Below are 56,252 nucleotides of genomic sequence, written 5' to 3' on the forward strand. Positions count from 1 at the left end.
TTTTTTAGAAATACACAACAAACGTGTTTAAACTTTTTTAAGGAACTTGGAGATAAACCCTAATAAGAGCATTCCAATCCAAGTTACATCAAGATACTCATATCTCATTATCAAACCTTTATATCCGTCAAGCCAACCATTTGCTTGTTCAATCTTAAACCTATTTTTGTACAATTCTTCATCAAATAAACATCTGGTTGCTTTCCTTTATTAAAGCTAAATCTTTTTTCTACACTTAAAAAGAGAATAATCCAATTATTTATTGTATCTTTGCCCAAAGCTGCTGAATTTTGGTGTTCTTTTTTTCTCAAACACACAAAATTACTAATTTTTGGGAACTTTTACTTCTCTAAAAAGTTTAAACAGCTTCAATGTAAAAAGGATAAAAGATATATTGAAAAAGGTAAGGATGACAAGTTTAGAAAAGATGTAGATGATTTGATTGCTGCAATGGAAAAAGTTGAAAAATTCAGGAAAGATGTTTCTACGGTAATGATAAAAGCTGTTGGCTGTGCAGGTTGGTTTTGGAAAGAATATAAGATTAATGACGTTATAACAGGAATTGATGAGAGGACAATTAGAAAGGTTACCAAAATAATCAATGGAGGAGATAATGAATTAGATGACAGAATTAAATATACTAAACTTTTTGCAAAAATATTAAATTATGAAAACTGTACTAATCATAAGTAGCTTATTTTTACTATTTGCTTGTACTAATCAAGGAGCAGATAAAAATCAGCACACAAAAGAACTAAAAAAGAACACAATCTTTAAAGGGTTTGAATTGCATCAATACAAAAATATTGACTGTTTAACAATTTATTCAAAAGGAGAAAAATATAAACTATTTCTACAAGACACTGTTTATTTAGATGCACTTGGGACTTATATCTTAAATATAAACACTGTAAAAGTTTTAGATACTATAACCCTTGATCTTTGGTCTCCTTATATGGATAAATGCTATTTCCAAATTCTAACTAATAGTGGTGATATACCCGTTTTGTATAGAGTACATATCGAAACCCACTTTCATGATAAAATAGATATTCAAGATCACTACCCTAATAAAGAGTTGTCAAAACTAAATGATATGTACCAAATCTATCAAGATTTATGGGAGGAATATGAAATGAATAAACCTGAAAAATAATATGAAGTTAGAATTGCTTCAGCGTAAAAGTATGAAAACAAAATTTGATGACACAAAACAAGGTAACATAATATCAAGATGAGAATAGTTTTAAATATAGTTTTATATTTGGGGATTTGTAATATCATTATATCAAAAGAATCTTTCTTTATATCAAAAGAATCTTTCTTTATAGAGAGCTATAAAGAAAATATTAAAGAGACGAGAGATACTATAGATCTGTCATGTATAAATTTTTTAGACGAAAGGAATAAAAAGGATAGTATTTCATTATCTGATTTGGGTCAGGGAGAGTTATTTCCAAGTTATAGTGGGGAAATTAAGCAAGGTTTTTTTTCTGTTAATTTTATAGGGAAAACAAAGAAAGAACGTTTTTTTTGGAGTATTTATAATAACAAAGGTTTTTTCAAAAATAACAACCCCTATTTGAAAAACTCCAGAGACATTGAAAAAATTATTAATAAAAGAAGAGGTAATTACTATATTTTAGTTGTGTTTTTAAGTAATAAATATATAAAACATATAGATAAAAATACTGGAGATTTTGAATTATCTAAAAATGCTGTTAATGAAATATATCTATATGAAAATAATCAGTGGAAATTTATAAAAAAAGAAAAAAATAATTTTTCAATTATTCCTTCCTTAAATTATTATGTAAATATAATAAATGAGTATAAAAAGTAGTTATTCCAATAGCAAAATATTAAGAAGAATTTCAAAATAAAACAATATAGAACAATGAACAATCTACTCACCCATTATCCTGTAAATTGGATAGACGGAATGAAGCTAAGCAGCAGGACACACTCTTATTATACTAGGCACGAGCTACAAGAAACGCGCCAGCAGGGGAAAACTAAATTCGATGAAAAATGGAAATGCAATTAAATAGAATTATTGTGCTTTTTTTCTTTTATACATCTGTATTAATGTCTCAGATTGTATCAGAAAAAGAGGAAAATTTAAAGTTCTCACAAATTGATTTTTTTGATAAAAAATATGAGAAGGCCATTTATTCATTAATTATAGATGAATCTAATATTTCTGATCATCCTATAATGTCCTACATAGATTGTTTTAATGAGGGATATTTTACAATCCACTTTATCCCTAAAGAGAATGATCTGAAAATATATTGGAGAAAAATGTTTTATGCAAAAGGGGATTTTGAAAACATTGATTTAGATAGTGATAGTAAAAAAATTTATAAACTACTGAAAGATAAATTTAACGAGTACTTCATTTTCTCTTGTCAAATAAAAAAAGAATATTTAGTAAATAAGGACAATTGTACAGAAGAAAGTATTTCTATTAAGAAAAAAGCAAAATGTTGTATATACATGTATGACCCTACTTATAAGAAATGGAAATTAATAGATATAATATATGCTAAAATACTTCCTCCTTATTACAATAATCTTTTTTTTAAAAGATATACTAAATAATTTGTATAAAACTACTTATAAGTAAAATAGAAATCATACAATGAACAATCTACTCACCCATTATCCTGTGAATTGGATAGACGGAATGAAGCTAAGCAGCAGCCATTTTATTGCTGTGCAGGACTTTGTTACCGATAGTGTTAGAGATGCCATAGCCTTGCAAACCACAGACCTTAACTATGGCTTACAGCCAGTGGAAGGCGATGCGGTAAAGATGCACGTGCTGATGGATCACTACAACTGCCTGCAACTAACCCTTGAAGAGTGCCACGCCGTTACTCCTAATGGAATACGCATACAAATCAGTGCCTCACAAGAAGGACAAACCTTATACATAAAACTGAAAAAGGTTTGCCAACATTATTCTATAAAACAACAGAATTAGGTTATAAAAAGTTATGAAGAAAAGTTTTATTATTTTATTACTATTAACTCAATGTATTATTTTTGCTCAGAATAAGAAGACATATTCCACAAAAGACTTATACGAGTCTTGTTGTTGGGGTGAGTCAGATGATGGTGATAGCTATTATGTCGTTGATGAAGATATTATGGGTGATCATATTTATTTATGCATTAATACAGCAAATGGTTCATTAGGTTATCATAAATGTACTAATGTTATAAAAGAAAAATTAAAAAACAATCCTTTTTTAAAGATTAATAATCAAGTTATACAATTAGAGGAAATTGATGAAATTTATAGTTGTATACCTATGGGGCTTTGGTCTAAAAAACAGAATAACAACACCTATATCGCAATTGAATTATACACAATGTGTTATAGTAAATATTGCCATGATTATTATTATATCTTTGTATATATGGAAAAAGGAGTTGTTATGAATTCAAAAATAATTAGGAGTGAGGGTACTCGTATTGATAGCGATACAAAAATCAAGCATTATATGCGTAATGGATTAAAATACTAATCTTTAAAAATAAAAAAATGAGATTTCTTTGTTTATTTCTATTTTTTAATATAACGTATTCACAGCAAAATGTGAGGTATGCTAAAATAGATTTGATTGATAATCCTCCCTATTGTTGGGGGCTTCTAAACCATTCTTTTGGCAGGTATGTGATAAACATCAAAGCATTAGATAATGACATCTATATGCTTATTGATACGAAGAATGATAGAAGGAGAGAGCCAGAGTGTTCTATCCCCAAACACAGTATAGACAACGGATATTTTCTAACCATCAATAAGCAGCAAGTGAGGTTTGACAAAGAGGAACTTGCATTAGACTATTGTATTCCTCTTGCTATATATTGCTCAAAAAACAAGAAGGATACTTATGTTGCTATTGAGATGCGTGTTGCTTGTTATATGAAGAATTGCACGACTTTTAGCTATATTTTTGTGCATCTACATGACAATAAAGTTAAGGAAGTCAAAGCAATAGGAGGAGAGCTACGCAACGAACTCACGGATAAGAAAATAAAGTCATATATGAGCAACAATGGTTTTAAGTTTTTAAAATAATAAGAAATATGGTTTTGAGAACTGGGAAAATAGTCACTCTGAAGAAGATTGTTATTTTGTGTCTGTTTCTATACATTATGAAAAATCCGCATATGTACCTACACTATTTTACAAAACAACTAAAGAAAATACTCGTTTATGATGAAATATAAGTTATTATTGCTATTTGTCCTTATATTTCAATATATGAAAGGGCAAAACAATAATTTTGGATACAAGAGTCTTATCAATAACTATTGTTGGGGAATTATAAATGACACCCTAAATAGATATGAAATTGACCAAAACATTTTGGGTACACATATCTATATGCTATTTGACACTGAGAACCCATATAGGCGAACAGCAAATAAATGTAATATTGCTAAGACTACATTATCTGAAAATCCATTTTTAGTTGTGAATAAGAAAACCATAACATTAGATGAGATAGATAGGGTAGAGTTATGCACCCCTATAGGGATCTATTATAAAAGAGAAAATGGGGATACCTATATTGCCATACAATTAACAATACGAGGGTATACAAAGGTATATGAGAACTATTATATTTTTTTATATCTATACAACAATACCTTTCGTAAATACAAGATTTTATACTTGAGCTGTGATGAACTATCTGATAAACAAATCAAGCATTATATGCGTAATAGATTAAAATATTAACGCCTTTAAAAATAATAAAACTATGAATGTTAGAATTTTATATATTATAATATTTAATTTCATTCAAGTTGTAAGTGCACAAGATAAATCTGTTTTCCAGAAAAAAAGTATATATGATATATGTTGCTGGGGAAGCACAATAGGGAATATTAATTATTACCATCTTAACACTCAAATTCAAGGCAAGAGGATTTATATGATACTTCCTACAAGGAATGAAAAAGCAAGAGAACAGGAATGTACAATTTCAATTAGTAAAAAAATAGAAAATTTATCTATACACATAGATAATCAAGAACTTGAGCTAAAGAATATTGATGCAATAGATTATTGTGTGCCAGATTGGATGTGGTGTAAAAAATATAAGAGTGATTTTTACATAGCAATTCGTCTCTATATATTGTGTTATAGCAGTTCTTGTAATTCATATTATTATATTTTAATGTATTTACATAATAATAAGATAAATAATTATAAAATAATAGATACAGAATCCCCCTTATCTGATAAACAAATTAAGCATTATATGCGTAATGGATTAAAATACTAATCTTTAAAAATAATAAAATGAGATTTCTTTGTTTGTTTCTGTTTTTTAATATAGCATATTCACAGCAAAATGTGAGGTATGCTAAAATAGATTTGTTTGATAATCCCTATTGTTGGGGGCTTCTAAACGATTCTTTTGGCAGGTATGTGATAAACATCAAAGCATTAGATAATGACATCTATATGCTTATTGATACGAAGAATGTTAGAAGGAGAGAGCCAGAGTGTCCTACTATCCCAAAACACAGTATAGACAACGGATATTTTCTAACCATCAATAAGCAGCAAGTGAGGTTTGACAAAGAGGAACTTGCATTAGACTATTGTATTCCTCGTGCTATACATTGCTCAAAAAACAGAAAGGATACTTATGTAGCCATTGAAATGCGTGTTGCTTGTTATATAAAGAATTGCACAACTTATATCTATATTTTTGTGCATCTATATGACAATAAGGTTAAAGAAGTCAAAGCAATAGTAGTAGGACCGCACAACGAACTCACGGATAAGAAAATAAAGTCATATATGAGCAACAATGGTTTTAAGTTTTTAAAATAATAAAACTATGAGTATTACTTTTGGAAAACCACGTTTTGTGGAAGAAGGTAAATGCTCCTGATTCAAGCGATAATGATTTCAAAGGAAAGATGTATTCTTTTTTAAATGGCAATGGGAAATAATGAGAAGAGATAGAAGTTTAATTTTTAATTATTAGTCTTATGAAGTATTTATTTTTATCTTATTATTTTTTTCTTTTTTGTACTAATTCTTGCGGTGTAACAGATATATATTACAATAAGAAATTTATTAAATTTAAAACAACTAAACATCAGGTTTCTAAAATAGCCTTCTATCACATTCCCTCTGATCGGGCTTTTAGTATAAATGATACAATCAATGGTATTTTTCTAACTAGAGATAGTGTTTGTTTATTTGAAAATATATATAAGGATACTCTTGTTATAGAATCAAATATTAAAAAAAGTATCACTAAAAATAATGAGTTTTTTTTTGAAAAGATACCTTACAAATATTTAGATAATAATAATTTTAATTTTTTAAATTATATACCTATTTGTGATGAGGAGTTTTTTTATATTGCATTATTTTTTAACAAGAATAACACAAATCCAGATATACTATGGTCTATAGATCGTAACTCACTTCCAGAAGACTTGAAGTTTGTGATGGAGTATTATGAGAAAATAAGAGGAAGTTTATAAACTTTATTCCCCTTTCTTCTCTACCAAATGCCTCAGTTCAGGGTCGTTGGTGATACGTTCTTTTTCGCGTTCAATGATTTCAACGACATCTAACTTTTGAGGTGTCAAGTTAAGGGCGTACCAACTGAGATTGGAAAATAGGTTTTCTTTCAATCAATCTTTTTATTAGATTGTTAAAGAGACTATCTTTAACAGATTAATGAAAAGAATTGTAGAACGTTCTCCCATTTCTCAAAGTCAATTAGTATGTAGCTAAATAGACACCTCAAAAATATATTGTAGGACAAGCAGAAGGGAGAGCTATACAAGTGGTTGTTGAGAAAAGAGGTAAAGTAGAAGAATTAAGAACCTTAAAAAATCAATAAGATGAGTAAGATTATAAATTTAGTAACAATTGTTTTGTTATTTATTAGTTGCAACAACACTTCTAAGAAATTAGAGATGCTAAAAGAAGGCACATTTATTTATGAAAGAGAAAGAGTTTTTGAGAAAAAAAACATTACAGTTGAACAATCACAAGTGGAAATGATAAGAGAAACTAAATATGTTGTTGAAGAAAAAGTTATTTACGATAGTTTAGGTATTTTGCAAATATATGATGGTGCTGCAGAGGGTTTTATCGTTTATTCAAGAGATAATGATTTTGGAAAATCTGTTATCAAAGAAGAAGGATATAGTAATAAAGTTCTAATAGATAAGAAGCAGGATTGCCTTATAGACGGAAAAGATACAATTAGGAACTTTGAAGTGTTTTTAAAAGATAGGCTTATAATGGTCTATCCTAAAGAAGATAATAGAATTTATGTATACAAATTTAAATAATTAATTGAGGCGTCAAAATAATTTCATATATTTGCACTCTGAAAATTAATGTATTATGGAATTATTTAAGGGACAAAGCCTCTTAAAAATATTGGAATAATGTGAAAATAATTCTTGAAGAAAGAGAAGTAGAAGAATCTAATTGGAATAACAAAAATATAGAAGAAACAAAATGGACTGGAAAATTATAATACTTTTTTTAATAGTAACTTTTAATAGCTATAGTCAAACGATAGAAGATAAAGAATTAATAACTTTTTTGTATCATAATGCAGAAAAAATAGACATTGGAGATGATGAGTTTGACAATATCTTATCAGAATGGGATTTTCGGAATTTATATTTGTCAAAAATGATAAAAATAACATTTGGAGATAATGATACAACAGCTCGTAAATTAAAAATATTAGAAAAGATCAAAGATAGTTTTTATAAACATGCTCTAAATGAAGTGAAAGATGAATATAGAACATATAATAATATTTCAGGACCCTATTTCGTTTATCTTGTAGAAAAAAAAGACAAAGAGGTCAAGGGAATATTAGAAAAGATTATAGCAGATACTACTATGAGACATGACAATAGGGAAAGTTTAAAATCTTTCCTAAAAAAATATGATACTTACTATTATATTAATGGAAAGAAAAGAAATATAGAAATAAAAAAAGAAGCAAATTCATCTTCCTATACTATAAGTAAGATAAGAAACGGAGAAGAAGTAAGAGTAGTTGAAGACGAAGACGATTGGTTATTAATTATAACAACAGATGGAATAAAAGGATATATTCATAAAAATAATATAAAAATAGAAATTATACAATGAACAATCTACTCACCCATTATCCTGTGAATTGGATAGACGGAATGAAGCTAAGCAGCAGCCATTTTATTGCTGTGCAGGATTTTGTTACCGATAGCGTTAGAGATGCCATAGCCTTGCAAACCACAGACCTTAACTATGGCTTACAACCTATGGAAGGCGATGCGGTAAAGATGCACGTGCTGATGGATCACTACAATCAGCTGCAACTAACCCTTGAAGAGTGCCACGCTGTTACTCCTAATGGGATACGCATACAGATTAGTGCCTCACAAGAAGGACAAACCTTATACATAAAACTAAAAAAGGTTTGCCAACATTATTCTATAAAACAACAGAATTAGGTTATAAAGAATTATGAAGAAAAGTTTTATTATTTTATTACTATTAACTCAATGTGTTATTTTTGCTCAGAATAAGAAGACATATTCCTCAAAAGACATATCCGAGTCTTGTTGTTGGGGTGAGTCAGATGATGGTGATAGCTATTATGTCGTTGATGAAGATATTATGGGTGATCATATTTATTTATGCATTAATACAGCAAATGGTTCATTAGGTTATCATAAATGTACTCATGTTATAAAAGAAAAATTAAAAAACAATCCTTTTTTAAAGATTAATAATCAAGTTATACAATTAGAGGAAATTGATGAAATTTATAGTTGTATACCTATGTGGCTTTGGTCTAAAAAACAGAATAACAACACCTATATCGCAATTGAATTATACACAATGTGTTATAGTAAATATTGCCACGATTATTATTATATCTTTGTATATATGGAAAAAGGAGTTGTTATGAATTCAAAAATAATTAGGAGTGAGGGTACTCCTATTGATAGCGATACAAAAATCAAGCATTATATGCGTAATGGATTAAAATACTAATCTTTAAAAATAATAAAACTATGAGTATTACTTTTGGAAAACCACGTTTTGTGGAAGAAGATGAACTATTAGGTGAGTCTGATAAAAATATTTCAATGTGTTATGGTGATGCCAACAGAACAACTATAGCCCACGAATTAATGCATAGTTTAGGTTTAAATCACACCTTCTCCAATTTTCGTCGACATACTAATAACAATGAAAATCTTCTAGATTTTTCTATAAAAAATAATGCAGATGGAATAATTTTCTTAAGAAACAAACTTAAAGTATTATGGAAAAAAAATAATATGGATTCTAATCTATTAAATACAAAAGTCCATCATAATCATTAAAATTATATTGTAATATGAGAAATATTATATACCTATTTTCTATTCTATCTGTTAGTTGCCAACAATTTACAGGATATTCATCTAACAGTCCTAATATTGATACACTCAGTACTAAAAACTACACTTCTGATACAGGAAATCACTTCCGTGTGGAAGAAGATACTATATTGTACTACAACGGGAAGCAGTTCCTTTTAACAAACTCAATACAGGAGTTGATAGGAATCATCAATGTACCTTATAGAAAAGAAGAAATGATTGAAAACACCTCTATTTCAAAGCGTTGGTATTGGAAAAAAGGAGCTCTGGCTTATTGGTATAGTGAAGATGATGGTGGTATTCGTTTTTTCAAGAGTAAAGAAGACTACGAGAATGTAGATATAAGCGCCACCGAATACTCCTCAGAAAAAGAGATGATAAGAGCACAAGGAATGTATGATAGCCTGTATGTGAAGGAATACCCAGAGAAAGTGCTATCTACTTTTTATATATGGGATGAATTAGGCTTTAATATTTCTACACGAGGTACAAGCGATACTATTGCAAGAATTTGTATATTCCCTCTACCTATGCGAGCCATAAGGAGTCCTTTTAGCAAAAATAAACCTAATAGCCAGCCAAAAGCCATAGCAGCAGAGAAAAAGGACTATGAAGATTACACAAGAAGTCTTCCCAAAGGTGCTTTTAAAGGAAAAATCACTTATAATGGAAATACTTGTGATTTCTCACAACTAAAAGCAACTGATTGGGATAAAATGGTAAAACAATTGGGGCTTGAAGGTGCATACTATGATGACCCTGGTGATTCAAAACAATGGAGTAGGAGGAATAGATCTTACGAAGTTCATATTACCTTTAATCGTATGACTAATGAAGGATCTATCGATTACCGCTCTCCTGATGAGGTTGGTAGTATAGATTTTGTGGAGAAAATCATTATATCTAAGTAACAGTATTTATCCCTCCTTCTCCACCAAATGCCTCAGCTCAAGGTCGTTGGCGATACGTTCTTTTTCGCGTTCAATAATTTCAATGATATCTAACTTTATTTGGCGGTAGTTGGCTTCTACTTGTTCTTTAGTGGTGTCGTTGCCGTTGGCATCGGTAAAGGAGAGGATTTGAGGTATATATTCTTGGGTATCAGAATTTAACATAGACCGCTATTTAGCTGAGTATAGTTTTAGAATCAATCGCTCACAAAATAAAGATACTATCTTTAACAATCTAATAAAAAGATTGATTGAAAGAAAACCTATTTTCCAATCTCAGTTGGTATGCCCTTAACTTGACACCTCAATAAATTATAAACTAAAATAGCTTTCAAAACTTAAATAAGGATAAGAAGCACTTTTGGGAGTGGTTGTTTGGATAAATGAAGGATGAAAAATAAAGTATAAAAATGGGTGATAGGGCAGAGAATGTCCCACTAATCATTGCTGATTAATCATTTGTCATTTTTGTAGGTTTTTTCCTTAGCTTTTTTGTAGAGAGGGATCATATAGGAAAGGGTATAGTTATAGTTGATTCCTATATTGCTTCCTTCCCATACACGCTGTACCCCAGGGATCCAGAAGTTGGGGAAGTTGTCCTTATTCTGGTAGAGTAAGAAGCTGAATCTTAGGGAGGCTCCTGCATAGAAGTGCTTGAAGAGTTCTACTTTGATACCTAAGATACCTTCGAGCCAATGAGCGGTGCGCCCTTGGTAAGAGGTTAGTATATCCGATTGGGTACCTATGAGAGATTCATTCCAATAATTGCGAAGGGTATGTACGCTGTAACGGGTCACCTCCTGATTGAAGATAGAAAAGCCATAGCGCGCCCCGAAATAGATCATATTCTCCATACCATACCAGTTGGTATACGAATTATAATCGATACCAAACTTGATATATTGTCCATTGGTAGTGAAGTCGAAATAGTTGTTTTCGCTGACCTTGCGTTCTTTGCCTATTTCTCCAGCCAAGTAATAGCGATAGTTCAGGCGGTAATCGCCTACGAGTTCCAGCCCTTGGTAACTTTTGTCCAAGAGGGAGCGGATAGGTCGGGAAATATCCGTGCCTATACGCAAGCCATAATGCTGATAGTATATCTTGTCAGGGCTTATACCTTCGAGCTTTTCAGAAGGAATTTCTTTGATTTTATCCTTTTTAGTAAGAGAATCCACCGGTTTTAGTTTGTTCTCCTGAGTAAATCCATAAGATACAGATAAGAGGCTAATAATAAATACGAATAGTAGCTTTTTTTTCATCTTCAACTTTTCTAAACATTACTTGTACTCGATCAATCCAACGTGTATTTCCTGCAATAGAGTCGATAGAGGCGGAGACTTGGTCATATACCACCTTGTATCCACAGCCCTTATTAGCAAACAACTGGGAAGCATTGGCCTGTATTTTCAGTGCTACTTGACTTCCACGAGTGATGCGTCCTAAGCTATCCACAGCGGCATCCTTTACCAAGATAAAAGAAGACTCACCAGAGGAGAGTTTTAGAGGGAGAACTAAGGAATCCGTGGTGGTGATGGGTTGAGTAGGGGTATTTTGATTATTCCCCACGACAAGGAGACTATTGACCGTTTTGGTACGGGTAGGGGTATCCTTATCATACACACGTACAATAAGGCGAGGAGTTACTACAGAGTCATCACAGATATCATCATTTTCACAACTGGCAAGCGCCAAAAAGGAGCATAGCAAAGCAAATTTTTTCATGGATTCATTTTTGTTTTATACAAAAAAATCCCTGTGAGACAGGGATTTTCTATTATAAAGAAATTTATATTTCTTCAGCATCTCTTAGTTGTTGGATGAACTCCGCTCTTTGGATTACGCTACGGCGAAGTACGGAGGGCTTAGTAAAGTGCTGACGTGCACGAAGTTCACGAACGATTCCTACTCGGTCGAACTTTCTCTTGTAGCGCTTTAGAGCTCTATCAATGTTTTCTCCTTCTTTTACTGGTATGATTAGCATAGTATAACACCTCCTTTCATTTACGGGCGCAAAGATACAACTATTTTTTGTTCTGGCAAATATATTTTTTCTTTTCTTTGAAGAAAAAAAATTCTTCTACGTAAGAACATTGCGCAATTAATAATTACCTTTGCCCTGTCAAACAAGAATATATATACTTATGATTTTACAAATACACTCCCAGAACCCACATTTGTTGGATTTGCTCAATAAGAATCCACATACCGACTTGGGAATCTACGCGAAGAGCTTACGCAATGGGCAGCTTATAGGCAATGCCGTCAGTGCGTATCAGTATGATGTAGTCTTTCAGGATACACGCTATAGCTATCTTCCAGAGGAAAGCAATCAGATAGACTTCCAAAGCTATTGTTCCCCCTTGGTGATTTTACATATCTGCAATGAGTTTTTCAAAGAACTTTTGCAGGAAAAACAAGTCTATTGGTCACAACAGATCAAATGGTTAGAGCGTACCCGAGCCGAGGTAGACACCTATCCCTGTACCATAGAAGTAAAGAACCTATATGCCAATTCCACTTGGTATAGCAAGGGGCACTTTATGATGGAGCGGTATTTCAAGAACATACACATAACCCCAATAGTGGGTAACAATCTGAGCCTAAGAGTAGAGGGGAAGAGTGTCTTTGAAGCCATGAACCTCTTGAGCTTTATAGCTGTAACCACCCATATTACCAATACCTATGGAGAATACACCTATATAGATGACCATTTCGCCCAAAAGTATGCCCGAATTCTGACCAATATCCCACAGGTTCCTTACTTTGTTTTCTACCTATTTATCAAGCGAGCCATCAAGAGCGAACGCCAATTTGCAGAAATCAAGCCTATGTTCGAGGCGTATTTCAAGGCGGAAGGCTTGGATATAGATTTCCAGTTTGCCGATACCCATGGTAGTCGTATGGACTTCATAGTCAAAGAGCTGGGGATGGAGTACCCGATCTTGGACATAGGGTGTGGAGAGCTCAAGTACTATCGCCGCTTTATGAGGAGAAACTACAATTATAGTCACCCTTATTTTGCTACCGATACGGACAAGTCAGTAGGAGATTATGCTGCACTATTGAAAGAACGAATGGAAGCCGATAACCTCTATTTCTTTTCCGATTGGGCTGATTATGAGTATAAAAACCCAGTGAACATCATCCTTACCGAAGTGATAGAGCACAATACCCCCGAGGCAGCCGAGGCCTTGGTAAAGCATTGTCTGAGCTTGAATTTCCACAAGATGATTATCACCACCCCCAATAGCTTGTTCAACAAATATTACTTTGACGAAGATCCAGAAAGCCTAAGGCATGAAGATCACCATTTTGAATGGACACCCCAAGAGTTTCAAGACTTTATCCGCCACTGTGTAGGTGATATTTCCCTTGAGGTAACTTACTATGGGATAGGAGATCGTATCAATGGAGAGACCCCAACCCAAGCGGTTGTTATCACTCGGAAATAAAGAAAAATCTTCTTGGAATGTTGGAGAATAATCGCTACTTTTGTGCCCTAAACGAACGAGAATGAATACCCTAAAAGTAACGCAACAGATTGTAGAATGGCTTAAGGATTACCTTGTGCAGACAGGGATAAAAGGGATGGTTGTAGGAATCTCAGGCGGGATAGACTCAGCTGTAGTCTCCACCCTATGTGCAGAGACAGGTAAGCCCGTACTGTGCTTGGAAATGCCGATCCATCAGGCTGCGAATCAGGTAAGTAGAGGGCGCAATCACATAGCCTTTCTAAAGAATAAATATCCGAATGTCAGTAGCTTAGAGGTGGATTTGACCCCTGTATTCGATACCTTTGTCGCCCAAGTTCCTCCCGCAGAGAACAATGCTTTGGCGCTTGCCAATACCCGAGCTCGCCTTAGGATGACCACTCTGTACTACTTTGCAGGTCTACAAGGCTATATGGTAGTAGGGACAGGTAACAAGATAGAGGATTTTGGGGTTGGCTTTTTTACCAAATATGGTGATGGTGGGGTAGATGTAAGCCCTATAGGCGACCTATATAAGAGCGAAGTATATGAAGTAGGGCGCTACTTGGGTGTATTGCCAGAGATTCTTCAGGCAGCCCCTACCGATGGGCTTTTCGGAGATGATCGTACCGACGAAGACCAGCTTGGTGCTACCTATGACGAATTGGAATGGGCAATGCGATTGGTAGAGAGTGGGGCAGAGGAGACTCACCTTACCCCACGGCAAAGCCAAGTATTGGCTATTTTTAAGCGGCTGAATAGGGCAAACCAACACAAAATGATACCTATACCCGTTTGTAGAGTGAAGAATGAAGAGTGAAGAATGAAGAGTGAAGAGTGAAGAGTGAAGAGTGAAGAATGAAGAGCGAAGAGTGAAGAGTGAAGAGTGAAGAATGAAGAATGAAGAGTGAAGAATGAAGAGTGAAGAGTGAAGAATGAAGAGTGAAGAGTGAACAGTGAAGAGTGAGGAGAGATTGCTGATATTGGTATGAGGGTTGTTGTGTTCTGTGGTAGGGGCGATTTGCAAATTGCCCTATGCTGGTGCGAGCAGTGGTCAGTGTTGGGGCTTAAGGTGTTAAAAAAAAATAAAACTATAAAAATACATTCTATTCTCATAATAAAGTAGTATCTTTGCCGATTATTAAACAAATCCATGAAAAAAAATATCTTTATTCTATTTTTCTTAGGAATAATTTCCTTTGCATCTTGTAGTTTTACAGATAAAAAATTTGAGTATACAGGAGATAAGGAAAAGCTCCTGATGGAGATCATTCAGTATATGGTCTCTCGAGGCCACTATGACCAGCAACCTTTGGATGATGCTTACTCCAAGCGTGTATTCAAGGGCTATATCCAATACTTAGACCCTCAGAAGCGTTATTTTATCCAAGAGGATATAGATGAGTTCAAGAAGAGTGAAACAAAGCTTGATGATGATCTCAAGAAGATGGATATTTCTTTCTTTACCCTGACCTATAACCGCTTGCGCCAACGTATAGAAGAGGCAAACAAACTATCACAGGAACTTCTCAAAGAAAAGTACGAGTTTACCAAAAATGAAACTATCGACTTGGATTATGAGAAGATCCCCTATACCAAGAACAAAAAGCAGCTGAGAGAGCGCTGGAGAAAGCTTATCAAATATTCTATACTTTCGAACTTGATTATCAAGCAAAAAGAAGAGCAAGATAAGAAAGAGAAAGATGCTAACTATACCCCTAAGGGAGACAAGGAACTTACAGCAGAAGCTGTAGAGGCTACTCAGAAAGCCTTTGAAGAGATGTTTGTTTCCTACAAAGACCTAACTTCAGATGATTGGTTTGGCATCTACCTCAATAGCTATGTAGAGGCTACAGACCCGCATTCGAGCTATATGGCACCAGATATCAAAGAGCGATTCGATCGAGATATATCTGGAAAGTTCGAAGGGATAGGTGCTGTACTACAGAAGAAATCCGATGGAATCCGTATTTCCGATATTATCATGGGAGGTCCTGTGTGGAAAGGCAAGCTCTTAGAAGTAGGAGATATGATCCTCAAGGTAGGACAAGGTAGTAAAGATCCTGTGGATGTGATAGGTATGCGCTTGGAAGATGCAGTGAAGCTTATCAAAGGGAAAAAAGGTACTGAAGTTCGCCTTACTGTAAAGCGTGTAGATGGAAGTATACAAGTAGTCTCCATAAAGCGTGATGTGGTAGAGATAGAGGAAACCTTTGCCAAATCCGCTATAATCAAGCAAGGAAACCATACTTATGGAATCATTAACCTACCCTCCTTCTATGTGAATTTCAACAATACCCGTGAGCGTAACTCCGCTTCGGATATGGCCTTGGAGATAGCCAAGCTCAAGAAGCAGAATGTAGATGGGCTTATCGTAGACTTGCGCAACAATGGTGGGGGCTCCCTATCCAAAGTAGTCGAAATAGCAGGTCTCTTTATCAAAGAAGGCCCGGTAGTACAAGTGAGAGATGCCGAGAGAAATATACAAGTACTCAGCGATACCGACAGTAGTACCCAATGGGATAAACCTTTGGTGATTCTTATCAATGAATTGTCCGCTTCTGCATCAGAAATCTTGGCAGCTGCTATGCAAGACTACGGACGTGCCATCATCATAGGCAGCAAGCAATCCTACGGCAAGGGTACAGTACAAGAGCTGATAGACCTAAACCGCGAGATACGCAATAGCTCCTTGGGAGACTTGGGAGCTATCAAACTCACTCGCCAGAAGTTCTACCGTATCAATGGAGGATCTACCCAACTGAAGGGAGTCAATAGCGATGTGGTGATTCCAGATCGTTACCAATACATAAAAGTAGGAGAGAGAGAAATGGAGAACCCTATGCCATGGGATGAGATACCTAAGGCCAACTATACCCGCTGGAGTGAAAACCAGAACTTTCCTACCGCTATTGCCAATAGCAAGAAGCGTATAGAAGAGGGAGCCCTCTTCAAGCTCATAGATGAGAATGCCCGCTGGGTACAGAAACAACGAGATGAGAATACCTATTCGCTTGAGTACAATGCCTATAAGAAACAAATAGATGAAAGTGAGGCGATGATCAAGAAGTTCAAGCAACTGACCGAATACAAATCATCCTTACAATTCTCCTCACTGCCTTCCGAAGAAGAGAAAGCTAAAGAGAATGAAGATGTGAAGATACGACGTGATCGTTGGCATGAAAATCTTCAAAAGGATATCTATGTAGAAGAGGCTGTAGAGGTACTCAATGATTTAGTAAAATAAGAACATATTAAAAAAATATTTTAACGCTTTGAAGATCCTATCTTTGGAGCGTTTTTTTCAAGAAAATAAAGCACCTAATAAGCAATATGAGAACAAAAATAGTAGCACTAATGTCTATTTTTACATTTTTTCAGCAATTATTTGCGCAACCCATTACTCAAAAACAAATTTTTGCAGAAGATATTTCCAAGATAAATTCTTTGGAAAAAGCAATCCAACAATCGGAGCTGGTAGTCAATTACCTTCTACAGGAGCACTATACTCCGAGTATGTCCATATGTGTGACCAAGCGAGGCTTTCCCATCTGGGAACAGGGGTATGGCTATGCCGATATAGAGAACAAAGTAGGGGTGAACCCCCGCGAGACCCTGTACCGTATCGCCAGTGTTTCCAAGCCCTTGACAGGGATGGCGCTGACCAAAATGCAGGAACAGGGCTGGATAGACTGGAACTGTTCGCTCTATGACTATGTCCCTTATTTTCCTAAAAAACAATATGACTTTACCGTAAAACAATTGGCGGGACACTTGGCAGGGATACGTGCCTACAAAGGGAAAGAAGTCTTTCTCAACCGCTTTATGAGCATCAAGGAAGGAATAAGCGTATTTGCAGAAGACCCTTTGCTTTTCGAACCTGGGACACAATATTACTACAATAGTTATGATATGAACCTTGTTTCTTTGGCTATGCAGGAAGCACGTAAGGAACCTTTCGAATGGTATGTAACCCACAATGTATTGGAGCCTATAGGGATGAAGCATACTTTTCCCGATATGGGAGGGCTGTCCCCGAACCAGTCGATACCGTATTCTCCTGATAAGAAGAAACAATTCAAAAGATCTACAGAGGTGAATAACTTCTTTAAGCTCGGAGGTGGAGGATTCCTCTCTACTGCCTATGATGTAAACCTAATGGGACAGGCAGTGCTGGGCAAGGCTTTTCTAAAACCAGAATATCAAGAGCAAATGCTCACCTCCCAACAGCTCAATACCGGAAAAGATACAGGCTATGGCATTGGCTGGCAGGCAACTACCGACTGGCAAGGGCGTACCTATTACGGGCATATAGGCAATGGGATAGGGGGATATGCTTGGTTCTATGTATATCCTGAGGAAGAAGTGGTCTTTACCTTCTTGTTCAATACGACTAACCCCTCCATAGCGGACTATATGCATAGAATTATGGACTGTATGCTCAAAGGAGCCTCCTATAAGGAGTATACTACTCATAACTATCCAGTTATCAAGAAGAGTGAAGAGTGAAGAGTGAATAATGAATAATGATCACTAATGGACTTCTGTTATAAAAGTAGTTATGGATGAAAAAGTTAAAGTTTCTCTACAGATTGAAATCCCTCGTTTGAGTGAGGATGTGGATATAGACTCTGTGCGAGAGGGATTAAATGAGTATGTAAAATCTATTATTTCGAGGATTAATGTTGCAGATTTAGAGGATTGGAAGCTTTTGATAAGGGTAACTTTACGCTCTACTAATGGAATAGGCGTCTTTAAACGTGCAATGCGCTACCCTTCGGATAAAGAATTTGAGTTTTCTATTTCTGTTGCCATACCTAATGAAAAGGGAGCTTTGTATGGGGTTTCTAAAAAAGTAGAAGAGGCTTTTTATGTGCCACTGAATGATAAGAACTTTTATGTATTAGAGCCTAATTTTGAGAATTATAGCAATCTGTATGAATATATATTAGAGAGTAGTAGGCTTGCCATTCATTTGGCTTTTACAAAAGGCATTAGTTGTAATGGGAAAAGAATTAGCTTCCAAAAATAAAGAAAGATGAAAAAAAAGGAATTAATGGAATTTTTAAATAAGTTCCAAAGGACAGAAGAATACCACTTGCCCAATTGGACAGTAGGGTTCATAAAGTATAATAGTGGAAAAGAAAGCCGTATTTATGCAAGAATTTTTAAAGAGCATATATATCTGACCTCTATAAAATCTCCTTTTAATGAGGAGGTGATAGATACCGTTTTATCAGAGGTGGATAAGGCTTTAAAGAAAAACACAATCATTAGTTATTGTAAAGTGGGCATTCAAAAAACTATCGGAATTTTTGACAGTATTATATTCATTGATAGTGCACACCATGATTGGTTTAAGAGTTTTGATGCTGTTATGCATCAAAAAATAATATGGTTTTACCCTATTCATCACTCCGAACTTACAGGAGAAGATACCAAAGAAGTTGTTGCAAGAAATTTGGCTTTCAATCCAACTGTATGGGATAGAAAGATAGCCCCTTTGATACTCTCAAGGCTTCACATCCCTAGAATAGGATTTAAAAATAGTAAAAATTATTATGAGAAAATAGCGAACCTATACGATTTTATACAGGATATGAAGGCAGAAGAAGACTTCATAGAGTTATCTAATTACAAAGGAGAAAAGGTTTTTGTCTGTTATGCTCCATCAGAAAATAAGTATATTGTGAAGGAAAAAGAAATGGTACTATTTTCTGGGAATATAGAAGGATTAAAAGAAATAGTATCTTTTTTCTTGATTAGGTAATACAAAGGTTATATTTCTGAACGATGTTACATATAAGAAATAAAATAGGTAAAGAATATAGCCTATTATATGATAAAGGGTATAGAAATGAACTTGTCGAAGATCGAGGTTTGTTGTTTTCATCTTTGACCTGTAGCCATCCAGAAGTAGGGCTTATCTTTAATTTTTCAATAGAAAAAGGTGTTTTATCAATAGCAGTTACAACAAAAGAACTATTAGAGAAAAAGGTTTCCTTTGACTTTTTCTATATTTTAAAAGTTCTATATCCAGAGAAAAGATTTGAAGAAATAAAAGAACTTTCTTACCAAGATGAGGTAGCTGCAAATTTGCTAAAAGTAGAGGAACTATTTAGTGAAAAGCAAATTTGTAATACTATAGAGAAACTTACTTCTGCAATAAAACAATATTCAAAAGAGCGATTCACATAAACAATTAATATAATGAGTAATTTAAGGTTCAAAAATTGTATAACTTATTGATTTTTAAAACCTCCCCCTCTTCACATACTCGCTCTCGCGACTTCCTCCAAAGGGGGAATGAGATAGTTTATGATTCTCAATGAGTTATAGAGAAAAAATTTTACGTATTGACAAACAGTTTTCGTCTTTTTAACGAATTTAAAGAGGCTGTCCGAAAGGGCTTATTCATGGGGGGGCGATTTGCAAATCGCCCCTACAACAGGATCTAAAACAGCTGATTTTCAATAGAATAAACTTTGAAAATATTCGATTTAAACTTTTGAAAAATAATATTTTGGACTTTTCGGATAGCCTCATGGGAGGTTTTTTGTATGTTGATGATTATTAGCTTGTTATAAATAGAATTATAACCTAAAAACGACTTTCGAAACTTAAATAAAAAATTTAAGTTTTGTAAGTTCTGTAATTTATTGATATTCAAAAACCTCCCCCTACCCCCTCTTGGAGGGGGAATGAGATAGTTTAAGATTCTCAAGGAGTTAGAGAGAGGATATTTTCTAGATTGATAGACAATTTTTATCTTTTTCAACGCATCCCACATACCCAGCTGTGAGCACTCGCTGGCTTTCCCCCTCTCGGAGGGGGTAGGGGGAGGTTTATTTTGAAATATATTGATTATTAATTATAAATCCAATTATAGCCTAAAAACGACTTGCGAAACTTAAATAATAAATAATATTGCATAAAACATTATGAACAAATTGATTAGAATAATAGCTGTAATTACATTTTTCTGTGTATTTTCTTGTAAAGTAGTATCCAAAGATTTTTTCTGCTTTGGAACAGAAGAGTACAAACAAAAAGAAAAAAAGAATAGGATAAATACAGATGAGGCGGCAGATCTTTTTGCAAAATACTTTTTTGAGAAACATCCTGAGAAGAATAAGATCAAAGTTAATTTGAATATCATCTATGATGGATATTATATATTTTCAGCAAGCACAATTTTGTATAATCATAAAACAGGAGAATACTTTCTGAATAATACTTATTGGGTTAATGGACAAACAGGAGAGATTATTAAACCTAATAAGAAAAAGTTGGATATAATTCTATCATTACCTTTAAAAGAGGTTTTTGATAAAGAGTTTACAAATAAACCTTAATACAATAGTTTTATTTTGGTAGATGCTCTGTTTTTGTATGGGTTTGTGTTTGTTCTGGTAAGTAATGCGTTTTAGTACATTACTCAAAACACAGAAGTATAGGTAAGTATAATAAAAAAGTTCAACAAAAGTATGGAAATAAAAGAAAATTTTTCAGAGTCAAATGGTTCTATAATATATGAAGATTTTAGTTCGTATTCAAAAGAAATAGAAGAAAAAACCTCAGAGATACCCGAAAATAATTTGCTTTTTTGGGGTAGTTGGTTTTGTGAAGGTTTATTTCAAAGATGTAAAAATCATATTCAAGTTTTTTTGACCGATGAAGAGGTTTTATTGATAAATGAAATCATAAGTTATTTGTGGAATCTCGTTGATGAAAAGGAACAAATGGATATGAGTAAAATTAATTCGTTGTACGAAAGGCTTAACGACATAGATGAAACAGATTTAGATGCGACAGATTATCAACAAGAGGAAATATATGAGTTGATAGTTTCTTTAGATGATATTTTAAGATATTGTCAGTCAGGTGTAAGAGGTTTTGAAGACAATATTTCTCAATCAATTATCAATGTAATTGATATAATGCTACAAGATGAAGATAAGGATATATTATCTAAGAAAGGATTTCAAGATGCTTTGGTTCAAAATGAGGTTAAAGCCCAATTTGAAATGATATCTTTGCTCAAAGAGAAAAAATTAACAAGTGAGTTTAAACATTGGTTACGCAAGTAAGGAGGAAGTAATTGATAAGGAATGAGCGACACGCTCTTATTATAGTAGGCACGAGCTACAAGCTCGCGCTAGCAGGGGTTTACCCTCAATAGTTACAAAATCTTGACTTGTAACATTGAGTTTACTTGTTGCAGTACCTTGATTGCAACTGAGTTCTGCAGTATCAGTGATGATTTGTGGCATAATATCTTAACTAAATAGTTTTTCTAACCAACTCTTTCCTTTGTTTTTCCGATGGCGCTGCCATTGTTCTTCCTCATAGGCTTTTCATTCTTCTTCGGTATATGAAATGCCATTGACTTTCCGCCTTGTGTCTGGGGTTTGATACTTTTTGCCATTTTCATCTATCCAATGAAGATATTTATTTTCTTCAGGAGGAAGTTTATCTATCTTATTAGGTACAATAGTTTTAAGCACATTTATTGCAGGATCGTTTTCTTCTGCATACAAAACAAGATGACACAGTATCTCACCCGTATTTCCATCTATACGCAAAAAATGATTGTTTTTCCAAAACCTTGTATTAGTTTCTACTTGCCAATAATTTCTATTTTGGTATACTCTTTTTTTGATAGAAGAAATGTATATTCTTACTTCATCTTCTATATTGTCATATAAATAATTAATCACATCTTCATAACTAAAATTCCATCCCTTATCGTGGTCAATGGTTTTGATAAGGGTAGCATTACTATCATAGTGATACTCTTTGCCTAAGGCAATACTTGTTGGTTCTACTGACAGCCTTTTTAATCTAATCTTTAATGTCTTTGTATCATATATCTTAAATATACAATAACTTGAATTATTAAAATATCTTTCATAAAGGAAATCGTCTCCTTCCCGTAATATTATAATCCCATTAGGTGTTTTTTTTTCATATGTTTTAAAACTGGAATATTCATCTTTAATCAAAAAATCCTTATATTCTTCTAAATGAAGAATATCAAATCCACTATCTATTGTTGGGCGATTGTTCTTATCCATTTTTTTATCAATTTTTAACTCATAAATATTTTGTGCACTACTAAGGCACACTACAAAAAAGAAGCAACTAATTGTGATCAATTTTTTCATAACTGTTCAGGTCTATAATTGTTAGGTTCTGGAGCCGCTTTGCTACGAACTATTTTTATTTGCCAATAGAATAGATTATTCCTGTGATCTGAGTAATCCATAATATTGGTTGTTGTTTTATATCCAAATGAATATTCTCCATTACTTTGTATTTCTCTATTTCCTCCTTGAAGAGTTTGAGGAATATGATCTCTATTCTCAAAGGAATGAGGTAAACCCAAACTATGGTATACTTCGTGTGTTATCACAAATGGCTTTATACGGCTTGTAGTTACTACTGCCTTATTAGGGGTATAATAAGCTGTCGTAGTTAGCCTATCATCAAAATATCTTTGCTTAAAAGGCAGTATATTGACATTAGCCTGTTTATCTTCCTCAGTAGCCATAGCTTTACCCTCAATAGTTACAAAATCTTGACTTGTAACATTGAGTTTACTCGTTGCTGTACCTTGATCGCAACTGAGTATTGCGGTATTGGTGATGATTTGTGGCATAATGATTAATCTTTAAAATTTAGCTTAGGAATAACCTTTCCCACCAAGGGTGTGTTTTTACATATAGTTCCCACTCTTTTTTAGTGAAAGCCCTATCGTTATAAAGGCGGTAAGTGCCAGCAGGGTAATCCCCCCTTGCTTGTAAGGTACGCCTAATTCTTTGGCAGGTGTGGTTTCTTCTATGAAGAGGGAGGTTGAATTTTCTTGCTGTTCTTTGCTGTTTTTTAATGGAGGCAATTCAAATCCTCCAGCAGCATTATTATATCTTTCATACTCTTTCCGAACATATTTTCCACTTGTGCAATCAAAAATATATTCATAATAAACATCAATAATATCATGTAAAACTTTCTTAACAACAGTTACTATCCATATATGTTTTATTTTATCAAATTCAAAATATAGCTTGTCAGCCTCTCTATTTTTTCCTGTCTCTAAATTAATAGAAGAGTCGTTGTTTAATATACCTAATATTTTTTCAAAACTCCATTTACCAAATTTTCTCTCTTCATCTATTTGTTCCAATTTTCCATTTTCATCATAATAACACCATGTTCCAATCATAGTATTTCCTCCCATCCCAGCATATTTTCCATACTTTCGTAGTTTCCCATTAGGGTAGTAATAATACATATACCTATAATAAGCTGGTTTTTTGGGGATTACTATGTAGTATATGTTTTCTCCTCCAAAGTTTACCCCTTTAAATAAATTACCATCTTTTGCTTTATAGAAATGAGGATTTCCGATTTCCTTATCATATCCCTCATAGTTTCTATTGTGTAATTCAAAATCAAAATATTCAAACATAACTCTATCGTTTAAACATTCAGCTTTATTGTTATTATTAATTGTTTTGCATTGTAAAATCTGAAGGTCTTGGTACTCTTCCTCACTTATTGATATGCTATTTTTTCTTTTACGTTTATTCTTTTTGCTATTTTTTAGAGGAGGAAGTGTAGGCATATCCTTAGCTTTTTCATTATAACGTTCATACTCTTCACGAGTGTACTTTCCTGTTTTGCAGTCAAAAATATATTCATAATAGGTATCTATCAAAACATCTATTCTTTCTTTAAAAACGATAACAGCTACCTCTCTGTTATTATTTCTAAATTCAATATATAATTTATTCCAATCCCTATTTTTACCTGTGTAGAGATCAATAACGGCATCTTTATGTAATACCTCTAAAATAGCATTAAATGTCCATTTACCTAATTTTGCTTCTTCATTTACCTGAGTTTCTTTGCCATTCTCATCAAAGTAATGCCAAACACCTATTTTTACTACCTGCATACCTGCGTATTTACCATAGGCTTTAAGATTTCCATTTTCATAATAATCATAAAAGTAATGGTAATAGGCTGGTAGGGGAGGAATTACATCATAAAAGATATAGCCTTTTCCTCCATAAAAAGGGCGGAAAGAAGAACCATCTTTTAATTTGTAATAATCTCCATATTTAGGATCTTTCTCGAAATCTTTGTACCTTGTATTCCATAGGTTAAAATCAAATTTTTCGAACATAATCGTATCTTTTAAAGAATTTTTGTTTTCTTGTGCCATCATATGATTTATTGTTAATACTACAATGTATAATAATATTTTCCTCATAAGAGATTTATTTTAATAAATAATGTTTTCGTATAGTTTCCCATTGCCATTTCCATAATTGAAAACGATTTATAGGACTTCGTGCGTTGCCAGATACAGGATCTTTTACTAAATGAGAATAGTCCATTATTGAAGCTGTTTAAACTTTTTCCTATAATAAAATAAAAGTTCCCGAAAATTAGTAATTTTGTGTTTGAGAAAAAAAGAACACCAAAATTCAGGAACTTTGGGCAAAGATACAATAAATAATTGGATTATTCCCTTTTTAAGTGTAGGAAAGTAAAGATGTTAGCTTTCAGCGAGTATGGTTGAATCTATTAAGCAAGAAGAAAAGAAAATTAGATATGTCTTTCGTTCAATTTCCTCAAAAAAGTTTAAACACATTTGTTAATAAAAAAGCGAACTGTTTTTAGTAGAAGAAAAACTTTTAGTAGGTGATTTGTGCTTTGAAACTTTTTCAGAAAAAGCAAATTATTTCTTTGGATTTTTGAAAAAACTGGCAAATTATTTCTTTGGATTTTTACAAAAAATGGCAAATTATTTCTTTGGATAATTTTAATTTTGTATCTTTGAACTCTGATATATAACTACTTATAAAATGTATTACCCAAGATTAATAGATAGCTATCTAAAAGAATGGGCTTTACGCCCTGCTCGCAAACCTTTGTTGTTAAGGGGTGCCCGTCAGGTGGGTAAATCGACAGCAGTAAGAGAGAACTTTGGAACGTTCACCTATACCGATACTGAAGAAGGAGCAGAGCGCATGGTAAGACTGTGTCCGCTATTTGCTTTGTCACAGATTGCACAATAGAGACTGAATATGTTACAAAAAAAAGTGCTTGTAGACCTTAGAACTACAAGCACTTTTCTATAAAATCACTGATTGTTATTTTTTCCAAATAATGTCTCCTTCAGGAGCCTTAGGGCTGGCAGGGCTACTTCCCTGTAGGGAGAGTACATAGCTGGCTACCTGTTGGCGTTGTTTGGCAGTGAGGGTAGCCTTCCAGGCAACCATACCTTTACCTTCACGTCCTCCTTCGGAGATGGTGTGGAATACATTCTTGATATCTCCTCCAAGGATCCAGTGATCATCGGTAAGGTTAGGACCTATACCTCCACCACCGTCAGGAGCGTGGCACATGATACAGTTGGCTTGGAAGATACTTTTTCCTTCCTGTAGGCTGGCTGCATCGGTAAGTTCTGTAACGCTATCGGCATCAATCATGCCAGGGTTGGCCTTTTTGAAAGCCTCAATCGCATGTTGGGCATCGGTAATCTCTTGCTCATATTCAGCTTTCTGACTAAGCCCGCCAAATACTTCATACTTGAATAGGTATACTACAGCAAAGATGATACAAGCATAGAAAAGATAAGTCCACCAAGGAGGGAGGTTGTTATCCAGCTCTTGGATCCCGTCATAGTTATGATCGAGGATAATTTCAGATTCTTTTTCTAAAGGTTTTTGGTCAAGCATCTTGGCTACAAAGCGCCCCCACCAGCTGTTTTGCTCTGCAAGCTCTCTTTGTTGTTTTTGAGAGTCGGTGAGCAGGCGGTCAAGAATATCCTCAGAGCGGTAGCGGATCATCTCAATAGCAATAAGTATCAAGGTGAGGAACCCTAAAAATGCTTGGATAGGAACCATAGAAACAATAGCAGATGCTTCTTCTGTTCCATATATATATTCTAACAATAAGGCAGCAAAACCTACAATGATAAGAATACGTATTAATGCTAATAAATTTCTCATAAAATGTTGTTGTTTTGATCGTCGTCGTTAAAAGGGAGGTTACTAATCTCATTCAGATCCTTTTTCTTGTAGGAGAGTACCCACCAGAATAGGATGATGAAAAAAGTAAAGCAAATAATTAAAGAAATAATCGGGTAAAGTGAAACACCTTCGATGGAAGCCATGTGGTGTTTGATAAACTTCATCATAACGAATTATTTTTCAGCGTTTTCTTTCTTTGCTTTGATATCTACCCCCAATCGTTGTAAATAGGCTATCATAGCCACGATTTCACGTTTTTCGATAGGGATAAATTTTTCCCCACGAACTTCGGCGTTTTTCTTAGAAGCTTCATAATTGGCCACGAAGTTAGGGTCGTTCAGTAGGCTATTGGCAATAGCTCTGGCTTGTACGGCTAAGTTTTCTTGGGCAAACTTGAAATCATCTTCGTTGTAAGGAACCCCCAATTTAGATAAGGTACGCATCTTCTGTAAGAGCCTATCGGTGTTCAATTCATTTTTGATAAGCCATGGATAAGAAGGCATGATACTACCTGGGGAGGTTTCTCTTGGGTCTAACATATGGTTGAAGTGCCAGTTGTTGTTGTATTTGCCTCCTAAGCGATGCAAATCAGGACCTGTACGCTTACTTCCCCATAAGAACGGACGATCGTATACAAATTCTCCAGCCTTGGAGTATTCCCCATAACGCTCTACCTCACTACGGAATGGACGAACCATCTGAGTATGGCAACCCACACAACCTTCACGGATATAGAGGTCACGGCCTTCCAATTCGAGAGGTGTATAAGGTTTTACTTCGGCTATGGTAGGAATATTTTCTTTTACTAAGAGAGTAGGGATGATCTGTACAGCACCTCCTATGGCTACGGCAATAGTAGCCCAGATGGTCATTTGTACAGGTTTTCTTTCGAGCCAGTGGTGAAGGGTTTCACCAGCCACGCGTTTTTTACTAATAGGAGCTAAGGCAGGAGCTTCGGCAAGTTCGTCCGTTACTTTCTGTCCTTGGCGGATGGTCTGAATCACGTTGATAATAGCCATGATAGCCCCACTGATATAAAGCGTTCCTCCAATGGCACGCATAGCATACATAGGTAGGATAGCATTGACAGTATCAAGGAAGTTACCATATACCAAGTTTCCATCAGGGTAGAACTGTTTCCACATGGAGGCTTGTGTAAATCCTGCTATATAGAGAGGAATGGTATAGAATACAATTCCTAAGGTACCTATCCAGAAGTGTGCATTGGCAAGGCGGGTAGAGTATAGGTTGGTTTTCCACATCTTAGGGACAAGATAGTAGATCATACCAAAGGTAAGGAACCCGTTCCAAGCCAAGGCACCTACGTGTACGTGAGCAATAATCCAGTCAGTAAAGTGGGCTATGGCATTTACATTCTTTAGCGCCAAGGTAGGCCCCTCAAAGGTTGCCATCCCATATCCGGTAATGGCTACAACCAAGAACTTAAGTACCGGCTCGGTACGCACCTTATCCCAAGCACCACGTAGGGTAAGTAGCCCATTGATCATACCTCCCCAAGAAGGTGCCACGAGCATTACAGAGAATACTACTCCAAGGTTCTGAGCCCATTCAGGAAGAGCGGTGTAGAGCAAGTGGTGAGGTCCTGCCCACATATAGATGAATATCAAGCTCCAGAAGTGGATAATAGAAAGGCGGTAGGAATATACCGGTCTGTTAGCCGCTTTAGGAACAAAGTAGTACATAAGTCCTAAGAAAGGAGTTGTCAGGAAGAAGGCTACCGCATTGTGTCCATACCACCATTGTACCAAAGCATCTTGTACTCCTGCATATACGGAGTAGCTCTTCATAGAGGTAAGGGCAATAGGGAACTCTAAGTTGTTAAAAATGTGTAGCAAAGCTACAGCTACAAAGGTAGCCAAGTAGAACCAAATCGCTACATAGATGTGGCGCTGTCTTCTCTTGATAAGGGTTCCAATCATATTGGCACCCCAAGCCACCCATACAATAGCTATGGCAATATCAAAAGGCCATTCAAGCTCAGCATACTCCTTGGAGGTGCTTATCCCCATAGGGAAAGTAATAGCCGCTCCCAAGATGATCAACTGCCATCCCCAGAAGTTGAGCTTGCTTAGGAAGTCACTATACATACGAGCCTTCAGTAGGCGCTGCATGGAGTAGTAGCTCCCCGCAAAAATAGCATTTCCTACAAAAGCAAAGATCACAGCATTGGTGTGCAGTGGTCGCAATCGACCAAAACTTAGCCAAGAGATCCCTTCGGTAAGTGTAGGAAATAGAAAATAGTAGGCCAATAGTAGCCCCACACTCATTCCTATAACACCCCAAAAGAGGGTTGCATAAAGGAAGTTCTTAACAATTTTGTTGTCGTAATAAAATTGTTCCATTTCCATAAAAAATGATTTAGCAAATTTTAAGTTGTTGTTTGCTTTTCTGTATCCTTCTTGTGGTAAGAGGTATGTGTTTTTTCTAAGGTGTTTTCTTTAGGTGAGGATTCTACTAATTCATCTTCAAAGAGCATACGTATAGCAGGACTCTCTACATCATCATACTGCCCCTTATGAATGGCACGAAGGTATAAGAATAAGAATAGACCGACTACTATAGTACTAATGGATATGAGCATGTAGATAACACTCATTTTATATATAAAATTTGGTGCAAAAATAAGTTTTTTTTGTTAGATCACAAAAATATATTTTACTTTTTTTCACGTTTGGCAATAACTTTCTTTTTTTGATTTTTCAGAGGTTTTTATCTTAAATTGTTCTATGATAGTATTGTGCTCTGGCACCCTCTATATAGGAGTATGGGTGGACTCTTCTGTAGGGGAGATTTTTGAATTAATTATTGGAAGAAAATGTTCTCTAAACCAACGAAAACGATTGACGATCATGATATGGGTACCCCCCTTCACTCGGATACAATCGCCAATGTATCGGATAGGGAATACCAAATCCTTATCGCCATGTATATGAATGATTTTATCCTTATCAAGAGGTTGTCCTTCCCAATCGAGCAACTCACGCGCACACCATGCCAAGTAGGTAGGACTTGAGAGACCTATATAGTGAATATATAGTTTTTTGTAGCGCTTGGTGTGTTTCCAAAAGTCAAAACGTATCATTCGGGCTAAGGGAAGAATATGGTGTAGTTTTAGTTTTTTACAACGGCGCATCCATGAGGGGAGTTCCTGAGGGGAGGCGACAGAGGAGATTAAAACGACACACCGATAGCTTGGCAGCAGTCTGGCTACTTCTTGCATCAGTACCCCGCCTAAGGATACCCCTATAAGGATAGGGTTATGAGCAGTGATTTGTTGGGCTATACGGGCGGCATAGTCCAAGAGACCTTCCTTAGGACGGGGTTCGTCCCATTCCAACAGATGTACTTGATACCCTTCAGGCCACTCGAGGTGTTCGAAAATACGCGAACTGGCGGCCATACCAGGCATACAATAGACAGGGATAGCCATTTTTTCTTATTTTTGGTGTAGGGTGTAGCGCTCTTCTTCCGCTGGGGTCATCTTTTTGTCGGAGTCAGGAAGGAGGATGAGCACTTGAGCATCTACTTTGTAGATAGCTTTAGAACCATTCTCACTTATAAGGACAATGGTTTTGTCTTCTCCATTCCATTGAAAACGCCCTTTCTCACTTTGGCTATGTCCATCTTCTATATAACGTTCGGTCTTGGTATAGGTATTATTTTCCCCCAAGATAACTGTGGTATCTACATTTTTTCCATCGGGGGTGGGGAGAATACCATTGTATAGGATACCTTGGCGGCTATCTTGCTCCTTGGGAGCTTGTGTGGTTTGTTCTCTCTGTTCTGTAACTGGTTCCTCTGTAGGAGTGTTCTCTGGGGTATTATTGCCCTTGCAGGCGAACAATAGTAGGGAAAGAATACAAATTCTGTACATAAAGTGATTATTTCTTAGTTAATAGTTTCTTTGATATGATATCTTGGTTCGCTCTCTCTACTTCTTAGCACTAATTCGGCTAAGAAGCCAGCCAAAAAGAACTGAGTTCCTATAATCATGGCTGTAAGTGAAAGGAAAAATTGAGGCCTGTTGGTGATGAGTCTTCCTGTAGGGTCTATAAAGAGTTTGTCAACCCCTAAGTAAAAGGCCAAGCAAAAACCAATGAAGAACATCAGTACCCCTAAGGCACCAAAGAGGTGCATAGGTCGCTTGCCAAACTTAGAAAGGAACCCAATAGTCAATAGGTCTAAAAAGCCATTGATAAACCGTTCTATTCCGAATTTGGTACTGCCATATTTGCGAGCTTGGTGCTGAACTACTTTTTCGGTAATGCGATCGAATCCTGCCGATTTCGCCAGTACGGGGATGTATCGGTGCATCTCCCCACGGACATCGACTGTCTTAACAACCTCCTTACGGTAGGCTTTCAGCCCACAGTTGAAGTCGTGTAGGGTAAGTCCAGAGACCTTGCGAGCAGCCCAATTGAAGAGCTTGGACGGGAGATTCTTGGTGAACTTGTGGTCATAGCGCTTCTTTTTCCAGCCAGAGACCAGATCATAGTGCTCCTTCTGAATCATCTGATAGAGGGTGGGTATCTCATCAGGGCTATCCTGTAGGTCGGCATCCATGGTGATGACCACCTGACCTTCGGCTCTTGCAAAACCCGCATTGAGAGCTTGGGACTTCCCGTAGTTCCTTAAAAAGCGTAGGGCTTTCACATGGCTATCAGAAGCACATATATGCTGGATCACTTCCCATGAATGATCGGTAGAGCCATCATCTACAAAAATGATTTCATAGGAGAATTGCTCCTTGTCCATCACCTTCTGTATCCACTGGTGTAGTTCGGGTAAGGATTCTTCTTCGTTGAATAGCGGAATGACAACCGATATCTGCATGGATTTGTTTTTAAGTTCTATTGAAAATTTTGAAAAATGAACTTCCCAATAAGGAAATAACTAAGCCAAAAAACATATTGGAGACTACCGATAGGTTGAATTGTATCCAAGGTAATTTGTTTCGCTCCATATCTTGTTGCATCTGAGCTATGGACTGAGGGTCGGCTGAGGGGAATTGTTTTTGGTAGGCTTCCAATTGTAAGTGATTGACCCTATCCAAGTGGTTAGGGTCTATATATTGGATAAAAATAACCCAAAATACTCCAGCAATAATAGCAAAAAGAATAGAGATACCCAGTCCTATTTTTATCATTTGGCGGAAACTACGTTCTTTGCTTAGGTAAATACCTAAAAAAATAAAAAAGGTAAGGAATAAAATAGGTAAAATACCGAAAGCAAATATAGTCCAAGGGGCTCCATTGTAGGCTTGTAGTTGGTGCTGAAGTAGGGTGAGGGCTATGGATACACCCCCCATCATACTTCCATACTTGAGCATGAGGTTTCGGTGTTTCTTCATAGTGTTTTTGTTTTCTCGGCCATGGTTTGTAGCAGCTTGGTGATAGGGCTTTTTACCACCAAAGCCAGCATAGGGTTGAACTCACCTTCGAAAGTATAGACTACATCTGAGTGTTGCGCAGAAGTAGAAGTTAGGGCTATACTAAGAGTAAAGGGGAGCTTTCCCTCAGGCGCTCCATATACGAGTTCAGAGGTAGGAGTAAGTTTCTTTTTCTCCAAGAAAATCTCGGGCATCCCCTTCAGGGTAAAGGAAAAAGAGGTGTTGTCCTCGGAGGACGAGAATTGAGCTAAGTTCTCAGGCATGAGCCTCTGGAAGAGGGATACATTCTCTAATTTCTCATAGACAGCCGCTATAGGAAGGGCTACCGATACAGTAGGGGAGGTGATTTTCATACTAATTCCATTTATCAGGGGCTAAGCGCCACTTAGCCAGGGTTTCTATCTCTTGTTGGGATATATAATCTCTGTCTTTGGCCTCTTCCAAGAGGGCATCGTATTGGCTGAGGGTATCTAAGGTTATATTCTCTTGGGAGAAATTCTCTTGAGCGATATCGAATAGGTAGGAGAAAATAGCTACCATTCCCAATACTTCCACTTGGTGAGCTTTTAGAGCTCTTACTGCTCCTATACTGCTCATACCAGTGCTGATGAGATCTTCTATGACTACTACTTTATCCTTAGGGTTGAAGCTACCTTCTATTTGGTTGCCGCGCCCATGCTTTTTAGGCTCTGGGCGTACATATACAAAGGGCAATCCAAGCCTATCGGCAACGAGCATTCCTATACCTATAGCTCCCGTGGCTACTCCGGCAATGAGCTGTACCTGCGGGTATTTCTCCTTAATAAATTCGCTCATAGCAAGAGCTACTTTGTTTCGAGCCTCAGGATAGGATAGGAGCATGCGATTGTCACAATAGATGGGAGACTTCCACCCAGAAGCCCACGTAAAGGGAGCCTTAGGGCTGAGCTTAATGGCATGAATATCAAGCAGCGTTCCTGCTATATCCTTGGCTATAGTAGCGGATATTTTCATAATAATTATAATTTTTTCTTGACAGCTACTTCTTGGAAGGCTTCTATGACATCGCCTTCCTTGATATCGTTGTAGTTCTTGATCTGGAGACCACAATCATAACCTTTGCTGACTTCTTTTACATCATCTTTGAATCGCTTGAGCGAGGAGAGTTCTCCGGTGTAGATTACTACATTCTCACGCAAGAGGCGTATCTTGGAGTTGCGGTATATTTTTCCATCAGTAACCATACATCCGGCAATGGTACCTACCTTAGAAATCTTGAAAAGTTCACGAATCTCTACAGTACCAGTAACTTCTTCTCTCATTTCAGGAGAAAGCATACCCTCCATGGCAGATTTTAGGTCATTGATAGCATCATAGATGATAGAGTAGGTACGGATATCGATTTCCTCCTTCTCGGCCAAGGCACGAGCATTGGACATAGGTCGTACATTGAACCCAACGATGATTGCATTGGACGCTGAAGCCAAGAGTACATCGGACTCGGTGATGGCTCCCACTCCCTTGTGAATAATAGATACTTGGATCTCTTCAGTGGAGAGTTTTTGGAAGGAATCGGTAAGAGCTTCTACGGATCCATCCACGTCCCCTTTGAGGATAATATTGAGTTCCTTGAAGTCTCCAAGGGCTATACGGCGACCAATTTCGTCCAAAGTGATATGTCGCTGAGTACGTACGGACTGCTCTCTGAGGAGTTGGGTACGCTTGGCAGCAATTTGTTTGGCTTCTTTTTCGTCCTCGAATACATAGAACTTATCTCCTGCCTGTGGTGCTCCATCTAGTCCTAAGATGGTTACAGGGGTCGAAGGGATGGCTTCTTTGACACTCTTTCCACGTTCGTCATGCATAGCACGAATCTTACCAGAATGAGTACCCGCCAATAGGTAATCACCTACTCGAAGAGTTCCCTCCTGTACCAGTACAGTGGAGACATATCCGCGTCCTTTGTCCAGCGCAGCTTCCACGACGGTACCCAAGGCATGTTTTTTAGGATTGGCTTTTAGTTCCAAAATTTCAGCTTCCAAAAGGACTTTGTCCAATAGGTCACTGACTCCTATTCCTTGTTTGGCAGAAATGTCTTGAGACTGGATCTTACCTCCCCAATCTTCTACCAAAAGGTTCATATTGGCTAAGTGTTCTTTTATTTTTTCAGGGTTAGCGGTGGGTTTGTCTATCTTATTGATAGCAAATATAATAGGTACATTAGCAGCCTGAGCGTGGCTAATGGCTTCCTTGGTTTGAGGCATGATATCGTCATCGGCAGCGATTACGATAATAGCAATATCGGTAACCTGAGCCCCACGGGCACGCATCGCGGTAAAGGCTTCGTGTCCAGGGGTGTCCAGGAAGGTAATACGCTGTTTACTTCGCTTAAGAGTTACAGAGTAGGCACCTATGTGCTGGGTGATACCCCCACTCTCTCCGGCAATCACATTCTCATTGCGGATATGGTCAAGTAGAGAGGTCTTACCATGGTCTACGTGACCCATTACAGTTACAATAGGAGCACGTGGTACTAAGTCCTCAGGGCGATCTTCCTCTACAGGAATAGCCTCATCTATATCGGCAGTGGAGAACTCTATTTGATAGCCGAACTCATCGGCAACGATGGAAAGCGTCTCTGCATCCAAGCGTTGGTTCATGGTTACAAAGATACCCAAGGACATACAAGCTCCGATGACTTTGTTCACAGGGACATCCATCATTGTAGAAAGCTCATTTACCGTAACAAATTCAGTTACTCTTAGGATAGTGCTTTCTTTCTCTTGTAGTGCTTGTTCCTCCTCAGTCTTATGGCGGTGGCTATCGCGTTTTTCCTTACGATACTTAGCCCCTTTGGATTTGATAGATTTTCCTTGTAGCTTTTCTAAGGTTTCACGTACTTGTTTTTGTACTTCTTCCTCAGTAGGTTCAGCTTTTATGAAAATCTTACTTTCTTTTTTCTTTTTGTTTTTATCCTTGTTGTTATTGGCGGCGTTGTTATTGCCATTCTTTTGAGCATTAGGATTGGCCGGATTTTCTTTTTCAGAAGAAATACGTTTGCGCTTGCGCTTAGCTTGTTTGTCCAAGGCGGCGCCATCCTTGTTTTTATCCTTGCCGTTCTTTTTCTTTTTAGGCCGTTCGAACTGAGACAAGTCTATTTTTTCACCTACGAGCTTAGGGCCTGTCAGCTTGGTGTACTTAGTTTCTATAACACCTGGTTCAGGCTCAGTCTGGGGCTTTTTCTCTTCTTTTTTAGCAGCATCTTTGGAAGAGGGGACAGGCTTGCCAGAGAGGAGTTCTTGACTTTTTTTCTTGAAATCCTTTTCTTGTTTTGAGATAGGTTCTTTAGAGTCCTTCTTATCCTTATGGTTGTGTTTGTCTTTGTTTTTTTCGTGCTTGTCAGGATGTTCCTCATGTGCAGATTGCTCTACCTTCACCTGGGAGTTTTTCTCTTTGGTAGAGACTATAGGAGCTGGTTCCTCTGCAGATGGGGCAAGAGTTTCCTTAGGGGCTTCTTTCTTAGGTTGGTCTAAGTCGATCTTACCTACGATTTTAGCTCCTGGTACACTTGCTTTTGCACGAATAATCTCCTGTTCTTTCTGAAGTCTTTCTTTTTCCTTGCGCTCTTTTTCTAAGAGTTCCTGTTTGATAGCTTCTTTTTCTTTGCGTTGTTCCTCAGTAATCTCTTTGGACGTTTCTCGACTTTTCTTGTCAGAGCCAAATTCTTTGTCCAACAGCACAATCAGGTCTGCTGGGATTTTTGTATTTGGATTGACATCTTCTATGGTGTGTCCTTTCGATTTGAGAAATTCAACCACTCTGTCGGTAGAGATGTTGTATTCTTTTGCTGCTTTATTTAATCTTTTATCCTCGGCCATAAATTTTTCTAAGCTCGTTTTGTTTTTAAAATGTGTGTTGGTTTGTGTATATTTGTATATATTGTTCTATGGTAAATATATTAGTTTTCGAATTCTTCTCTAAGAACACGCAATACTTCTTCGATAGTTTCTCGCTCTAAGTCTATACGTTTTTCGAGTTCTTCCGCGCTGTATTCTAATACACTCTTGGCAGTATCAAGTCCTATACGGCGGAATTCTTCGATAACCCAAGGTTCTATATCGTCCTCGAATTCGGAGAGTTCTACATCTTCTTCAGCCCCTTCCCTGAATACATCTATTTCGTAACCAGTAAGTAGGCTAGCTAAGCGTATATTGCTTCCGCCCTTACCAATAGCTTTGGATACCTCTTCAGAAGCTAATAATACCTCGGCACGCTTGGTTTCCTCATTGACTGTGATAGAGGTAATTTTGGCAGGGGCAAGAGCTTTGCTGATAAAGAGGTTGGTATTGCTTGAATAGCTGATAACATCGATATTTTCATTGCCCAATTCGCGAACGATGCTTCGGATACGCACTCCATTGACTCCCACGCAAGCCCCTACAGGGTCTATACGGTCATCATAAGTATCTACAGCTATTTTAGCTTTTTCTCCAGGGATACGAGCCACTTTCTGGATGGTGATAAGTCCATCGGCAATTTCGGGTATTTCTTGTTCGAAAAGGCGTTCCAAGAATACAGGAGAGGTTCTTGAGAGAATGATAGAGGGTTTATTTCCTTTGAAATCAACCGATTCTATGATACCCTTGGTTGTTTCTCCTTTTTTGAAAAAGTCAGAAGGAATCTGTTTGTCTCTGGGAAGGAGAATCTCATTGCCTTCGTCGTCCAAAAGAATTACAGTTTTTCCCTTGATATGGTGTATCTCAGCGGTGTATATAGTTCCTATAAGTTCTTTGAACTTCTTGTAAACAGTATTGTTGTCATACTCATGTACTTTGGAAATAAGGTTTTGGCGCAGGGCTAATATAGCACGGCGGCCGAGCTGACTTATCTTTACTTCTTCAGAGACTTCTTCCCCTACCTCGAAATCGGATTCTATCTTGAGGGCTTCGCTTAGGGGGATTTCAGCATTGGGATTCTCTACCATTCCATCGTCCACGATGATACGGTTGCGCCATATTTCTATATCTCCCTTGTCAGGGTTGATGATGATATCAAAATTCTCATCAGAACCATATTTTTTCTTTAAGGCTGTTTTGAACACCTCGTCCAAAATAGACATAAGGGCTTCACGGTCTATGAGCTTGTCGTCTCTAAATTCTGAAAAGGATTCAATCAAGTCAAGATTATTTTCCATAGAGTATCTAAAATTTTATTTTTAATGTTGCTTCTTTTATCTCTTCTATAGGGAGAGAAAATTGTTCGGTTACAGTTATTTTTCCTTTTCCTTGAGGTTTGGGTTGGCGAGAGGTGACCTGTAGGGTGATCTTTCCATCACTTACCTCTTGGATCACACCTATATGGGTAGCTGTAGCTGTCTTTACTTCTACTTCGCGACCTATATTTTTGGTATATTGTCTCTCTTGGGTCAGTGGAGCGAATATGCCACAGGAACTTACTTCAAGGGAAAAATCCTCCTCTTCTCGGTCTAAATTATGCTCAATAGCGCGACTTAGAGCGACACAATCGTCAATATTTACCCCATGATCTCCATCCACAATCACTTTAATAAGGTTGTCTTTTCCAATGCTATATTCGATAAGAAATAAGGAAGGATTTTCTTCTAAGTGCTTATCAATCAGCTCTTTTACTTTTTCTTTTAAGTTCATATTATTATAAAAAAAGAGGACTTAACTGCCCTCTACCTCTTTAATTACCAATTCCGTGTGCAAATGTACAACTATTTATTAAAAAAACAAATAATTCTTAGAAAAAAATTTTTATGTTAGAATTTTTATTTTTTGAGGTGTCTATTTAGCTACATACTAATTGACTTTGGGAAACGGGAGAACGTTCTACAATTCTTTTCATTAATTTGTTAAAGATAGTATCTTTATTTTGTGAGCGATTAATTCTAAAACTATACTCAGCTAAATAGCGGTCTATGTTAAATTCTGATACCCAAGAATATATACCTCTTATCCAAGATTTTACTTGGTGTATTACTTTGTGTAATGTAGGAAAATTCTTTCCTTCCTCTTTTCCTCCTATGGTAAATTCATCAAACTTGCACTCTCCCCAAGCTGTTGTGGCTAATAGGAAGAGTTGCTGATCAACAGAGGTCTCTAACGTGGTCTTAGCAAGGTCGCGTTTCTCTATCAACGCCTTGAAGTCTATCGGGGTTTGTAGTAAGTGCCTTTCATTTATCTTATAACTTCTAATTCTTTTTTACCTTTTGGGCGATATAAATATATAGGGAAAATTCTTACTTTTTTTCTATTTTCCTCTTCATATCTTCCTACTAGTACAGGCTCTCCTTTACAACGAGGACATTTCATTGCTGTAAATAATAATGTGACTACTCTATCTTCACAATAATAAACCAACTCTTCATTATCAATTGAAGTCATATTAAAATTCTGTAGAGTTCCATCAAATGCAGCTGTATAAAATTTTGCAATATCCTTACTTTCTTTTTCTGTCATAAATAAAGCTTGAGCTACTTCTTTTTCTTTATATAAAATACTCTCTTCAAATTTATTTTCTTCTTTATTGATAATCATATTTCTAAGTTCATTAAACTTGTTTAGAACTTCTTTTTTTAGATTTAAGCTATCAGATAAATCAAATTTTTCTCCATCTTGCCATCCTTTTAATTGATATGGGACATTAGCCTGAAATGTTCCACAATATTCTACATAAGGTTTTCCCATATCTACAAATATATTTTTTCCTGTTTCTTTTTCTTTTTTTAGTGGAGCTTCGAAATCTATCACAGGTGTAGAAATCTTTTCAATATCTCCATTATCTTTAAAACGAATAGCTTGTATTTTTAATTGGACTCTTGCCCCTCCTTCTATTATTTTTTGTGGAATTCCATTGATGTGTATAGGAAAAATTCTAATTTTCCAAGATTGTAAACCACTCTTTAAAATTTCTGTATTTATGGGGACACTTGCGCTTAAGGCACCATTTCCCAATCCATAATATCTCTCAATAGGGAAGCCATTAATTAGTATTTCAAAATTACAACCTCCTATAAAATACTCTGCTTGATAACTAATAGCTTGCTCATGATATTTAACTTCTTTATATAAATTTGCTATTTTTTCCATTTTTATTCTTTCTTTACAACTTAAAAATGTTAAAATAATTATAGTTAATAAATGTATTTTTTTCATAAGTTACAATTTAAATTCATACGAAAATCCTTCGTGGATTAAATATTTTTTGAGGGGTCTATTTAGCTACATACTAATTGACTTTGGGAAACGGGAGAACGCTCTACAATTCTTTTCATTAATTTGTTAACGTTCAGTAAACTCTAAGAGGCTTTGTCCCTTAAATAATTCCATAATACATTAATTTTCAGAGTGCAAATATATGAAATTATTTTGACGCCTCAATTAATTATTTAAATTTGTATACATAAATTCTATCATCTTCTTTAGGATAGACCATTATGAGTTGATCTTTTAAAAATACTTCAAAATTTCTAATTGTATCTTTCCCATCTATAAGACAATCCAGTTTTCTATTTATTAATATTTTATTACTATACCCCCTATTTTTGAATATAATATTTCCATCACTTTTATTTCTTGTGTGAATAATAAAACCCTCTGCAGCACCATCATATATTTGCAAAATACCTAAACTATCGTAAATAACTTTTTCTTCAACAACATATTTAGTTTCTCTTATCATTTCTATTTTTGATTGTTCAACTGTAATATTTTTTTTCTCAAGAACTCTTTCTCTCTCATAAATAAATGTGCCTTCTTTTAGCATCTCTAATTTCTTAGAAGTGTTGTTGCAACTAATAAATAACAAAACAATTGTTACTAAATTTATAATCTTACTCATCTTATTGATTTTTTAAGGTTCTTAATTCTTCTACTTTACCTCTTTTCTCAACAACCACTTGTATAGCTCTCCCTTCTGCTTGTCCTACAATATATTTTTGAGGTGTCTATTTAGCTACATACTAATTGACTTTGAGAAATGGGAGAACGTTCTACAATTCTTTTCATTAATCTGTTAAAGATAGTATTTTTATTTTGTGAGCGATTAATTCTAAAACTGTATTCCGCTAAATATCGGTCTATATTAAACTCTGAAAACCAAGAATATATACCTCGTATCCAAGACTTTACTTGATGTATTACCTTATGTAATGTAGGAAAATTCTTCCCATTATTACTAGGAATTTGAGTTATATCAAAGTCTCTTATAGGTTTATACCCTTTCCACTGGTCAGTAGTAACTCGTGCTGTTTTACTAATGTGTTTGTCAAATATTGTTCGTAATGATTTTGAGGAATAGTCAGGAATTTTAAATGCATAAAAGCGCTTTACTTTGCCTTGGGTCAGTAAGTTCCATTGCACAAAGAACTTTCTTTTTCTTTGTGTCATAACTTCTACCTTGTTTTCCTTCCTCTTTTCCTCCTATGGTAAATTCATCAACCGCAATGATACTTCTACTTCTATATCCACTCAGTTGGATAGTCTTATCCTTGCCAGCAAGATTGCTAATCTTACCCAAGGGATGTTCGTTGGGGCAGTCTCTGACAACTTTGATGAGCGCATTGACCAGAAGATATTCCACGCACAGATAGTTGTAGACAACGCCAAAGTAGCCGCTGAGGCCAAAGCCTACCAGAAAATCCCTGAAGTCCTCTCCTTTACTGATGCTAATGGCAACGACACCACCAAAGAACAGGTAGAAGCCAATTACCGCCAAATAAAGTTAGATGTCGTTGAAATTATTGAACGCGAAAAAGAACGTATCGCCAATGACCCTGAGCTGAGGCATTTGGTGGAGAAGGAGGGGAAATAAACAAAAAAGGATGTCAGCTTGACTTTGAACTGGATAACCATATTCTCTCAATAGCAAGGTTCATTTTTATTAAATAAACAATGAGGAAATCGAACATCTATGGAATCGCTTAATTGGTATGCTTTAATGCTATCTATTTTTCCATTTTCATTATAATATTTCCATTCGCCGTATTTATAGTGGTTCACAACTTTTCCTTCTTCTCTTATTTTACCTTCTTTATAGTAATAATCCTTCCAATAACCATTCCCATTTGTAAAATATGTCCGATATAATATTTGTCTATCTGTATTATATACTATATATTTTCCCGCCATTTTACTTTTCTTATAATAGATTTCTTTTAAAGGCATATTTGGATTTATTGTATATATGCCTTCTAAATATCCATTTATGATTTTAATACATTCAAGTTCAATTCTTTTATTATCTATATAAAACCATTTATATATATGATAGTCAGAAGGTACTATTGTATCATTTACACGTAGGAATTTTCCGTTGCTATTAAAATAATAATCTCTAACAAAATGATCTACACTTATGTCATACCCTGTAGCTCTCCTATCTATAATAATTACATATTCAGGAGGCAACCTATATATTATTATAGGTTTGCAAGCACAAAAGGTAAAAAAAAACAGATATAATAATTTATTTTTTGGCATAATATTTCTTAGTTTCACTTTGCATTATATCAATCTGATATTTATTAAAAAACTTCTGATCATTGTGATCATAATCCAATTTACAGGATAATGGGTGAGTAGATTGTTCATTGTTCTATCTTGTTTGTTTGTTTTGCGAAGGTAAGGGTTTTCAGGATAAATTATTTAATTTTTATTCTACTTTTGTGTACATATCCTTTTAATCCTTCTTTAGTTTTTATCAAATACCAATTGCTTGTATCATCTAATACATCTATTTTTTCGCCTGATTTTATTCTACTTAGAATTTTAGAAGAAGTACTCTTATCCGCCCTTATATTGGAGTAACCATCAGGGTCTTCTATATAATAACCTCTTGAAGAATTAAATAGGAAATCAATTATTTCCTTGGGGTTATCGAAGTCGTGAGAATATCTTTGAACATAGTATTTCGCCGCATTAATAGCAAAATCGTGTTGGTTAGGAGTTTCCCGTAACATTTTATCGACCGCTAACACCATCTCTTTTCTTATGAATTGGCGCGTATTTTTCCGATAATAAAATAACGATTGTATAGCAGTTTCATCATTAATTTTTCTATCAAGATACCATTTTAGTAGTGTCTTATCTCTATAAACATCAAAAAAAATTATAAAACTTCCTAACAAATCTGCATAATTATCTTTTAGCCACTCTAAGGACTTTAGATCTTTATGGAAGAGATACTGATTAAAATGAAATAACATAAGTCCATCTACATCTACTTCATCTCCTTCTTTATATATGATTCCTTTATCTTGAATAGCAATAAATGGCTTGAGATCATCATTCAACACCACTATATTTTGCGGTAGTAGATCTTTATTGATAAAATATTTTATTACTTGCTTATAGTGCTCTTCAGAAGGTTTTTTATAGTTGTATTTTTCTAATTCAGCAACTATCTGAGGCATTATTTCTTGCGTATATTTACGGAAGTTAATATAAACTTCGCCGTCTTTAAAAATTGTATAATCTTCTATCTTTTGACTATAGCTATTAAAAGTTACTATTAAAAAAAGTATTATAATTTTCCAGTCCATTTTGTTTCTCCTATATTTTTGTTATTCCAATTAGATTCTTTTACTTCTCTTTCTTCAAGAATTATTTTTACATTATTCCAGTATTTTATAGAGTTGAATAAGTTCTTCACAGGATCATTATTGTCTCCACTAACTGTTGTTAAACAGCCAATGGCATCAATACCCTTTTTCCCACTTTAAAGAAGCTAAATATTCTTCGCAATCTAAGTCTGTTTTAAAGCGTTCAGTAAACTCTAAGAGGCTTTGTCCCTTAAATAATTCCATAATACATTAATTTTCAGAGTGCAAATATATGGAATTATTTTGATACCTCAATTTATTTTTTGTAAGCCCTGACCATCTCTCTTTTTCCCATGGCACCAGGGAGTTTTTCTACTTGGAATCCCACCTCTTGCATGGCTCTTCGGGCACTTCCCTTGGAGGCATAGGTGACCAAGATTCCTCCTTCTCTGAGGGCTTGATACATTTTCTCAAAGAGAGGCATTGTCCACAGTTCGGGCTGTACACGAGCTCCAAAAGCATCGAAATAAATAAGGTCAAACTGCTCCTTGTCGTCGATGTCCTGAAAGAATTGTTGTCGTTTCTTCAGAGAAAAGGAATCACTGAGCTTTTGGAATGTTCCCCAAGGAGATTGGTGTATCTTATAAAAAATATCCATTTTGTCAGGTACTTGTAGCCTCTCGACATAGTTGAGTTTTTGTACCTCTTCCTCCGAGAGAGGGTAGGCCTCGACTCCTTCATAAAAGAGAGTTTGTCCTAAGTGCTCATGCTCTAAGAAAGTGATAAAAGCATTGAGCCCAGTTCCTAATCCTATTTCCAAAAGGTGTATTTCCTTTCCCTCAAATAGAGCTAAGCCATTGTGGATAAATACATGATAGGCTTCGGTGATGGCGCCATGAGTGGAATGATAGTGTTCGTCCCATCCTTCTATCTCCAAGGTAGAGGAACCATCTTGAGTGAGTATGACTTTTCGGTTCATGTGTTTGCTAAGAGTTTTTCAAGGGCTGTTAGGTAATTTTTTATAGGCATATTAGCATGGATACGCATATAGAGTACCCCTACCTTGCCAAGGATTTGCTCCTTGTGTATATCCTCCAAGTATCCCATTTCGTTCTGATAGATTTCCTTGCTAAGACACTCTATAGCAATGGGTTGCCCCTTGTCTCTTTCTATAAAGATGTCTATGGTATATCCTCCAAAAGGTTTGTCCTTGCTTAGGGAGAGGGAAGGGAATTTTTCTTGTAAATACAAGAATACTTCTTCTTTGAATAGGAGTTGCCCCAAGGAGGTCTTCTCTTTTTCTATATTCCCATATAGGGATAGAGAGTATAATATCTTCTGTCGCTCGGACTCATTGTTCTCACTAACGGCTTTGCAGTACGCCAAGTAAGCATATAGGACAGCACGGCGGTTATTGGACTGTTCTTGGGCTAAGGCTTCGGCATAGTTCATGAAAAATTCTTGAGGAATGGAGTTGCACACATATATTTTCTCCTTTGCACGTGTGATGATTACATTGAGGAGTTTGTACCCTTTTTGATGGTTCAGAGGGCCGAAACTCTGTATGAACTTGCCATCTTTCTTCTTACCATAGGTTACTGAGAGAAGGATAATATCACGCTCATCCCCCTGTATATTCTCTAAGTTTTTGATAAAGAGTCCAGCTTCTTCCAAGAGGCTTAGCTTTTGAGCAAAGGCTTCTTCGCGAGGGTCATTGCGCAAGGAAAGGAGGCGCTTTCGGATAAAGTTGCGCTGGGTGATATTGAAGGTGGCAACTCCTACAGAAGGATAGGTGCCATCGGATTTTTCAGGGATATTTCTCAGAATATCAATGATTTTTTCGGCTTCCTGCTCATTGATATGTTCGTGAAAAGTGCCGCCTACTTGGTAGAACTCAATAGGTGTGTATTGGGCTAAGGACGGCATGGGGCGCAATTTCCCTCTGTAGAAAGCTACATTGGAGAAATCAATGAGGAAGGGGTGTCGGGAACGATAGTGAAAGTTTAGATAATGCTTATCATACTTGTATTCTTGAGCAAAATCGAGCAAAGACTCCACTGAGAGTAGGGAGTTCTTGACCAAGAGGTCATCTTCGTCCTCCATATCGTCCTCATCTTCGTAGTTGCCTTCGAAGATTTTACTGAAATAATTGCTTGGAGGCATCTGATGTTCATCACCTGCTATGATTACAGTCTTTCCCTTGAGGATAGCCGGTAGGTTGTCCTCCAATTTCAGCTGACTGGCCTCATCAAAGACAACATAATCAAAGTAAAAATAGGTTCCTTGGAAAAGGTTGCAACAAGTATCGGGAGTGGTGAGGATAATAGGGAAAAAACTGGTGAGTAGGTCTATATCTTTTTGGGCTATTTGCCTAAGAGGAAGCCGGTTGTGCTTTTCACTCTTACGCTTGTTGTATAGATTGGCTACGCTGAGATCTTTGTGCAAGGTCTCAAAATTCTTGACCGCAAGCCGCTGGGCACTGTCCCAATATCTTTGGATTATCTCCGTCTGGGAAAGCGAGAAACCTCTCAATTTCTTCCTTAATTCGTCGTAAGTGCTTGGGTGAAAAACGGGGTTTTCTCCTGATTTCTTGAGTAAAAAAGCCTTGTAGTAAGCATATAGGAAAGAAGCCTCCCAATGGTTGGCCTTGGCGCTCTCAAGCAGCCCTATACATTTTTTGTGCAAGTCACTTAGAGGCTCATAGAAAGAAAACCACTCATAACCTATCAAGAAGGGATTGTTCTTGTCTTCTTGGTACTGAGCATGCTGGGTAAGGAGCGCTATGATCCTATCTCGAAATTCGAAAAAGGTCGTTCCTAGATCGATAAAGGAGGTATAATGCTCTCTTTTTATCTGTTCTTTTAGTGTGTGAATCGCACTAAGAAGCCTTTCAAAGGTAGGGTTGGTGTATTTTTTCTCAAAAAAGTTCAATACATCCAATGCTTCAAAAGCTTGGGAGACATTTGCTTCGAAGTTTTGCTTTGCTTTTTCTATTTCTCCTCGGTAGGAAAGTATATTTTCTTTGTTCGAATACAAATTATCAGAGAGGAAAAGAAAAGAAAAGTTAGGGTGGACACTTATTTTCTTGATTTCCTGAAAGAGCCATAAAAGCCTTTTCTGCTCCTTAAGGACTTGTTTTTTTGAGGAAGAAAATAAAGCACCTATTCTGTAGAAGAAGCTATTGGTTCTTTCTCTATGGTACTGATCAGCATCGGGGGAGAGCATGGCAGTAAGAGTCTCTATCTCATTGATATATTCATTTAGCGTTTCTATCTGAGCAGAGAACTCTTCTTGGCGCAATCTCTTATATTCTTTTTCATAGTCCTGATATATAGAGAGAATCTGCTCCCATTGGCTGCTATAGGAGGCAAAGGCTTCTTCTATATAGTGTTGGCTTTGAGAAATAGACTTCTCAATGAGCGTCTTGGCATTATACAGATAGCTTTCCTTATAAGGGGCAAAGGGCATATAGCGTTCTTGAGCTTTTTCAAGCATCTTTTTTATACCCTCATATTCTTCTCCCTGATAGGTTAGTGGAAGAGAAGTGAGGTCTATAGAGGTTTTTGTCCCTTCATACTCAAGGATTTTTCCGGCGAGGTCTGTCCAATTCTCTTGGGAAAGGATAGGGGAGAAGAGTAAGGAATGGTGTAGGTTGATCTGATTCTTCAGGGCGCTTATTTCTGCCACTTGTTCCTTTTGAAGAGACAGGGGATAAGGTTCTATAGGATTCTTGAAGGTATTGCTATCCAAGGTGTTTCTCAAGGCATCTACCACCAATTTTCGGTCGGTGATGCTGTCTTTGATCAGGATAGTATATTTTTCTAATCCTTTTTCTTTTAGGGCATTATAGAGTACCTCCAAAGCGGTTTGTTTCTCACAAACGACCAGTGTTTTTTGTTGGTTTTCCAGAGCATTAACCAGCAGCGCCGTGAGGGTTTGACTTTTTCCAGTTCCAGGAGGCCCTTGTATAAGGATACGCGATTGAGTACGGAGTCCTTCTAAAATTTCCTGTTGAGAGGGGTCTGTAGCTACAGAGGAAAAAGATTGGAAATCTTCCTTTAGGGTTATTTCCTTAGGTTCAAAACTCTCCTTCAGGGTCTGGTAATCATTGATAATATTTTGTTTCTGTACTTCAAAAAGAGAGAATAGTCCAGCTTTTTCTATAAGGGCTTGTCCTCTTTCAGGGAGTAGGTCTTCGTAATAGGCTTTGGAACGGATAGGAGAGATTTCGGCATAGTTATTCTCCAAGAAATCAAGATTTTGATTGACTTTGAGCTGTGCTAAGAGCTCGGTTAAGAGTTTGTGAAGTTCGTTTTTATCAATTTTGCCATCTTCGAGCATCTCCTCAGGGATAGGAGGGATGGTGATATGGGAGTCATTCTGTAGGTGATTGATCAGAACCTCATTGATATAGATAGGATCCTCTTCGGTTCGGCTGATCTCCCAAGTACTCATCTGAGAAGAGGGACGTATTCTGACCGACCAGATAAGAACAGGTGCCACGGTGATCTGACCATCGGTGAGGTCTCTTCTGACCAAGATAGGAAAACCAAATCCCAAGGCATTGATCCCTCTCTCCTGTAAGATAGCCTCACTCTGAAAAATAAGGTTGTCCATACTTGTAGAGAGCTTTTCTAAGATACTTTCTCTATCTTTCCCTTCATTGGGACTACCTTTTTGCTCCTTGTCGTCCTCTCTCTCTAAGAGTTTTTTCCCTTGAGATTCTGTATTATAGGAACGATGATCCATATCGGTGGAAGGAGTATCATAGAGGGAGAAAGAAAACTTGAGATTTCTCAGGGTGAGCAGATCCAAGACAAAGCGCTCAGGAAGGCTCTTGAAAATAGCCGAAAGTCGCGATAGGTCGAACTTATAGCGGGAGTTATTGGCAATGGCATTGAGGTGGACACCACGCCGGTTGCCTACCTTTAACTTTTGTTGGAATAGATCAAAAACTTCTTTGCTGAAAGGCTCCATGGTAGTTTTTAGTTTTCAGTTTTTAATTTTTAGTTGTCAGGGTATAACGACTAAAAACTAAAAACTATCATTGTTCGTAATGATAGTTTTTAGTAGTATATCCTTTAGGGATTATTTGTTCATAGAAGCGATAACCTCTGGAGTTACTCCTACATTGGAGAAACCTCCGTCGTGGTATAGGTTCTGCATAGTAACCATGCGGGTAAGGTCGCTGAAGAGACTTACTGTATAGTTAGCACAATCCTCGGCAGTGGCATTGCCCAGAGGAGACATCAGATTGGCATAGGTGATGAAGCCATCAAAACCTTTCACCCCTTGACCAGCAGTAGTGGCGGTAGGAGATTGAGAGATAGTATTGATACGAACCTTTTTGTCTTTTCCGTAGAAATATCCAAAGCTACGAGCTATGGACTCCAAGTAAGCCTTGTTGTCGGCCATGTCATTGTAGTCAGGGAAAGTACGCTGAGCTGCAATATAAGTAAGAGCGACAATACTACCCCACTGATTCATAGCGTCATTCTTGTGAAGGGTCTGGCATACCTTGTGGAAGGAAAGAGCAGATACATCCCATCCTTTGGCATAATACTCATAGTTGGACTCAGTGTAAGGAATATTCTTACGAACATTCACAGACATTCCTATAGAGTGTAGCACGAAGTCCAATTTTCCACCCAATATTTCCATGGCTTTGACCACTAAGTTCTGTAGGTCTTCCATATTGGTGGCATCAGCGGGGATTATTTGAGCACCCGTTTTTTCTGCTAAATCGTTTATTTTTCCCATACGCATAGCCACAGGAGCATTGGTAAGGACAAATTGTCCTCCCTCCTCATGTACGCGTTCGGCTGTTTTCCAAGCTATTGAGTTTTCGTCCAAGGCACCAAAGATGATACCTTTTTTCCCTTTTAATAAATTATACATATACTATTGTATTTAAATTATTAGTGTGCAAAAATAAGCATTTTATTTGAAATAACAATTTTTTTTAAAAACGTCTTTAAACTTTTTTGAGGAATTTATCTCAAAACAGCTCTCAATAGGAAGTCCCTTTAGGACGCTATTTTTTAAACCTATTGATTATCAGTGAGGATATTAAAGCTAAATAGCGTTTACTTTTAATTTAGTTTCTTTCGAGAGAATATTGATAATACTTCAAGAATTTTTTTGTAACTTTGCTCCAAGTTGTTCATTATATTTAATTGTTTGGAATTCAATCAAACATACGATTTTTTAATCAAATGAACAACTTTTTTTATTTTTTTAAATCAAAATGCACAACGGGTGGTAATAAAATAAAAAACAATGGAATAGATACTTTTATTAAGGAATTAGAACGTTATAAAATTGAGTGGAACTTTAAGAAATCTATCAATGATAAAGTCATAATATTAGAGGTTGGAGACCTATTATTCCATTTTAATTATGATATTTTTTCATATTTGTATAAAATCACTTATTCAAGTTTTGAATAATATATCAGATATGTTGTTGAACGTTTAGCCCATCAAGGGGAATTATGAATTCTGAATTTTGAATTGGTCACAAGCTGCAAGCTTGCGCCAGCGGGTAGTAGGCACGAGCTACAAGCTCGCGCCAGCAGTGGGGGCGACACCTTCAAGTTTGGTATTACGATGATGTTTATCAGTTGGTTGATGATACTCTTGTGGGGCGAAACGGTATTGCGGTGGTATGGGTTTACCAATGGAGTATTCTTTTAATACCACAAAGCCAATAATGCCAATTACTGAAGATAAAAGATAAGATAAAGATAACTCTTAAAAAGAGTGCTGGATATTGGACGTAGGCGCGTCAATTATAAAATCATAATACCTCCAAAGAGTATTTAATTCTTTGGAGGTATTTTCTGCAAAAAAGCACTATAGCTCTGTAATCATAGGTATAACTATAGACTTGTGCCAGTGGTATTTTACTAATTTGCTGTTATTTCGTAGCTTCTTTCACTTCTTTTTCGAGGTCATCTATGCGGTTCTTTAAATCATCTGATAACTTTTGAGCAGAACCTTTTAACTTTTTCAGATTGAACGAAAGTATTACAGATGAAATACCTGTGGAGATAAATGCTAAACCTGTGAATACTACTAATGAGATACCTGTAAAGATAGGATTAGCAATCAAAATGAACGAGAGGATAATACTCAATACGCTCACTATGGCTAAGTTCCCCCAATTCAGTACGCCTGCTTCTTTTTCTTCGAAGGCAAAACCAAGTAGCTCAAACGAACGGAATAGCAACGTAAAACCTACTACCAATGGTAATATAAACATTGATAGGGCAGGATACATAAGTAAAAAGATACCCATTATCAATGAAATAAGTCCGCTTACCAAATACCAGCCCCAACCATTAAGATTTTTAGTATTCTGTAGGGCAAAGAAGGTTTCAATTATCCCCGATACTAAGAACGAAAGACTAAAGAGTATTGAAAGGGTAAGATAAGAATCTTGTGGTGATATAATTACCCCTATACCACAAAGAATGAACAAAATCCCTAATATAAGGGGAATGTACCAGTGTTTTACTGATCTTCTGATGGATTTGAAAAAATGCAACATAACTTTATCATTTAAAAATTAATGACGCAAATGTAAGGATATTTTTTTGATTAGCAAAATATTTTCAAACAAATTTAAATTGCGAATAAATAAAAGATATATTATCTTTGCACTGTCTATGGAACTAACACTGTCACCAACAGAAATAGAGGAACTTAGAAAGCTCCAACGCAACTTGCAAGGTCGCTCGGATTATGCCCGAGTTACCTGCATTTTGATGCTTTCTATGGGCAATACTCCTATTTTTGTTGCTGATTGCTTGGGTATAGATATTTCTACTATTTATCGTTATCGTTCCTTATATCTTGAAGGAGGACTAGATAAACTCCTTGAGAATCGTTATAGAGGTTATCAAGGTCTGCTTAATATTTTTCAAATAGAATCCTTAAAACAAGAGTTACGCACACATCTTTATACAGATGCAAAACAAGTATCTCAATGGGTTAAAGACACTTTTGAAGTTACCTATACTCCACAAGGAATGGCTGATTTACTTAACAGAATTGGTTTTTCCTATAAGAAAACAACCGAAGTGCCTTGTGAGGCGGATCCTTTAAAACAAAAACTATTTGCTGAAGCGCTCTCTAAAATTCTTTAAGAAAAGGAAGAAGGGGATGTGGTGTATTTTGCCGATGGTGTTCATCCTACACACAACAGCCGTTCCACTTATGCTTGGATAGAGAAAGGTAAAGAGTTTCAACAACCAACAGTTAGTGGGCGTGATAGAGTGAATATCAATGGTTTGCTTAATGCTTATGATGTTACAGATGTAATAGCTCTTGATTGTGAATGCGTTAATGCAGAATCAACAAAAGAACTTTACGAATTAGCTCTTAAAAAGCATCCAAACGCTAAAAATATTTATATTATATCCGATAATGTTCGCTATTATCACAATAAAGAGCTTCAAAACTGGGTAGAAGATAATAGAATTAAGCAAATTTTCTTGCCTCCATACTCTCCGAACCTCAATTTAATAGAGCGCTTGTGGAAATTCTTACGAAAAAAAGTAATCAATACGGGTTTCTATCGGAACAAGACAGAATTCCGAGATGCTATAAGGAATTTCTTTGATAATATACATACTTATAAAAAGGAGTTAGAGTCACTTCTAACTCTCAATTTCCGTTTGATAAATTCGCAAACCATTTCTTTTTGACTATAAATCATAATGATTACCAAGCAGTACAATGTAAAAAGATAAAATAATTATAGAGGCACGAGCTGAAAGCTCGCACCAGCAGAGGGAAGGACTTGACTTAGGAATTATGTATAAAGAGTAAATGTATGACGCAATATAATAATCTATTGATTGAAGATATTTTTCTATCGGGATTTGTAGAACGAGAGGGAGAAATATCTGTATTTAAACCTATGTTTTGGTGGTGTTTTCTTAAATTGGATAATGGAAAGATAATAGAAATATCTTCTAATGATGGTAACATCAAACTTGTAGAGACACCAAAGATAAATTGTAATTTTGATTTAGAAGATGAAGATATTTTCTGCATAATGTCCCATTCTCCTATAGAAAACTATGGAAGAATAATTGATATGAGATATTTATTTGATGAAACTGGAAATGTGGTCGCATTAAAGATTGAAACTTCTTCTCATCGTATACAAATAAATGCTACAACATCATTTGAAGGATTAGATATTTCCATCATAAGATAAATTAATTTTAAGGCTAATGTTTCAGCTGTGTTGCTAAATTGCAAAAACCAGTTAATCAATGTAATCAATAGATAAATCTTACAGACTTTATAATTGTTTCCAATTCGAAGAGTAAGTCTCGCTTGGAGGTGCCTGGGGCGGCAATAAAGCCTTCGATAACGACACATCGATCTCTCTTAGGGTCTTCTATAATATAATTGGAGAAAGGGCCTCCTAAGATAAAATCTTTTACTTCCCAGAGTCCTTTGCTTACGATAGTAGGATAGCCATTGAGCTGGGTTTTGGTATAGGTAGGCGCAAAGGCGGGGCTGGTAATCATATACATACCTTCCTGAGGGCCTGGCACATAGCGCTTTCCTATGGAGTCACGCATCTGGATAATATCCTCGGAACAGAGGTTGCTATGTGTACAGATTTTTCCTTTAGGGACTTCATAAATAAGGATATCAGCAGTACCATTCTTGACTTTTCTTTCTAACCAAAAGAAGTTATTTTCCTGTTTGACAATATTGTACAGAGAAGGAAAAGAGAGTTGTATTCCTAAAGTATTCTCTATTAGCTTGGTATTATTGAGCGTATTTTGGAAACGGTTTCTGACCTCTTGCATTTCATTTTCCTTGAAGGTATGGATAATCTTAGGGGCATATTTTTGTATTTCACTGATGAGGTCATCGGTGGTTTGTCCAATGATAAAAGCGACTTTCTGAGGCTTGGCATATAGAGAGTCGCGGATATCGAATCCATTGCGTGTATCGGTGGAGACAATCAAGATATTTCTACCGGCACGGGTCATACCATCGAACACCTCCAAGGGAATCTGTTGGATATCAAAGAGAGGTTCTCGCGCACCCGCAATCTCCTCGACTGGAGAGGCAAAATATTCCCTGAGGCTATCCCCTACGACTCCACTCCAGAGTTGCGGATCCATAACGATAGTCAGAGAGTTGATACTTCCCACAGAATCAGGCAAATACTGTTCTTTTTTCTTTTTATGACAGCTTATCAGTAATAGAGAGGTCAAAAGGCATACCAAGAAATGTCTCATAAGGGTAATAGATTTTCCCATCAGATAGCTAATATTGTTCCAAAAATGAGGAAAATGAATAATTTAACAAAAAAATAACATCTTAATAATCAATGATTAATGATAATTAAAAAAGTTTTTATTTTCAACAAAAAAGTAATATATTTGCACCCTGAATTTACAATATAGTAATTATGGCTAAATCAACAAGAAGAGAGACTGTTCTTAACGCAAAAGTAGTAGCGTTGTTACAGGAACAAGTAGGAATGGAAGCACATGCAAGTGCTACTTATTTGGCAATGTCCTCATGGTGTGAAGCGAATGGCTTTCCTAAGAGTGCTGCCTTTTTCTTAGAACATGCTGAAGAGGAGCGTGGTCACATGCTAAAGATATTTCACTTTTTAAATGACAATGGAGCACGTGCTTTCTCTCCAGAGGTGAAGGATATCCCCAAAGAGTTCAAAGGCTTGAGAGATGTGTATGAGAAGACCTTGGATCATGAGATCGCAGTTACCGATTCTATCAATGCGATTGTGAAATTGGCTAGAAAAGAGGAAGACTATGCCAGTGAACACTTCCTACAATGGTTTGTGGAAGAACAGTTGGAAGAAGAGCGTTTGGTACGAGATATTCTTTCTTGGTTTGACTTTGTCAATGAGAAAGAAAGCAAGTTTGCTCTTCGCCTGATAGACGAGCGTATTCCAGTAGGAGCATAATCGCTTGAGACAAAAGAAAAACAAAGGGAGTCCTGAAGAAGGCTCCCTTTGTTGTTTAGAAAATAGTAAGCTGTTTGATACGATACTCTACACCAAAGGAGAAATAAGAATGTCTGAAGTTGTTATTATTTCCAAAGTTAGCAGCCTCAAGTGCGGGGTGTTTTTTATCAAAGAGATTGGTCAGGGAGTTGGTATAGCGTAGTTCCCCAGCAATATTGTCAGTAAAGCGTATTTTGAATCCTAAGACAACAGCGAAGTCGAAGGTACGATAGATCCCTTTGTCCAAGTAGTTTTCTCCACCGAAGATAGGTTCTTCAGATCCTATTTCTGGTTTTACTACAAGGAATCCGAACTGAGGGCCGGCTTGTAGGGAGAATTTCTCATGGAGCTTGACATTGGCCAAGATAGGGACATTGACATAATCCGTATTGAGAGAAGCCTTATAGGTATCTCCAGAAGGCAGAAGCCCTTCACGCTGCCAACGAGCCCCCTCTCTGGAGAAGAGTACTTCGGGTTGTAGGGAGAAGATACGCCCAAGGAAGAGTTCGCCATAAGCTCCTACATATACTCCGAGTTTGCTTTTGAAAGTAGATACCTCGGAAGTGGTTCCTCTGAGAGAAACATAATTGATTCCTCCCTTGACCCCTACATCAAACTCTTGAGCATGGGTGTACAGATGGAGAGAAAAGATACTTAGTAGTAAAAAAATCTTGTGCATAAAAGTATCGAAATGTTATTGGTGATAAAGATTTCGCAAAAGTAATAAAAAAATAAAGACAAAAAATAAAAAGATATTCACAAGGGTAGGGAAGAGAACCAAGAGGCTGTCCGAAAAGTCTTATTCATGAAGGGCGATTTGCAAATCACCCCTACAGCAGGATCTAAAACAACTGATTTTTGATAGAATAAAATTTTGAAAAATAATGTTTTGGACTTTCTGGACAGTCTCTCTACTGCTCACTATTTACTTTACTGTTCATTGTTTTCCGATCAAGCCATTTTCGGTAGGCATCGCGGTTTTTGTTATGCTCTTGAAGAGTTTTTGCAAACTTATGATAGCCTAATCGTGCTGTATCGGCGACAAAAAAGATATAATCATGTTGTTGGGGATGGAGTACGGCATCGATAGAAGAGATATCCGGCATACATATAGGAGAAGGAGGAAGACCAGGATGTAGGTAGGTATTATAAGGAGATTCTATTTGTAAGTCTTTAAGATAGACCCGCTTGATAATCGTATCATAATTGCCTGAAGTTTCCTTGATAGCGTAAATCACAGTAGGATCGGCCTGAAGAGGTATTCTCTGGCGTAACCTATTGAGATATACCCCTGCGATAGTAGGACGCTCGCTCACCCTATACGATTCCTTCTGTACGATAGAGGCAAGAATGGAGACCTGCTTGGGAGAAAGTCCCAAAGAATCCGCCCTTTCTCTTCTGGAATCGTTCCAAAAAGCCTTGTATTCTTTTCCCATTCTATGGACGAACTCCTCGGCAGAGGTATTCCAATAAAACTCATAGGTATTGGGGATAAAAAGTCCCAATACATTGAGAGAGTCCATCTGATGCTCATAGAGGAAGAAAGGGTTGAGGGTAGCCTTCATCAGGGAAGCACTATCAGCTTCAATCTCCTGAGCAATACGAGCGGCTAAGAGGGGTAAGCGCTCCTGATTGTTAAAAGAGACCTTGATAGGCTGACTACGATTTCGGAGCATGCGTACTAAAGCCAAGTTGTTCATTCCCTTATGAACCACATAGCGCCCAGGGCGAACGTGTTCGGTATATCCCATGTACTTAGCCACCCAGAAGAAAGTGTTTTCATGAGAGAGCTTCGGATACAAGCTATCGATGACCGTTTGGTAAGAGCTACCTGTAGGGATATACAGAATGAACTTCTTTTCCTTGAAATCTGTATTGGGAGAGAGTAGCACATAATAGATAGCGCCTCCAGCCAAGAGTACTCCCAAAAGAAGGGAAAAGATGAATATTTTGAGAATTTTTTTTATCATCGTATAATGATTAGGATATTAGTTTTATTGCGTACAAGACAGTCCGGTCTAAGACGCATAGAGATAAAAAGGCTTGTAGAAGGAAATATAATAAACCCTTAGGCATTTTATCTTTAGTATCTGTTAGAAGATTCCATGATAGGATGGTAGAAAGTAGGATTGTTCATATAAGGTTGGAAATCCTCTTCGCTAATTTCGAAACCATCTAAGTAAGGATGGAACACACTATCTTCTTCCTTTTTGTAATCCAAGTAAAGAATTTCTGTTTTGAAGATCTTATCCTTATAGAAATGATCTTTTACAATCTTATTATCTACTATTTTGTAGATATAATCAGCATTTTCGTAATATCGATTATTCAATCGGATACTTCCTTGACTAAGGATACCATCTTTTATGACTCCTGAATGAATTTCTT

General features: G+C 36.3%; 66 protein-coding genes and 7 pseudogenes (1 of these 73 running past the window's edge). 35 read left to right on the forward strand and 38 right to left on the reverse strand.

Annotated features, from left to right (window positions below; genetic code table 11):
* Window positions 1-110: 110 nt before the first annotated feature.
* Window positions 111-278, reverse strand: coding sequence for a hypothetical protein (locus CGC50_RS14195; RefSeq protein ID WP_232781130.1), 168 nt, complete (start codon window positions 276-278; stop codon window positions 111-113).
* Between CGC50_RS14195 and CGC50_RS13965 the strand changes: the two genes are divergently transcribed.
* From CGC50_RS13965 to CGC50_RS11875, 12 genes are all read left to right on the forward strand, one after another.
* Entirely contained in the window at window positions 271-693 is a 423-nt protein-coding gene (locus CGC50_RS13965; RefSeq protein WP_095910963.1) for a hypothetical protein, read from the forward strand. The two genes, CGC50_RS14195 and CGC50_RS13965, sit on opposite strands and share 8 nt — an antisense overlap.
* Window positions 668-1,156, forward strand: a complete 489-nt coding sequence (locus tag CGC50_RS11830; protein ID WP_095910964.1) for a hypothetical protein — start codon at window positions 668-670, stop codon at window positions 1,154-1,156. The genes CGC50_RS13965 and CGC50_RS11830 overlap by 26 nt, the downstream gene beginning before the upstream one ends.
* Window positions 1,157-1,234: 78 nt before the next feature.
* Window positions 1,235-1,843, forward strand: coding sequence for a hypothetical protein (locus CGC50_RS11835; protein WP_095910965.1), 609 nt, complete (start codon window positions 1,235-1,237; stop codon window positions 1,841-1,843).
* A 54-nt stretch (window positions 1,844-1,897) separates the two neighbouring features.
* Window positions 1,898-2,047, forward strand: a complete 150-nt coding sequence (locus CGC50_RS13820) for a hypothetical protein (protein WP_157909465.1) — start codon at window positions 1,898-1,900, stop codon at window positions 2,045-2,047.
* A complete protein-coding gene (locus CGC50_RS11840; protein ID WP_129588232.1) occupies window positions 2,032-2,604 on the forward strand; it encodes a hypothetical protein in 573 nt (190 codons plus the stop codon). The genes CGC50_RS13820 and CGC50_RS11840 overlap by 16 nt, the downstream gene beginning before the upstream one ends.
* Before the next feature lie 40 nt (window positions 2,605-2,644).
* Window positions 2,645-2,989, forward strand: coding sequence for a hypothetical protein (locus tag CGC50_RS11845; RefSeq protein ID WP_232781131.1), 345 nt, complete (start codon window positions 2,645-2,647; stop codon window positions 2,987-2,989).
* A gap of 13 nt (window positions 2,990-3,002) precedes the next feature.
* Window positions 3,003-3,536: a hypothetical protein gene (locus CGC50_RS11850; RefSeq protein ID WP_095910967.1), complete on the forward strand. Its 534-nt coding sequence runs from the start codon at window positions 3,003-3,005 to the stop codon at window positions 3,534-3,536.
* A gap of 71 nt (window positions 3,537-3,607) precedes the next feature.
* Window positions 3,608-4,093, forward strand: coding sequence for a hypothetical protein (locus CGC50_RS11855; RefSeq protein WP_232781133.1), 486 nt, complete (start codon window positions 3,608-3,610; stop codon window positions 4,091-4,093).
* Window positions 4,094-4,279: 186 nt separating this feature from the next.
* Window positions 4,280-4,759 (forward strand): hypothetical protein, encoded by a 480-nt coding sequence (locus tag CGC50_RS11860; RefSeq protein ID WP_095910969.1) that lies wholly within the window; start codon window positions 4,280-4,282, stop codon window positions 4,757-4,759.
* Between the two features lie 22 nt (window positions 4,760-4,781).
* A complete protein-coding gene (locus CGC50_RS11865) occupies window positions 4,782-5,309 on the forward strand; it encodes a hypothetical protein (RefSeq protein WP_016421276.1) in 528 nt (175 codons plus the stop codon).
* Window positions 5,310-5,380: 71 nt separating this feature from the next.
* The gene (locus tag CGC50_RS11870; RefSeq protein WP_232781134.1) at window positions 5,381-5,866 is read left to right on the forward strand and encodes a hypothetical protein; all 486 of its coding nucleotides are present in this window, start codon (window positions 5,381-5,383) and stop codon (window positions 5,864-5,866) included.
* Window positions 5,867-6,027: 161 nt separating this feature from the next.
* On the forward strand, window positions 6,028-6,531 hold the full coding sequence (locus CGC50_RS11875) for a hypothetical protein (RefSeq protein ID WP_095910971.1): 504 nt from the start codon (window positions 6,028-6,030) through the stop codon (window positions 6,529-6,531).
* Between the two features lie 3 nt (window positions 6,532-6,534).
* Here the strand turns inward: CGC50_RS11875 and CGC50_RS13825 are convergent, their stop codons facing one another.
* A complete protein-coding gene (locus tag CGC50_RS13825; protein ID WP_157909466.1) occupies window positions 6,535-6,684 on the reverse strand; it encodes a hypothetical protein in 150 nt (49 codons plus the stop codon).
* A 213-nt stretch (window positions 6,685-6,897) separates the two neighbouring features.
* Between CGC50_RS13825 and CGC50_RS11880 the strand changes: the two genes are divergently transcribed.
* The 6 genes from CGC50_RS11880 to CGC50_RS11905 all read left to right on the forward strand — a co-directional run bounded on the left by CGC50_RS11880 (window position 6,898) and on the right by CGC50_RS11905 (window position 10,349).
* Window positions 6,898-7,353, forward strand: coding sequence for a hypothetical protein (locus CGC50_RS11880; protein WP_157909467.1), 456 nt, complete (start codon window positions 6,898-6,900; stop codon window positions 7,351-7,353).
* A gap of 172 nt (window positions 7,354-7,525) precedes the next feature.
* Entirely contained in the window at window positions 7,526-8,176 is a 651-nt protein-coding gene (locus CGC50_RS11885; RefSeq protein ID WP_095910973.1) for an SH3 domain-containing protein, read from the forward strand.
* A complete protein-coding gene (locus CGC50_RS11890; protein ID WP_232781136.1) occupies window positions 8,173-8,517 on the forward strand; it encodes a hypothetical protein in 345 nt (114 codons plus the stop codon). Before CGC50_RS11885 ends, CGC50_RS11890 begins: the two co-directional genes overlap by 4 nt.
* Before the next feature lie 13 nt (window positions 8,518-8,530).
* A complete protein-coding gene (locus CGC50_RS11895; RefSeq protein ID WP_095910974.1) occupies window positions 8,531-9,064 on the forward strand; it encodes a hypothetical protein in 534 nt (177 codons plus the stop codon).
* 20 nt (window positions 9,065-9,084) lie between these two features.
* A complete protein-coding gene (locus tag CGC50_RS11900; RefSeq protein WP_095910975.1) occupies window positions 9,085-9,399 on the forward strand; it encodes a hypothetical protein in 315 nt (104 codons plus the stop codon).
* Between the two features lie 14 nt (window positions 9,400-9,413).
* Window positions 9,414-10,349, forward strand: a complete 936-nt coding sequence (locus CGC50_RS11905) for a DUF7738 domain-containing protein (protein ID WP_034544229.1) — start codon at window positions 9,414-9,416, stop codon at window positions 10,347-10,349.
* A gap of 6 nt (window positions 10,350-10,355) precedes the next feature.
* Here CGC50_RS11905 and CGC50_RS11910 read toward each other — a convergent pair whose 3' ends face one another.
* Entirely contained in the window at window positions 10,356-10,553 is a 198-nt protein-coding gene (locus tag CGC50_RS11910) for a hypothetical protein (protein WP_095910976.1), read from the reverse strand.
* Between CGC50_RS11910 and CGC50_RS13710 the strand changes: the two are divergent.
* A pseudogene (locus CGC50_RS13710) lies at window positions 10,522-10,683 on the forward strand (IS1595 family transposase); the annotation flags it as partial. The gene CGC50_RS11910 and the pseudogene CGC50_RS13710 sit on opposite strands and share 32 nt — an antisense overlap.
* Window positions 10,684-10,843: 160 nt before the next feature.
* Here the strand turns inward: CGC50_RS13710 and CGC50_RS11915 are convergent.
* The 3 genes from CGC50_RS11915 to rpsU form a co-directional block, all read right to left on the reverse strand.
* On the reverse strand, window positions 10,844-11,647 hold the full coding sequence (locus tag CGC50_RS11915; protein ID WP_095910977.1) for a DUF6048 family protein: 804 nt from the start codon (window positions 11,645-11,647) through the stop codon (window positions 10,844-10,846).
* Complete coding sequence (locus CGC50_RS11920) at window positions 11,613-12,110, reverse strand: DUF6452 family protein (RefSeq protein WP_095910978.1); 498 nt, start codon at window positions 12,108-12,110, stop codon at window positions 11,613-11,615. The genes CGC50_RS11915 and CGC50_RS11920 overlap by 35 nt, the downstream gene beginning before the upstream one ends.
* A 64-nt stretch (window positions 12,111-12,174) precedes the next feature.
* Entirely contained in the window at window positions 12,175-12,369 is a 195-nt protein-coding gene (gene rpsU / locus CGC50_RS11925) for a 30S ribosomal protein S21 (RefSeq protein WP_002669569.1), read from the reverse strand.
* A gap of 160 nt (window positions 12,370-12,529) precedes the next feature.
* On the opposite strand from rpsU, the gene CGC50_RS11930 reads away from it, so the two are divergent.
* The 9 genes from CGC50_RS11930 to CGC50_RS13970 all read left to right on the forward strand — a co-directional run bounded on the left by CGC50_RS11930 (window position 12,530) and on the right by CGC50_RS13970 (window position 21,948).
* Window positions 12,530-13,840 carry a hypothetical protein gene (locus CGC50_RS11930; RefSeq protein ID WP_095910979.1) on the forward strand — a complete coding sequence of 437 codons (1,311 nt, stop codon included), beginning with the start codon at window positions 12,530-12,532 and terminating at the stop codon, window positions 13,838-13,840.
* A 61-nt stretch (window positions 13,841-13,901) separates the two neighbouring features.
* Complete coding sequence (gene nadE / locus CGC50_RS11935; RefSeq protein ID WP_095910980.1) at window positions 13,902-14,678, forward strand: NAD(+) synthase; 777 nt, start codon at window positions 13,902-13,904, stop codon at window positions 14,676-14,678.
* A 333-nt stretch (window positions 14,679-15,011) separates the two neighbouring features.
* On the forward strand, window positions 15,012-17,105 hold the full coding sequence (locus CGC50_RS11945) for a carboxy terminal-processing peptidase (RefSeq protein WP_095910981.1): 2,094 nt from the start codon (window positions 15,012-15,014) through the stop codon (window positions 17,103-17,105).
* Window positions 17,106-17,215: 110 nt separating this feature from the next.
* Window positions 17,216-18,367 (forward strand): serine hydrolase domain-containing protein, encoded by a 1,152-nt coding sequence (locus CGC50_RS11950; RefSeq protein ID WP_095911371.1) that lies wholly within the window; start codon window positions 17,216-17,218, stop codon window positions 18,365-18,367.
* A 52-nt stretch (window positions 18,368-18,419) separates the two neighbouring features.
* Complete coding sequence (imm9, locus tag CGC50_RS11955; RefSeq protein ID WP_095910982.1) at window positions 18,420-18,890, forward strand: Imm9 family immunity protein; 471 nt, start codon at window positions 18,420-18,422, stop codon at window positions 18,888-18,890.
* Window positions 18,891-18,896: 6 nt separating this feature from the next.
* On the forward strand, window positions 18,897-19,628 hold the full coding sequence (locus tag CGC50_RS11960) for a hypothetical protein (RefSeq protein WP_095910983.1): 732 nt from the start codon (window positions 18,897-18,899) through the stop codon (window positions 19,626-19,628).
* A gap of 23 nt (window positions 19,629-19,651) precedes the next feature.
* Window positions 19,652-20,056 carry a hypothetical protein gene (locus CGC50_RS11965; protein WP_095910984.1) on the forward strand — a complete coding sequence of 135 codons (405 nt, stop codon included), beginning with the start codon at window positions 19,652-19,654 and terminating at the stop codon, window positions 20,054-20,056.
* Window positions 20,057-20,799: 743 nt separating this feature from the next.
* Window positions 20,800-21,213, forward strand: a complete 414-nt coding sequence (locus CGC50_RS11970) for a hypothetical protein (RefSeq protein ID WP_095910985.1) — start codon at window positions 20,800-20,802, stop codon at window positions 21,211-21,213.
* 132 nt (window positions 21,214-21,345) lie between these two features.
* Window positions 21,346-21,948 carry a hypothetical protein gene (locus CGC50_RS13970; RefSeq protein ID WP_198541611.1) on the forward strand — a complete coding sequence of 201 codons (603 nt, stop codon included), beginning with the start codon at window positions 21,346-21,348 and terminating at the stop codon, window positions 21,946-21,948.
* Between the two features lie 72 nt (window positions 21,949-22,020).
* Here the strand turns inward: CGC50_RS13970 and CGC50_RS14325 are convergent.
* From CGC50_RS14325 to CGC50_RS14205, 4 genes and pseudogenes are all read right to left on the reverse strand, one after another.
* Window positions 22,021-22,131 (reverse strand): annotated as a pseudogene (locus CGC50_RS14325) (DUF4280 domain-containing protein); the annotation flags it as partial.
* Window positions 22,132-22,215: 84 nt separating this feature from the next.
* Window positions 22,216-23,025, reverse strand: a complete 810-nt coding sequence (locus CGC50_RS11980; RefSeq protein WP_095910986.1) for a hypothetical protein — start codon at window positions 23,023-23,025, stop codon at window positions 22,216-22,218.
* A gap of 332 nt (window positions 23,026-23,357) precedes the next feature.
* Window positions 23,358-23,519 (reverse strand): annotated as a pseudogene (locus tag CGC50_RS14330) (PAAR-like protein); the annotation flags it as partial.
* A gap of 57 nt (window positions 23,520-23,576) precedes the next feature.
* Entirely contained in the window at window positions 23,577-25,091 is a 1,515-nt protein-coding gene (locus CGC50_RS14205) for a hypothetical protein (protein WP_232781137.1), read from the reverse strand.
* Window positions 25,092-25,734: 643 nt separating this feature from the next.
* Here CGC50_RS14205 and CGC50_RS12005 point away from each other — a divergent pair.
* Entirely contained in the window at window positions 25,735-25,947 is a 213-nt protein-coding gene (locus tag CGC50_RS12005; protein WP_095910988.1) for a hypothetical protein, read from the forward strand.
* Between the two features lie 75 nt (window positions 25,948-26,022).
* Here the strand turns inward: CGC50_RS12005 and CGC50_RS12010 are convergent, their stop codons facing one another.
* The 17 genes and pseudogenes from CGC50_RS12010 to CGC50_RS12090 form a co-directional block, all read right to left on the reverse strand.
* Window positions 26,023-26,883: a cbb3-type cytochrome c oxidase N-terminal domain-containing protein gene (locus tag CGC50_RS12010; RefSeq protein WP_002669568.1), complete on the reverse strand. Its 861-nt coding sequence runs from the start codon at window positions 26,881-26,883 to the stop codon at window positions 26,023-26,025.
* A complete protein-coding gene (locus tag CGC50_RS12015; protein WP_095910989.1) occupies window positions 26,880-27,071 on the reverse strand; it encodes a cbb3-type cytochrome oxidase subunit 3 in 192 nt (63 codons plus the stop codon). Before CGC50_RS12015 ends, CGC50_RS12010 begins: the two co-directional genes overlap by 4 nt.
* A gap of 6 nt (window positions 27,072-27,077) precedes the next feature.
* Window positions 27,078-29,273: a cytochrome-c oxidase, cbb3-type subunit I gene (gene ccoN, locus CGC50_RS12020; protein WP_095910990.1), complete on the reverse strand. Its 2,196-nt coding sequence runs from the start codon at window positions 29,271-29,273 to the stop codon at window positions 27,078-27,080.
* A 20-nt stretch (window positions 29,274-29,293) separates the two neighbouring features.
* Window positions 29,294-29,521 carry a cbb3-type cytochrome oxidase assembly protein CcoS gene (gene ccoS / locus CGC50_RS12025; protein WP_040360229.1) on the reverse strand — a complete coding sequence of 76 codons (228 nt, stop codon included), beginning with the start codon at window positions 29,519-29,521 and terminating at the stop codon, window positions 29,294-29,296.
* A gap of 156 nt (window positions 29,522-29,677) precedes the next feature.
* Window positions 29,678-30,355, reverse strand: coding sequence for an alpha/beta fold hydrolase (locus CGC50_RS12030; protein WP_095910991.1), 678 nt, complete (start codon window positions 30,353-30,355; stop codon window positions 29,678-29,680).
* A gap of 6 nt (window positions 30,356-30,361) precedes the next feature.
* Window positions 30,362-30,799, reverse strand: a complete 438-nt coding sequence (locus CGC50_RS12035; RefSeq protein WP_095910992.1) for a copper resistance protein NlpE N-terminal domain-containing protein — start codon at window positions 30,797-30,799, stop codon at window positions 30,362-30,364.
* A gap of 14 nt (window positions 30,800-30,813) precedes the next feature.
* Window positions 30,814-31,758, reverse strand: coding sequence for a glycosyltransferase family 2 protein (locus CGC50_RS12040; protein WP_095910993.1), 945 nt, complete (start codon window positions 31,756-31,758; stop codon window positions 30,814-30,816).
* A gap of 10 nt (window positions 31,759-31,768) precedes the next feature.
* Window positions 31,769-32,275, reverse strand: a complete 507-nt coding sequence (locus CGC50_RS12045; protein WP_095910994.1) for a DUF4199 domain-containing protein — start codon at window positions 32,273-32,275, stop codon at window positions 31,769-31,771.
* Window positions 32,272-32,667: an orotate phosphoribosyltransferase gene (locus tag CGC50_RS12050; RefSeq protein WP_095910995.1), complete on the reverse strand. Its 396-nt coding sequence runs from the start codon at window positions 32,665-32,667 to the stop codon at window positions 32,272-32,274. Before CGC50_RS12050 ends, CGC50_RS12045 begins: the two co-directional genes overlap by 4 nt.
* Window position 32,668: 1 nt before the next feature.
* Window positions 32,669-33,307 carry an orotate phosphoribosyltransferase gene (pyrE, locus tag CGC50_RS12055; protein ID WP_095910996.1) on the reverse strand — a complete coding sequence of 213 codons (639 nt, stop codon included), beginning with the start codon at window positions 33,305-33,307 and terminating at the stop codon, window positions 32,669-32,671.
* 5 nt (window positions 33,308-33,312) lie between these two features.
* Complete coding sequence (gene infB / locus CGC50_RS12060; RefSeq protein ID WP_095910997.1) at window positions 33,313-36,171, reverse strand: translation initiation factor IF-2; 2,859 nt, start codon at window positions 36,169-36,171, stop codon at window positions 33,313-33,315.
* Between the two features lie 80 nt (window positions 36,172-36,251).
* The gene (gene nusA, locus CGC50_RS12065) at window positions 36,252-37,487 is read right to left on the reverse strand and encodes a transcription termination factor NusA (RefSeq protein WP_095910998.1); all 1,236 of its coding nucleotides are present in this window, start codon (window positions 37,485-37,487) and stop codon (window positions 36,252-36,254) included.
* A 7-nt stretch (window positions 37,488-37,494) separates the two neighbouring features.
* Window positions 37,495-37,959, reverse strand: coding sequence for a ribosome assembly cofactor RimP (rimP, locus tag CGC50_RS12070; protein ID WP_095910999.1), 465 nt, complete (start codon window positions 37,957-37,959; stop codon window positions 37,495-37,497).
* Between the two features lie 145 nt (window positions 37,960-38,104).
* Window positions 38,105-38,326: pseudogene (locus tag CGC50_RS12075) on the reverse strand (IS1595 family transposase); the annotation flags it as partial.
* A 167-nt stretch (window positions 38,327-38,493) separates the two neighbouring features.
* Window positions 38,494-39,471, reverse strand: a complete 978-nt coding sequence (locus tag CGC50_RS12080) for a hypothetical protein (RefSeq protein WP_232781138.1) — start codon at window positions 39,469-39,471, stop codon at window positions 38,494-38,496.
* 229 nt (window positions 39,472-39,700) lie between these two features.
* Window positions 39,701-40,156, reverse strand: coding sequence for a hypothetical protein (locus CGC50_RS12085; RefSeq protein ID WP_157909468.1), 456 nt, complete (start codon window positions 40,154-40,156; stop codon window positions 39,701-39,703).
* 110 nt (window positions 40,157-40,266) lie between these two features.
* The gene (locus CGC50_RS12090; RefSeq protein ID WP_095911001.1) at window positions 40,267-40,704 is read right to left on the reverse strand and encodes a transposase; all 438 of its coding nucleotides are present in this window, start codon (window positions 40,702-40,704) and stop codon (window positions 40,267-40,269) included.
* Between the two features lie 46 nt (window positions 40,705-40,750).
* Here CGC50_RS12090 and CGC50_RS12095 point away from each other — a divergent pair.
* Window positions 40,751-41,128: pseudogene (locus tag CGC50_RS12095) on the forward strand (conjugal transfer protein TraG); the annotation flags it as partial.
* A 47-nt stretch (window positions 41,129-41,175) separates the two neighbouring features.
* On the opposite strand, the gene CGC50_RS12100 reads toward CGC50_RS12095, so the two are convergent.
* The 6 genes and pseudogenes from CGC50_RS12100 to CGC50_RS12120 form a co-directional block, all read right to left on the reverse strand.
* Entirely contained in the window at window positions 41,176-41,796 is a 621-nt protein-coding gene (locus CGC50_RS12100) for a toxin-antitoxin system YwqK family antitoxin (RefSeq protein WP_095911374.1), read from the reverse strand.
* Window positions 41,797-41,957: 161 nt separating this feature from the next.
* On the reverse strand, window positions 41,958-42,857 hold the full coding sequence (locus CGC50_RS12105; protein ID WP_095911002.1) for an SH3 domain-containing protein: 900 nt from the start codon (window positions 42,855-42,857) through the stop codon (window positions 41,958-41,960).
* 159 nt (window positions 42,858-43,016) lie between these two features.
* Window positions 43,017-43,121 (reverse strand): annotated as a pseudogene (locus CGC50_RS13715) (IS1595 family transposase); the annotation flags it as partial.
* A gap of 52 nt (window positions 43,122-43,173) precedes the next feature.
* On the reverse strand, window positions 43,174-43,836 hold the full coding sequence (mnmD, locus tag CGC50_RS12110; RefSeq protein WP_095911003.1) for a tRNA (5-methylaminomethyl-2-thiouridine)(34)-methyltransferase MnmD: 663 nt from the start codon (window positions 43,834-43,836) through the stop codon (window positions 43,174-43,176).
* Entirely contained in the window at window positions 43,833-47,834 is a 4,002-nt protein-coding gene (locus CGC50_RS12115) for a DEAD/DEAH box helicase (RefSeq protein WP_095911004.1), read from the reverse strand. The genes mnmD and CGC50_RS12115 overlap by 4 nt, the downstream gene beginning before the upstream one ends.
* A gap of 111 nt (window positions 47,835-47,945) precedes the next feature.
* Window positions 47,946-48,755, reverse strand: coding sequence for an enoyl-ACP reductase FabI (locus tag CGC50_RS12120; protein ID WP_002667649.1), 810 nt, complete (start codon window positions 48,753-48,755; stop codon window positions 47,946-47,948).
* A gap of 614 nt (window positions 48,756-49,369) precedes the next feature.
* Between CGC50_RS12120 and CGC50_RS12130 the strand changes: the two genes are divergently transcribed.
* A complete protein-coding gene (locus tag CGC50_RS12130; RefSeq protein WP_081451922.1) occupies window positions 49,370-49,552 on the forward strand; it encodes a hypothetical protein in 183 nt (60 codons plus the stop codon).
* Window positions 49,553-49,775: 223 nt separating this feature from the next.
* On the opposite strand, the gene CGC50_RS12135 is transcribed toward CGC50_RS12130, so the two are convergent.
* The gene (locus CGC50_RS12135; RefSeq protein ID WP_095911005.1) at window positions 49,776-50,408 is read right to left on the reverse strand and encodes an HdeD family acid-resistance protein; all 633 of its coding nucleotides are present in this window, start codon (window positions 50,406-50,408) and stop codon (window positions 49,776-49,778) included.
* Between the two features lie 118 nt (window positions 50,409-50,526).
* Between CGC50_RS12135 and CGC50_RS14210 the strand changes: the two genes are divergently transcribed.
* From CGC50_RS14210 to CGC50_RS12145, 3 genes and pseudogenes are all read left to right on the forward strand, one after another.
* Complete coding sequence (locus CGC50_RS14210; RefSeq protein ID WP_232501580.1) at window positions 50,527-51,006, forward strand: helix-turn-helix domain-containing protein; 480 nt, start codon at window positions 50,527-50,529, stop codon at window positions 51,004-51,006.
* Window positions 51,007-51,021: 15 nt separating this feature from the next.
* Window positions 51,022-51,567, forward strand: a pseudogene (locus CGC50_RS14215) (IS630 family transposase); the annotation flags it as partial.
* A gap of 128 nt (window positions 51,568-51,695) precedes the next feature.
* Entirely contained in the window at window positions 51,696-52,085 is a 390-nt protein-coding gene (locus CGC50_RS12145) for a hypothetical protein (RefSeq protein WP_095911006.1), read from the forward strand.
* 64 nt (window positions 52,086-52,149) lie between these two features.
* Here CGC50_RS12145 and CGC50_RS12150 read toward each other — a convergent pair whose 3' ends face one another.
* Window positions 52,150-53,130, reverse strand: coding sequence for a DUF4837 family protein (locus tag CGC50_RS12150; RefSeq protein WP_095911375.1), 981 nt, complete (start codon window positions 53,128-53,130; stop codon window positions 52,150-52,152).
* A gap of 173 nt (window positions 53,131-53,303) precedes the next feature.
* On the opposite strand from CGC50_RS12150, the gene CGC50_RS12155 reads away from it, so the two are divergent.
* The gene (locus CGC50_RS12155) at window positions 53,304-53,825 is read left to right on the forward strand and encodes a ferritin (protein WP_095911007.1); all 522 of its coding nucleotides are present in this window, start codon (window positions 53,304-53,306) and stop codon (window positions 53,823-53,825) included.
* Between the two features lie 55 nt (window positions 53,826-53,880).
* Here CGC50_RS12155 and CGC50_RS12160 read toward each other — a convergent pair whose 3' ends face one another.
* The 3 genes from CGC50_RS12160 to CGC50_RS12170 form a co-directional block, all read right to left on the reverse strand.
* A complete protein-coding gene (locus CGC50_RS12160) occupies window positions 53,881-54,543 on the reverse strand; it encodes a porin family protein (protein WP_095911008.1) in 663 nt (220 codons plus the stop codon).
* A gap of 232 nt (window positions 54,544-54,775) precedes the next feature.
* On the reverse strand, window positions 54,776-55,834 hold the full coding sequence (gene mltG, locus CGC50_RS12165; RefSeq protein ID WP_095911009.1) for an endolytic transglycosylase MltG: 1,059 nt from the start codon (window positions 55,832-55,834) through the stop codon (window positions 54,776-54,778).
* A gap of 113 nt (window positions 55,835-55,947) precedes the next feature.
* On the reverse strand, window positions 55,948-56,252 hold the 3' portion of the coding sequence (locus CGC50_RS12170; protein WP_095911010.1) for a hypothetical protein. 1,282 nt of this gene lie beyond the right edge of the window; only the last 305 of its 1,587 coding nucleotides appear in the window; the start codon falls outside the window, past its right edge — the gene reads right to left on this strand; it ends in the stop codon at window positions 55,948-55,950.

Source organism: Capnocytophaga gingivalis, from assembly GCF_002302415.1.
GTDB classification, from domain to species: Bacteria; Bacteroidota; Bacteroidia; order Flavobacteriales; family Flavobacteriaceae; genus Capnocytophaga; species Capnocytophaga gingivalis.

Coding starts and splice junctions, on each gene's coding strand:
- CGC50_RS14205 (WP_232781137.1), bottom strand. CDS start 25,091: ATGATGGCACAAGAAAACAAAAATTCTTTAAAAGATACGATTATGTTC.
- CGC50_RS11945 (WP_095910981.1), top strand. CDS start 15,012: ATGAAAAAAAATATCTTTATTCTATTTTTCTTAGGAATAATTTCCTTT.
- CGC50_RS12120 (WP_002667649.1), bottom strand. CDS start 48,755: ATGTATAATTTATTAAAAGGGAAAAAAGGTATCATCTTTGGTGCCTTG.
- CGC50_RS12090 (WP_095911001.1), bottom strand. CDS start 40,704: ATGACACAAAGAAAAAGAAAGTTCTTTGTGCAATGGAACTTACTGACC.
- CGC50_RS11830 (WP_095910964.1), top strand. CDS start 668: ATGAAAACTGTACTAATCATAAGTAGCTTATTTTTACTATTTGCTTGT.
- CGC50_RS11920 (WP_095910978.1), bottom strand. CDS start 12,110: ATGAAAAAATTTGCTTTGCTATGCTCCTTTTTGGCGCTTGCCAGTTGT.
- CGC50_RS14210 (WP_232501580.1), top strand. CDS start 50,527: ATGGAACTAACACTGTCACCAACAGAAATAGAGGAACTTAGAAAGCTC.
- CGC50_RS12010 (WP_002669568.1), bottom strand. CDS start 26,883: ATGAGAAATTTATTAGCATTAATACGTATTCTTATCATTGTAGGTTTT.
- CGC50_RS13970 (WP_198541611.1), top strand. CDS start 21,346: ATGGAAATAAAAGAAAATTTTTCAGAGTCAAATGGTTCTATAATATAT.
- CGC50_RS11840 (WP_129588232.1), top strand. CDS start 2,032: ATGGAAATGCAATTAAATAGAATTATTGTGCTTTTTTTCTTTTATACA.
- CGC50_RS11915 (WP_095910977.1), bottom strand. CDS start 11,647: ATGAAAAAAAAGCTACTATTCGTATTTATTATTAGCCTCTTATCTGTA.
- CGC50_RS11895 (WP_095910974.1), top strand. CDS start 8,531: ATGAAGAAAAGTTTTATTATTTTATTACTATTAACTCAATGTGTTATT.
- CGC50_RS11865 (WP_016421276.1), top strand. CDS start 4,782: ATGAATGTTAGAATTTTATATATTATAATATTTAATTTCATTCAAGTT.
- CGC50_RS11875 (WP_095910971.1), top strand. CDS start 6,028: ATGAAGTATTTATTTTTATCTTATTATTTTTTTCTTTTTTGTACTAAT.
- CGC50_RS11965 (WP_095910984.1), top strand. CDS start 19,652: ATGTTACATATAAGAAATAAAATAGGTAAAGAATATAGCCTATTATAT.
- CGC50_RS12035 (WP_095910992.1), bottom strand. CDS start 30,799: ATGTACAGAATTTGTATTCTTTCCCTACTATTGTTCGCCTGCAAGGGC.
- rimP (WP_095910999.1), bottom strand. CDS start 37,959: ATGAACTTAAAAGAAAAAGTAAAAGAGCTGATTGATAAGCACTTAGAA.
- mnmD (WP_095911003.1), bottom strand. CDS start 43,836: ATGAACCGAAAAGTCATACTCACTCAAGATGGTTCCTCTACCTTGGAG.
- CGC50_RS11905 (WP_034544229.1), top strand. CDS start 9,414: ATGAGAAATATTATATACCTATTTTCTATTCTATCTGTTAGTTGCCAA.
- CGC50_RS12115 (WP_095911004.1), bottom strand. CDS start 47,834: ATGGAGCCTTTCAGCAAAGAAGTTTTTGATCTATTCCAACAAAAGTTA.
- CGC50_RS11980 (WP_095910986.1), bottom strand. CDS start 23,025: ATGAAAAAATTGATCACAATTAGTTGCTTCTTTTTTGTAGTGTGCCTT.
- rpsU (WP_002669569.1), bottom strand. CDS start 12,369: ATGCTAATCATACCAGTAAAAGAAGGAGAAAACATTGATAGAGCTCTA.
- CGC50_RS11860 (WP_095910969.1), top strand. CDS start 4,280: ATGAAAGGGCAAAACAATAATTTTGGATACAAGAGTCTTATCAATAAC.
- CGC50_RS11900 (WP_095910975.1), top strand. CDS start 9,085: ATGAGTATTACTTTTGGAAAACCACGTTTTGTGGAAGAAGATGAACTA.
- CGC50_RS12015 (WP_095910989.1), bottom strand. CDS start 27,071: ATGATGAAGTTTATCAAACACCACATGGCTTCCATCGAAGGTGTTTCA.
- CGC50_RS12005 (WP_095910988.1), top strand. CDS start 25,735: ATGTATTACCCAAGATTAATAGATAGCTATCTAAAAGAATGGGCTTTA.
- pyrE (WP_095910996.1), bottom strand. CDS start 33,307: ATGAAAATATCCGCTACTATAGCCAAGGATATAGCAGGAACGCTGCTT.
- nusA (WP_095910998.1), bottom strand. CDS start 37,487: ATGGAAAATAATCTTGACTTGATTGAATCCTTTTCAGAATTTAGAGAC.
- CGC50_RS11970 (WP_095910985.1), top strand. CDS start 20,800: ATGAACAAATTGATTAGAATAATAGCTGTAATTACATTTTTCTGTGTA.
- CGC50_RS12145 (WP_095911006.1), top strand. CDS start 51,696: ATGACGCAATATAATAATCTATTGATTGAAGATATTTTTCTATCGGGA.
- CGC50_RS12135 (WP_095911005.1), bottom strand. CDS start 50,408: ATGTTGCATTTTTTCAAATCCATCAGAAGATCAGTAAAACACTGGTAC.
- imm9 (WP_095910982.1), top strand. CDS start 18,420: ATGGATGAAAAAGTTAAAGTTTCTCTACAGATTGAAATCCCTCGTTTG.
- ccoN (WP_095910990.1), bottom strand. CDS start 29,273: ATGGAAATGGAACAATTTTATTACGACAACAAAATTGTTAAGAACTTC.
- CGC50_RS12050 (WP_095910995.1), bottom strand. CDS start 32,667: ATGAAAATCACCTCCCCTACTGTATCGGTAGCCCTTCCTATAGCGGCT.
- CGC50_RS12150 (WP_095911375.1), bottom strand. CDS start 53,130: ATGAGACATTTCTTGGTATGCCTTTTGACCTCTCTATTACTGATAAGC.
- CGC50_RS12155 (WP_095911007.1), top strand. CDS start 53,304: ATGGCTAAATCAACAAGAAGAGAGACTGTTCTTAACGCAAAAGTAGTA.
- CGC50_RS12030 (WP_095910991.1), bottom strand. CDS start 30,355: ATGGCTATCCCTGTCTATTGTATGCCTGGTATGGCCGCCAGTTCGCGT.
- CGC50_RS12040 (WP_095910993.1), bottom strand. CDS start 31,758: ATGCAGATATCGGTTGTCATTCCGCTATTCAACGAAGAAGAATCCTTA.
- CGC50_RS11845 (WP_232781131.1), top strand. CDS start 2,645: ATGAACAATCTACTCACCCATTATCCTGTGAATTGGATAGACGGAATG.
- CGC50_RS11950 (WP_095911371.1), top strand. CDS start 17,216: ATGTCTATTTTTACATTTTTTCAGCAATTATTTGCGCAACCCATTACT.
- CGC50_RS12045 (WP_095910994.1), bottom strand. CDS start 32,275: ATGAAGAAACACCGAAACCTCATGCTCAAGTATGGAAGTATGATGGGG.
- CGC50_RS11960 (WP_095910983.1), top strand. CDS start 18,897: ATGAAAAAAAAGGAATTAATGGAATTTTTAAATAAGTTCCAAAGGACA.
- nadE (WP_095910980.1), top strand. CDS start 13,902: ATGAATACCCTAAAAGTAACGCAACAGATTGTAGAATGGCTTAAGGAT.
- CGC50_RS12160 (WP_095911008.1), bottom strand. CDS start 54,543: ATGCACAAGATTTTTTTACTACTAAGTATCTTTTCTCTCCATCTGTAC.
- CGC50_RS12100 (WP_095911374.1), bottom strand. CDS start 41,796: ATGCCAAAAAATAAATTATTATATCTGTTTTTTTTTACCTTTTGTGCT.
- CGC50_RS11910 (WP_095910976.1), bottom strand. CDS start 10,553: ATGTTAAATTCTGATACCCAAGAATATATACCTCAAATCCTCTCCTTT.
- CGC50_RS11850 (WP_095910967.1), top strand. CDS start 3,003: ATGAAGAAAAGTTTTATTATTTTATTACTATTAACTCAATGTATTATT.
- CGC50_RS11885 (WP_095910973.1), top strand. CDS start 7,526: ATGGACTGGAAAATTATAATACTTTTTTTAATAGTAACTTTTAATAGC.
- CGC50_RS11930 (WP_095910979.1), top strand. CDS start 12,530: ATGATTTTACAAATACACTCCCAGAACCCACATTTGTTGGATTTGCTC.
- CGC50_RS12085 (WP_157909468.1), bottom strand. CDS start 40,156: ATGAGTAAGATTATAAATTTAGTAACAATTGTTTTGTTATTTATTAGT.
- mltG (WP_095911009.1), bottom strand. CDS start 55,834: ATGATAAAAAAAATTCTCAAAATATTCATCTTTTCCCTTCTTTTGGGA.
- infB (WP_095910997.1), bottom strand. CDS start 36,171: ATGGCCGAGGATAAAAGATTAAATAAAGCAGCAAAAGAATACAACATC.
- CGC50_RS11880 (WP_157909467.1), top strand. CDS start 6,898: ATGAGTAAGATTATAAATTTAGTAACAATTGTTTTGTTATTTATTAGT.
- CGC50_RS12080 (WP_232781138.1), bottom strand. CDS start 39,471: ATGAAAAAAATACATTTATTAACTATAATTATTTTAACATTTTTAAGT.
- CGC50_RS11890 (WP_232781136.1), top strand. CDS start 8,173: ATGAACAATCTACTCACCCATTATCCTGTGAATTGGATAGACGGAATG.
- CGC50_RS12105 (WP_095911002.1), bottom strand. CDS start 42,857: ATGGACTGGAAAATTATAATACTTTTTTTAATAGTAACTTTTAATAGC.
- ccoS (WP_040360229.1), bottom strand. CDS start 29,521: ATGAGTGTTATCTACATGCTCATATCCATTAGTACTATAGTAGTCGGT.
- CGC50_RS13820 (WP_157909465.1), top strand. CDS start 1,898: ATGAACAATCTACTCACCCATTATCCTGTAAATTGGATAGACGGAATG.
- CGC50_RS11835 (WP_095910965.1), top strand. CDS start 1,235: ATGAGAATAGTTTTAAATATAGTTTTATATTTGGGGATTTGTAATATC.